This window comes from Sphingobium psychrophilum (assembly GCF_012927105.1).
Classification (GTDB): Bacteria; Pseudomonadota; Alphaproteobacteria; order Sphingomonadales; family Sphingomonadaceae; genus Sphingobium; species Sphingobium psychrophilum.
In genome coordinates this window covers 56925-113486 of the sequence record NZ_JABBFV010000007.1, presented here as the reverse complement: position 1 = coordinate 113486, position 56562 = coordinate 56925, and the positions used below count along the sequence as shown (strand labels likewise).

General features: G+C 64.3%; 53 protein-coding genes, 1 tRNA gene and 1 other RNA gene (2 of these 55 running past the window's edge). 30 read left to right on the top strand and 25 right to left on the bottom strand.

Annotation, left to right across the window (positions count from 1 at the left end; translation table 11 throughout):
* The 5 genes from ilvC to miaA all read right to left on the bottom strand — a co-directional run.
* Positions 1 to 990, bottom strand: partial view of a ketol-acid reductoisomerase gene (gene ilvC / locus HHL08_RS11720; RefSeq protein WP_088183528.1) — the 5' portion only. The gene continues 30 nt to the left of window position 1, outside the view; 990 of the gene's 1020 nt are visible here — the first part of the coding sequence; it begins with the start codon at positions 988 to 990; its stop codon lies off the left edge, out of view.
* A gap of 195 nt (positions 991 to 1185) precedes the next feature.
* Positions 1186 to 1701: an acetolactate synthase small subunit gene (gene ilvN, locus HHL08_RS11715; protein WP_056682062.1), complete on the bottom strand. Its 516-nt coding sequence runs from the start codon at positions 1699 to 1701 to the stop codon at positions 1186 to 1188.
* Positions 1701 to 2060 (bottom strand): hypothetical protein, encoded by a 360-nt coding sequence (locus HHL08_RS11710; protein WP_169573357.1) that lies wholly within the window; start codon positions 2058 to 2060, stop codon positions 1701 to 1703. The genes ilvN and HHL08_RS11710 overlap by 1 nt, the downstream gene beginning before the upstream one ends.
* A gap of 10 nt (positions 2061 to 2070) precedes the next feature.
* Positions 2071 to 3822: an acetolactate synthase 3 large subunit gene (locus HHL08_RS11705; protein ID WP_169573356.1), complete on the bottom strand. Its 1752-nt coding sequence runs from the start codon at positions 3820 to 3822 to the stop codon at positions 2071 to 2073.
* Positions 3823 to 3926: 104 nt separating this feature from the next.
* On the bottom strand, positions 3927 to 4871 hold the full coding sequence (miaA, locus tag HHL08_RS11700) for a tRNA (adenosine(37)-N6)-dimethylallyltransferase MiaA (RefSeq protein WP_169573355.1): 945 nt from the start codon (positions 4869 to 4871) through the stop codon (positions 3927 to 3929).
* A 109-nt stretch (positions 4872 to 4980) separates the two neighbouring features.
* Here miaA and serB point away from each other — a divergent pair, with 109 nt between their 5' ends.
* The 3 genes from serB (at position 4981) to HHL08_RS11685 (ending at position 7864) form a co-directional block, all read left to right on the top strand.
* Positions 4981 to 5808: a phosphoserine phosphatase SerB gene (gene serB / locus HHL08_RS11695; RefSeq protein ID WP_408021772.1), complete on the top strand. Its 828-nt coding sequence runs from the start codon at positions 4981 to 4983 to the stop codon at positions 5806 to 5808.
* A 248-nt stretch (positions 5809 to 6056) separates the two neighbouring features.
* Positions 6057 to 6311, top strand: coding sequence for a hypothetical protein (locus HHL08_RS11690; protein WP_169573353.1), 255 nt, complete (start codon positions 6057 to 6059; stop codon positions 6309 to 6311).
* Between the two features lie 95 nt (positions 6312 to 6406).
* Complete coding sequence (locus tag HHL08_RS11685; RefSeq protein WP_169573352.1) at positions 6407 to 7864, top strand: L,D-transpeptidase family protein; 1458 nt, start codon at positions 6407 to 6409, stop codon at positions 7862 to 7864.
* Between the two features lie 88 nt (positions 7865 to 7952).
* Here HHL08_RS11685 and HHL08_RS11680 read toward each other — a convergent pair whose 3' ends face one another.
* The gene (locus HHL08_RS11680; RefSeq protein ID WP_169573351.1) at positions 7953 to 8702 is read right to left on the bottom strand and encodes a glutaredoxin family protein; all 750 of its coding nucleotides are present in this window, start codon (positions 8700 to 8702) and stop codon (positions 7953 to 7955) included.
* A gap of 68 nt (positions 8703 to 8770) precedes the next feature.
* Between HHL08_RS11680 and HHL08_RS11675 the strand changes: the two genes are divergently transcribed.
* Complete coding sequence (locus HHL08_RS11675) at positions 8771 to 9154, top strand: MerR family transcriptional regulator (RefSeq protein ID WP_169573350.1); 384 nt, start codon at positions 8771 to 8773, stop codon at positions 9152 to 9154.
* A gap of 105 nt (positions 9155 to 9259) precedes the next feature.
* Here the strand turns inward: HHL08_RS11675 and HHL08_RS11670 are convergent, their stop codons facing one another.
* Genes HHL08_RS11670 through HHL08_RS11660 form a run of 3 tightly spaced genes read right to left on the bottom strand, consistent with a single transcriptional unit; the run spans position 9260 to position 11296 of the window.
* Entirely contained in the window at positions 9260 to 9664 is a 405-nt protein-coding gene (locus tag HHL08_RS11670) for a Rap1a/Tai family immunity protein (protein WP_169573349.1), read from the bottom strand.
* 7 nt (positions 9665 to 9671) lie between these two features.
* Positions 9672 to 10145: a Holliday junction resolvase RuvX gene (gene ruvX, locus HHL08_RS11665; RefSeq protein ID WP_169573348.1), complete on the bottom strand. Its 474-nt coding sequence runs from the start codon at positions 10143 to 10145 to the stop codon at positions 9672 to 9674.
* A 32-nt stretch (positions 10146 to 10177) separates the two neighbouring features.
* Positions 10178 to 11296, bottom strand: a complete 1119-nt coding sequence (locus tag HHL08_RS11660) for a DUF3089 domain-containing protein (RefSeq protein WP_169573347.1) — start codon at positions 11294 to 11296, stop codon at positions 10178 to 10180.
* A 133-nt stretch (positions 11297 to 11429) separates the two neighbouring features.
* Between HHL08_RS11660 and gatC the strand changes: the two genes are divergently transcribed.
* From gatC to HHL08_RS11630, 6 genes are all read left to right on the top strand, one after another.
* On the top strand, positions 11430 to 11717 hold the full coding sequence (gene gatC, locus HHL08_RS11655) for an Asp-tRNA(Asn)/Glu-tRNA(Gln) amidotransferase subunit GatC (protein WP_066603089.1): 288 nt from the start codon (positions 11430 to 11432) through the stop codon (positions 11715 to 11717).
* Positions 11717 to 13201, top strand: coding sequence for an Asp-tRNA(Asn)/Glu-tRNA(Gln) amidotransferase subunit GatA (gene gatA / locus HHL08_RS11650; RefSeq protein WP_169573346.1), 1485 nt, complete (start codon positions 11717 to 11719; stop codon positions 13199 to 13201). Before gatC ends, gatA begins: the two co-directional genes overlap by 1 nt.
* Positions 13202 to 13245: 44 nt before the next feature.
* Positions 13246 to 13539, top strand: coding sequence for an AbrB/MazE/SpoVT family DNA-binding domain-containing protein (locus tag HHL08_RS11645; RefSeq protein ID WP_169573345.1), 294 nt, complete (start codon positions 13246 to 13248; stop codon positions 13537 to 13539).
* A complete protein-coding gene (locus tag HHL08_RS11640) occupies positions 13536 to 13952 on the top strand; it encodes a type II toxin-antitoxin system VapC family toxin (protein ID WP_169573344.1) in 417 nt (138 codons plus the stop codon). The genes HHL08_RS11645 and HHL08_RS11640 overlap by 4 nt, the downstream gene beginning before the upstream one ends.
* Entirely contained in the window at positions 13952 to 15457 is a 1506-nt protein-coding gene (gatB, locus tag HHL08_RS11635) for an Asp-tRNA(Asn)/Glu-tRNA(Gln) amidotransferase subunit GatB (protein WP_169573343.1), read from the top strand. The genes HHL08_RS11640 and gatB overlap by 1 nt, the downstream gene beginning before the upstream one ends.
* 77 nt (positions 15458 to 15534) lie before the next feature.
* On the top strand, positions 15535 to 16110 hold the full coding sequence (locus tag HHL08_RS11630; RefSeq protein WP_169573342.1) for a hypothetical protein: 576 nt from the start codon (positions 15535 to 15537) through the stop codon (positions 16108 to 16110).
* Positions 16111 to 16253: 143 nt separating this feature from the next.
* Here HHL08_RS11630 and HHL08_RS11625 read toward each other — a convergent pair whose 3' ends face one another.
* From HHL08_RS11625 to HHL08_RS11610, 4 genes are all read right to left on the bottom strand, one after another.
* Positions 16254 to 19463: an autotransporter outer membrane beta-barrel domain-containing protein gene (locus HHL08_RS11625; protein ID WP_169573341.1), complete on the bottom strand. Its 3210-nt coding sequence runs from the start codon at positions 19461 to 19463 to the stop codon at positions 16254 to 16256.
* A 272-nt stretch (positions 19464 to 19735) separates the two neighbouring features.
* Entirely contained in the window at positions 19736 to 22183 is a 2448-nt protein-coding gene (locus HHL08_RS11620) for a TonB-dependent receptor domain-containing protein (protein ID WP_169573340.1), read from the bottom strand.
* The gene (locus tag HHL08_RS11615; RefSeq protein ID WP_169573339.1) at positions 22167 to 23111 is read right to left on the bottom strand and encodes a FecR family protein; all 945 of its coding nucleotides are present in this window, start codon (positions 23109 to 23111) and stop codon (positions 22167 to 22169) included. The genes HHL08_RS11620 and HHL08_RS11615 overlap by 17 nt, the downstream gene beginning before the upstream one ends.
* A gap of 55 nt (positions 23112 to 23166) precedes the next feature.
* Positions 23167 to 23679, bottom strand: coding sequence for an RNA polymerase sigma factor (locus tag HHL08_RS11610; RefSeq protein ID WP_169573474.1), 513 nt, complete (start codon positions 23677 to 23679; stop codon positions 23167 to 23169).
* A 132-nt stretch (positions 23680 to 23811) separates the two neighbouring features.
* Between HHL08_RS11610 and HHL08_RS11605 the strand changes: the two genes are divergently transcribed.
* The 6 genes from HHL08_RS11605 to glgX all read left to right on the top strand — a co-directional run bounded on the left by HHL08_RS11605 (position 23812) and on the right by glgX (position 34448).
* Positions 23812 to 25002, top strand: a complete 1191-nt coding sequence (locus HHL08_RS11605) for a serine hydrolase domain-containing protein (protein ID WP_169573338.1) — start codon at positions 23812 to 23814, stop codon at positions 25000 to 25002.
* A 129-nt stretch (positions 25003 to 25131) separates the two neighbouring features.
* On the top strand, positions 25132 to 27618 hold the full coding sequence (locus HHL08_RS11600; protein WP_169573473.1) for a glycogen/starch/alpha-glucan phosphorylase: 2487 nt from the start codon (positions 25132 to 25134) through the stop codon (positions 27616 to 27618).
* An 18-nt stretch (positions 27619 to 27636) separates the two neighbouring features.
* The gene (glgB, locus tag HHL08_RS11595; protein ID WP_169573337.1) at positions 27637 to 29814 is read left to right on the top strand and encodes a 1,4-alpha-glucan branching protein GlgB; all 2178 of its coding nucleotides are present in this window, start codon (positions 27637 to 27639) and stop codon (positions 29812 to 29814) included.
* Between the two features lie 49 nt (positions 29815 to 29863).
* Positions 29864 to 31123 (top strand): glucose-1-phosphate adenylyltransferase, encoded by a 1260-nt coding sequence (glgC, locus tag HHL08_RS11590; protein WP_169573336.1) that lies wholly within the window; start codon positions 29864 to 29866, stop codon positions 31121 to 31123.
* 8 nt (positions 31124 to 31131) lie between these two features.
* Positions 31132 to 32580 carry a glycogen synthase GlgA gene (gene glgA / locus HHL08_RS11585; protein ID WP_169573472.1) on the top strand — a complete coding sequence of 483 codons (1449 nt, stop codon included), beginning with the start codon at positions 31132 to 31134 and terminating at the stop codon, positions 32578 to 32580.
* Positions 32577 to 34448: a glycogen debranching protein GlgX gene (gene glgX, locus HHL08_RS11580; protein ID WP_328804649.1), complete on the top strand. Its 1872-nt coding sequence runs from the start codon at positions 32577 to 32579 to the stop codon at positions 34446 to 34448. Before glgA ends, glgX begins: the two co-directional genes overlap by 4 nt.
* Here glgX and HHL08_RS11575 read toward each other — a convergent pair.
* The 5 genes from HHL08_RS11575 to HHL08_RS11555 form a co-directional block, all read right to left on the bottom strand.
* Positions 34449 to 34524: transfer RNA gene (locus tag HHL08_RS11575), tRNA-Lys, on the bottom strand. It abuts the gene before it with no gap.
* 42 nt (positions 34525 to 34566) lie between these two features.
* Positions 34567 to 35004: a 2-amino-4-hydroxy-6-hydroxymethyldihydropteridine diphosphokinase gene (folK, locus tag HHL08_RS11570; RefSeq protein ID WP_328804648.1), complete on the bottom strand. Its 438-nt coding sequence runs from the start codon at positions 35002 to 35004 to the stop codon at positions 34567 to 34569.
* Between the two features lie 50 nt (positions 35005 to 35054).
* The gene (locus HHL08_RS11565; RefSeq protein WP_169573335.1) at positions 35055 to 35285 is read right to left on the bottom strand and encodes a hypothetical protein; all 231 of its coding nucleotides are present in this window, start codon (positions 35283 to 35285) and stop codon (positions 35055 to 35057) included.
* Positions 35286 to 36134: an N-carbamoylputrescine amidase gene (gene aguB, locus HHL08_RS11560; RefSeq protein WP_169573334.1), complete on the bottom strand. Its 849-nt coding sequence runs from the start codon at positions 36132 to 36134 to the stop codon at positions 35286 to 35288. It abuts the gene before it with no gap.
* Between the two features lie 17 nt (positions 36135 to 36151).
* Positions 36152 to 37138, bottom strand: coding sequence for an agmatine deiminase family protein (locus HHL08_RS11555; RefSeq protein WP_169573333.1), 987 nt, complete (start codon positions 37136 to 37138; stop codon positions 36152 to 36154).
* Between the two features lie 98 nt (positions 37139 to 37236).
* Between HHL08_RS11555 and HHL08_RS11550 the strand changes: the two genes are divergently transcribed.
* Positions 37237 to 37689 (top strand): DUF6265 family protein, encoded by a 453-nt coding sequence (locus HHL08_RS11550; protein WP_169573332.1) that lies wholly within the window; start codon positions 37237 to 37239, stop codon positions 37687 to 37689.
* Positions 37690 to 37742: 53 nt separating this feature from the next.
* Here the strand turns inward: HHL08_RS11550 and HHL08_RS11545 are convergent, their stop codons facing one another.
* Positions 37743 to 39431, bottom strand: coding sequence for a M28 family metallopeptidase (locus HHL08_RS11545; RefSeq protein WP_169573331.1), 1689 nt, complete (start codon positions 39429 to 39431; stop codon positions 37743 to 37745).
* A gap of 217 nt (positions 39432 to 39648) precedes the next feature.
* Here HHL08_RS11545 and HHL08_RS25625 point away from each other — a divergent pair, with 217 nt between their 5' ends.
* Complete coding sequence (locus HHL08_RS25625) at positions 39649 to 40683, top strand: hypothetical protein (RefSeq protein WP_235955036.1); 1035 nt, start codon at positions 39649 to 39651, stop codon at positions 40681 to 40683.
* Positions 40632 to 41600 (top strand): alpha/beta hydrolase family protein, encoded by a 969-nt coding sequence (locus HHL08_RS25620; protein WP_328804652.1) that lies wholly within the window; start codon positions 40632 to 40634, stop codon positions 41598 to 41600. The genes HHL08_RS25625 and HHL08_RS25620 overlap by 52 nt, the downstream gene beginning before the upstream one ends.
* Positions 41601 to 41662: 62 nt before the next feature.
* Here the strand turns inward: HHL08_RS25620 and rpsD are convergent, their stop codons facing one another.
* Entirely contained in the window at positions 41663 to 42277 is a 615-nt protein-coding gene (gene rpsD / locus HHL08_RS11535; RefSeq protein ID WP_169573330.1) for a 30S ribosomal protein S4, read from the bottom strand.
* Between the two features lie 245 nt (positions 42278 to 42522).
* Between rpsD and HHL08_RS11530 the strand changes: the two genes are divergently transcribed.
* Positions 42523 to 42840 carry a chorismate mutase gene (locus HHL08_RS11530; RefSeq protein ID WP_169573329.1) on the top strand — a complete coding sequence of 106 codons (318 nt, stop codon included), beginning with the start codon at positions 42523 to 42525 and terminating at the stop codon, positions 42838 to 42840.
* A gap of 194 nt (positions 42841 to 43034) precedes the next feature.
* On the opposite strand, the gene HHL08_RS11525 is transcribed toward HHL08_RS11530, so the two are convergent.
* The 4 genes from HHL08_RS11525 to rpiB form a co-directional block, all read right to left on the bottom strand.
* Positions 43035 to 44096, bottom strand: coding sequence for a TrmJ/YjtD family RNA methyltransferase (locus HHL08_RS11525; RefSeq protein ID WP_169573327.1), 1062 nt, complete (start codon positions 44094 to 44096; stop codon positions 43035 to 43037).
* Between the two features lie 130 nt (positions 44097 to 44226).
* Complete coding sequence (gene nrdR, locus HHL08_RS11520) at positions 44227 to 44688, bottom strand: transcriptional regulator NrdR (protein ID WP_056681966.1); 462 nt, start codon at positions 44686 to 44688, stop codon at positions 44227 to 44229.
* A 93-nt stretch (positions 44689 to 44781) separates the two neighbouring features.
* On the bottom strand, positions 44782 to 46083 hold the full coding sequence (gene glyA, locus HHL08_RS11515) for a serine hydroxymethyltransferase (RefSeq protein WP_169573325.1): 1302 nt from the start codon (positions 46081 to 46083) through the stop codon (positions 44782 to 44784).
* A gap of 12 nt (positions 46084 to 46095) precedes the next feature.
* The gene (rpiB, locus tag HHL08_RS11510; protein ID WP_169573323.1) at positions 46096 to 46533 is read right to left on the bottom strand and encodes a ribose 5-phosphate isomerase B; all 438 of its coding nucleotides are present in this window, start codon (positions 46531 to 46533) and stop codon (positions 46096 to 46098) included.
* Between the two features lie 103 nt (positions 46534 to 46636).
* On the opposite strand from rpiB, the gene HHL08_RS11505 reads away from it, so the two are divergent.
* Together HHL08_RS11505 and HHL08_RS11500 are read left to right on the top strand one after the other, a co-directional pair.
* The gene (locus tag HHL08_RS11505; RefSeq protein ID WP_169573321.1) at positions 46637 to 46825 is read left to right on the top strand and encodes a hypothetical protein; all 189 of its coding nucleotides are present in this window, start codon (positions 46637 to 46639) and stop codon (positions 46823 to 46825) included.
* A 1-nt stretch (position 46826) separates the two neighbouring features.
* Positions 46827 to 47255 carry a hypothetical protein gene (locus HHL08_RS11500; protein ID WP_169573319.1) on the top strand — a complete coding sequence of 143 codons (429 nt, stop codon included), beginning with the start codon at positions 46827 to 46829 and terminating at the stop codon, positions 47253 to 47255.
* Between the two features lie 252 nt (positions 47256 to 47507).
* On the opposite strand, the gene HHL08_RS11495 is transcribed toward HHL08_RS11500, so the two are convergent.
* Positions 47508 to 48164: an alpha/beta hydrolase gene (locus tag HHL08_RS11495; RefSeq protein WP_043151451.1), complete on the bottom strand. Its 657-nt coding sequence runs from the start codon at positions 48162 to 48164 to the stop codon at positions 47508 to 47510.
* A 161-nt stretch (positions 48165 to 48325) separates the two neighbouring features.
* Between HHL08_RS11495 and HHL08_RS11490 the strand changes: the two genes are divergently transcribed.
* From HHL08_RS11490 to lon, 8 genes are all read left to right on the top strand, one after another.
* Positions 48326 to 49444, top strand: coding sequence for a cysteine desulfurase family protein (locus tag HHL08_RS11490; protein ID WP_169573317.1), 1119 nt, complete (start codon positions 48326 to 48328; stop codon positions 49442 to 49444).
* Positions 49399 to 50529 (top strand): cysteine desulfurase family protein, encoded by a 1131-nt coding sequence (locus HHL08_RS11485; protein ID WP_169573314.1) that lies wholly within the window; start codon positions 49399 to 49401, stop codon positions 50527 to 50529. The genes HHL08_RS11490 and HHL08_RS11485 overlap by 46 nt, the downstream gene beginning before the upstream one ends.
* Positions 50530 to 50549: 20 nt before the next feature.
* Positions 50550 to 50885, top strand: coding sequence for a 2Fe-2S iron-sulfur cluster-binding protein (locus HHL08_RS11480; RefSeq protein WP_169573312.1), 336 nt, complete (start codon positions 50550 to 50552; stop codon positions 50883 to 50885).
* Positions 50886 to 50887: 2 nt separating this feature from the next.
* Complete coding sequence (blaSGM, locus tag HHL08_RS11475; protein ID WP_169573310.1) at positions 50888 to 51853, top strand: SGM family class A beta-lactamase; 966 nt, start codon at positions 50888 to 50890, stop codon at positions 51851 to 51853.
* A 124-nt stretch (positions 51854 to 51977) separates the two neighbouring features.
* Positions 51978 to 52075: signal recognition particle sRNA small type (ffs, locus tag HHL08_RS11470), an RNA gene on the top strand.
* Positions 52076 to 52140: 65 nt separating this feature from the next.
* Complete coding sequence (locus HHL08_RS11465) at positions 52141 to 53763, top strand: DNA polymerase III subunit gamma/tau (protein ID WP_169573308.1); 1623 nt, start codon at positions 52141 to 52143, stop codon at positions 53761 to 53763.
* Entirely contained in the window at positions 53760 to 54083 is a 324-nt protein-coding gene (locus tag HHL08_RS11460; protein ID WP_169573307.1) for a YbaB/EbfC family nucleoid-associated protein, read from the top strand. Before HHL08_RS11465 ends, HHL08_RS11460 begins: the two co-directional genes overlap by 4 nt.
* A gap of 145 nt (positions 54084 to 54228) precedes the next feature.
* Positions 54229 to 56562 carry the 5' portion of an endopeptidase La gene (gene lon, locus HHL08_RS11455; protein WP_169573305.1) on the top strand. It continues 63 nt past the right edge of the window, so the window shows 2334 of its 2397 coding nt (coding positions 1-2334); the start codon lies at positions 54229 to 54231; its stop codon lies beyond the right edge, outside the window.

Genomic DNA, 56562 nt, shown 5'->3' with positions numbered 1-56562 from the left:
GGCGCCGATCCAGGGCATCATGGCGCGCAGCTTGGCGCCGGTTTCCTCGATCGGATGACGCTTGGCGGCGATGCGGCTGGCCTTCAGCTCCGGCTGGCCGGCGCGGTTGTCAAGGACGAAGTCCTTGACGAAACGGCCCGACTGGATGTCGGCCAGCACGCGCTTCATTTCCTTCTTGGTTTCTTCGGTGATGATGCGCGGGCCGGTCTTGATGTCACCATATTCGGCAGTGTTGCTGATCGAATAGCGCATGTTGGCGATGCCGCCTTCATACATCAGGTCGACGATCAGCTTGAGTTCGTGCAGGCACTCGAAATAGGCCATTTCCGGCGCATAACCCGCTTCGACCAGCGTTTCGAAACCGGCCTGGACCAGCGCGGTCGCGCCGCCGCACAGAACGGCCTGCTCGCCGAACAGGTCGGTTTCGCATTCTTCGCGGAAGTTGGTTTCGATGATGCCGCTGCGGCCGCCGCCGACGCCGCTGGCGTAGGATAGGGCGATGTCATGCGCATTGCCGGTCGCGTCCTGATGGATCGCGATCAGGCAGGGCACGCCGCCACCCTTCACATATTCGCCGCGGACGGTGTGGCCCGGACCCTTGGGCGCGATCATGATGACGTCCACGTCCTTGCGGGTTTCGATCAGGCCGAAATGGACGTTCAGGCCATGGGCGAAGGCCAGCGCCGCGCCGGGGCGCAGATTGGCGTGGATGTCGTCGGCATAGATGGCGGCCTGATGCTCGTCGGGGGCCAGGATCATGAGCACATCGGCCCAGGCGGCGGCTTCCTTGTTCGGCAATACCTTGAAGCCTGCGCCTTCGGCCTTCTTGGCGGACGGCGAACCGGCGCGCAGCGCGATGGCGACTTCGGCGACGCCGCTGTCGCGCAGATTCTGCGCATGGGCGTGACCCTGCGAACCGTAACCCAGGATGGCGACCTTCTTGCCCTTGATCAGGCCGATGTCCGCGTCGTGATCGTAATAAACCTTCATGAGTGTTTTTCCTCGAACCGTCCAATACCTCCCTCCCCCCGGAGAGGGGGGAGGATACGAAATCTTGGGCCGGCGGAGCCGGACCTAGATGAAGTTGGAGAGGGGTCGAGTGGCACGGCGCCCCCTCACCTAGCTGCGACTAGGCAGCAAGCTGCCAAGTCTCGCTCCCTCTCCCCCGAGGGGAGAGGGAAAAATTCAGTTCGCCTCTTTACCCCGAATCAGGCCGACGACGCCGGTGCGGCCAACCTCGACCAAGCCGATCTGGCGCATCAGGCCGACGAAATTGTCGATCTTGTCGGTCGTTCCGGTGATTTCGAAAATGAAGCTTTCGATCGTCGTGTCGACCACCTTGGCGCGGAACACGTCGGCCAGGCGCAGCGCCTCGATCCGGTCCTCACCCACGCCCGCGACCTTCACCAACGCCAGTTCGCGCTCGACGAAGGGACCGGCTTCGGTCAGGTCCGTCACCTTGTGCACCGGAACCAGCCGGTCGAGCTGGGCGATGATCTGGTCGATCACCTTGGGCGGGCCGTTGGTGACGATGGTGATGCGGCTGACGCCGTGATCCTGCGTGATGTCCGCCACGGTCAGGCTGTCGATATTATAGCCGCGCGCGGTGAACAGGCCCGCGATGCGCGCCAATATGCCCGCTTCGTTCGAAACGGTCAGCGACAGGACGTGCCGCTGGCTGAGTTCTTCCTGGATATGCATCAGATGCTTGTCCCGTTATCGGTATCTACGCGCCCATGGGTGTCATCATGGCGCTGCGAAATCATGGCGGTGAAGGCATAGTGCCAGCCGCCGTCCTGCCGGTGGGCGAGGCGGACGGGAAAGCCCGTCACCGCGTCGAACATGCGGACCAGATGTTCGCCCACATAGCGGGGACCAGCCAGCAGCGTGCCGATATGCCGGTCGTGATAGTCGAACCCTTCGTCCAGATGCACTTCCCATTCCTCATTGTCCGGGTCGGCATGATCGGTGGTCCAGCCGGCAATGTCCGCCGTGCCCGCGATCCGTTCGAAATCCCATGGCTCCGTCACATGGATGCGCAGCTTCAGATGTTGCGTCACAGGACGGCCATCATACCAGCGCCTTCGCCTCGTCCGTCATGCTGCCCTTCACCTGGCTGGGATCGAGCAGCATGTCGGTATGGGATGCGCCCGACGGGATCATCGGGAAGCAGTTGGACATTTTCGCGACGCGGCAATCCACGATCACCGGGCCGTCGGTTTCCAGCATCTGCCGGATGCCGGCTTCCAGTTCCTGTGGCCCTTCGATACGGATGCCGGTCCAGCCATAGGCTTCACCCAGTTTCACGAAATCGGGCAGGCTGTCCGAATAGCTGTTGGAATAACGGCTTTCATAGGTCAGTTCCTGCCACTGGCGGACCATGCCCATATATTCATTGTTCAGGATGAAGATCTTCACCGGCAGGCGATATTGCGACGCGGTGCCCAGTTCCTGAATGTTCATCTGAATGGAGGCGTCGCCCGCGATGCAGATGGTGATGCTGTCGGGATTGCCCATCTGCGCGCCGATGGCGGCGGGGAAGCCATAGCCCATGGTGCCCAGGCCACCCGACGTCAGCCATTTATTGGGCGCGTCGAAGCCGAAATGCTGGGCCGCCCACATCTGGTGCTGGCCGACTTCGGTGGTGATGATGACGTCCTTGCCGGTCGCCTTCGTCGCGGCATACAGGTCCGCGATCGCGCGCTGGGGCATGATCTCGATGCTGTTTTCGGCATAATCCAGGCTCTTGCGCGCGCGCCAGCCGGCGATCCGCGCCCACCATTGCGTCAGGTCCGCCTTTTGATGATTGCGCTGTTTCCACAGGGCGATCATGTCGTCCAGCGCGCTGGCGATATCGGCGACGATGGGAACGTCGACATCGACGATCTTGTTGATCGAGCTGCGATCGATATCGATATGGACCTTGCGGCTGTTGGGCGCGAACGCGTCCAGTCGGCCGGTGACGCGATCGTCGAAACGCGCGCCGATGCACAGGATGAGGTCGGCCTGGTTCATCGCCCAATTGGCTTCGAACGTGCCGTGCATCCCCAGCATCCCCAGCCAGGCGTCGCCCGATGCGGGATAAGCGCCAAGGCCCATCAGCGTGGACGTGACGGGCGCGCCGGTCAGCGCGGCGAGTTCGCGCAGCAAGGCGCTCGCCTGCGGGCCGCTATTGATGACGCCGCCGCCGGTGTAGAACACCGGCCGTTCGGCCGCGGCGAGCATCTCGACCGCCGCGTCGATGCCTGCCGCATCCGCCTTCGTCTGCGGACGGTAGCTGGCATGGACCTTCAGTTCGGGCTTCGCATAGGGCGCCGTCGCGATCTGGACGTTCTTGGGGATATCCACGACGACCGGGCCGGGGCGGCCGGTGGTGGCGATATGAAACGCCTCATGAATGACCTCGGCCAGCTTGCCGGGCGTCTTCACCAGATAATTATGCTTGGAACAATGGCGCGTGATGCCGATCGTGTCGGCTTCCTGAAACGCATCCGTCCCGATCAGTTGGGTGGGCACCTGGCCGGTGATGACGACCATGGGGATCGAATCCATCAGCGCGTCGGTGATGCCGGTGACGGCATTGGTCGCACCGGGGCCGGACGTGACCAGGACGACGCCGGGCTTGCCGGTCGATCGGGCATAGCCCTCCGCCATGTGGGTCGCGCCCTGTTCGTGGCGGACCAGCACATGCTTGATCGTGGGGTGATTGTAGAGCGCGTCATAAATCGGCAGCACCGCGCCGCCGGGATAGCCGAAAACGACCTCGACACCGAGATCGATCAGGCATTCGACCAATATGTCCGCGCCGCTCTTTTCGGCCACGATAAAATCCTTCTGTTCTGGGTGCAGGGCGACGTCCTTTGCGACAGCACGCCTGCGATGGCAAGGTGGCCGCCTCTAATGGACATAAAATGACGGGTCAACCCCTATTGTTGTAATTTAATTGCTAATTCATCGATGATCTTGGCATCTATCTCTCGTTCTTCGCGCGGCCAGGCGGGCGGGGGCTGGTTGGTGAACCAGGTATATTGGCGTTTGGCATATTGGCGGGTGGAGAGGGTTGCTCTTGCGATACAAGTGTCCAGATCGCTGTCTCCGCGCAGATAGGCGGCGATCTCCGGCACGCCGATGGCGCGCATCACCGGCAGGTCGGGATGCAGGTTGCGGGCGAGCAGCGCCTCCACTTCGGCGATCGCGCCAGCCTCTACCATCTGCGCGAAGCGGCGGTCGCAGCGGTCGATCAGCCAGTCGCGCGGCGGACGCAAGATCATCGGCGCGAGTGTGATGCGGTCCGCGATGCCGCCTGCCTTATGCTGCTGCCATTGCTTGAGCGGGCGGCCGGTCGATCGCACCACCTCCAGCGCGCGGGCGACGCGGGTGGTGTCGGCAGGCGCCAGGCGGGCGGCGGCTTCGGGGTCTTCTCGCGACAGGGCTTCATGTGCTTCCGCCACCGGAAGCGCGCGGACAGTGGCGCGGATGGCGGGGTCGATCTCCGGCACCGGCGCGATGCCGTCCAGCAGCGTGCGGATATAAAGGCCGGTGCCGCCGACCAGCACTGGCAGCTTGCCCGCATCATGGGCCGCGGCGATTTGCGCCTTCGCCTCGGCCGCCCAGCGTGGCGCGGTGCAGGCCTCCGCCCCGTCGATATGGCCGAACAGGCGATGGGGGACATCGCCCATCTCCTGCGCGCTCGGTCTTGCGGACAGGATGGCCAGATCGGTATAGACCTGGCTGGCGTCGGCATTGATGACGATGCCGTCGGTGGCCTGCGCCAAGCGACAAGCGAGCGCGCTCTTGCCGCTGGCGGTGGGTCCGGCAATAAGCGCGACGCGCGGGCGGGATTCGCCCGCTAATGGTTCAGGAGTGTGCATGTTCGTCGCGACGCTAGTAGCAAAAGCTGGGCTGGACCATTCCCTGCTCAGCGAAATTGCACATCAAGTCGACCATGACTGCACAGCAGGCTCGGTTTCTAAGATATCAATGATCGACGACGGTGTCGCGGCCGATATCTTCTTCAGTCCAGCTGAAGGTGTCACTAACGGGGATTGCCTCGAAATTTCCAGGGCGATCAGGGAGATTGCCGTTGCGATCGCGACGGGCGGATATGGACGCGACCTTGCTCTGGACGTGATCGTCCAGCCGGTCGCCACCCGCGCGAAGACGCTGCTGATCGCCGACATGGATTCGACCATGATCACCGTCGAATGCATCGACGAACTGGCCGACTATGCGGGCATCAAGCCGCAGATCGCCGAGATTACCGAGCGGGCGATGCGCGGCGAACTGGATTTCGAGGGTGCGCTGCATGGCCGGGTCGCGCTGCTCAAGGGCCTGCCCGACAGCGCCATCGACCAGTGCCGCGAAGAGCGCGTGGTCATCATGGGCGGCGCGAAGGCGCTGGTCCGCACGATGAAGGCGCGGGGCGCAAAGACGTTGCTGGTGTCGGGCGGCTTCACCCGCTTCACCGGGCCGGTGGCGGCCCAGATTGGCTTCGATGCGAATGTCGCCAATGTGCTGGAGATTGCCGACGGCGCTTTGCTGGGCACTGTCACCACGCCGATTGTGGACGCCGCGCGCAAGCGGACCGAATTGGAAGCCGCGATCGAAGGCGGCATCGACCGCGCGCTGACGCTGGCGGTGGGGGATGGCGCCAACGACATCCCGATGATCCAGGGCGCGGGGCTGGGCGTCGCCTACCACGCCAAGCCGGTCACGCGCGCCGCCGCCGCGGCCGAGATCATCCATGGCGACCTGTCGGTGCTGCTCTATGCGCAGGGCATCCCTTCGGCGGAATGGGTGGCTGCCTGAATTAAACGTGCAGCGTGTTCCCGCGCAGGCGGAAACCCAGTCCGGCCGTTTGAACTGGGCTCCCGCCTGCGCGGGAGCACGGCATGGTGCAGGAAACACCTCGGCGCTACTGTGCCACGCTTCATCGTCATTTCGATTGGGTAATGGATTTTATCCTGCGTTCGGACGTTAGCGTCGAGCCGCAAGGGTCGCGGCGAGGAGTCTAACGGCGCGAGGCGGCCTGCCGCACGAGCGTACAGGGAGTTTCTATGCACTATAAATATCTGGCTTTGGCCGCTGGCGGGCTTCTGGCGCTGAGCGCCTGCGCCAAGAATGAAGCGCCGGTGACGTCGGCACCGCCGGTCGGCCCCGGCGCTATCGCCGGGACCGTCGCCGCGGACCGCGATGGCGACGGTTATGTCGATGGCTATTACACCGCCGATGGCATCTATCACGCCGTCCAGGGTCCGCCCTGCCCGCCGCCGCCACCGCCGCCGCCGACGCGCCGGGGAGAACGCGGCTGATCCATACGGATTTTCGGGCGCGGCGAGTTCGTCGCGCCCCTTCGCTTCGCCTGATCGCCTGTGTGCTGGCCTTTGCGACAGCGCCTCATGGCGTGATGGCGCAGGGTGTCGCGGCTGAAAAGGGCGCGCAATCCAGCGTCGCGGCGGAAATTCGCGCGGGCGTCAGCGGCAAGCTGAAGGATTTCTACAGCCCGCGCGGCTTCTGGCCGCTGTGGGTCGAGCAGGATCGCATCGGGCCGCAGGCCGACGCGCTGCTGGCGCTGATCGCAGATAGCGAGGCCGATGGCCTGAACCCGCGCGACTATGACGCGCGCGACTTGCAACGCCTGATCGAAGCGGCGGACGGCGAAGGTAGCCCCAAGGCGCTGGCCCGCGCAGACCTGGCTCTGTCGCGCGCCTTTGCCGCGCTGGTCGCCGACATGCGCCGCCCGGCCAGGGGCGTAAAGATGCGCTATATCGATCAGGAGGCGGAACCCAAGCCACCGGGTCCGGCCGATATCGTGCGCGCCGCGGCGCTCGCCCCGTCGCTCACCGACTATATTCAAACCGCCGGGTGGATGAGCCCGCTCTACATGCGGCTGCGCAGCGCGCGGGCGCGCTATCTCGACATATGGGGCGACCTGCCGGCGGTGCAGATCCCCGAAGGCGTCAAGCTGCGCCCCGGCGGCAAGGTGCCGGAAATCACGCTGCTGCGCCATCGGCTTGGCCTGTCGGATGGCGTCGCCTATGACAAGGCGCTGGCGGCGAAGGTGAAGGCGTTCCAGACCGACCATGGCCTCAAGCCCGATGGCGTTGCGGGCGTGGCAACCGTCGCGGCGCTGAACGATGGGCCGGGGCGCTACGATCGCCTGCTGGCGCTCAATCTGGAGCGGGCGCGCGTGCTGCCCGGTCCCTGGACCCGTCATGTCGTGGTGGACGCAGCATCGGCGCGGCTCTGGTATTATAGCAAGGGTGCGCTGGACGGCACGATGAAGGTCGTCGCCGGGACCAAGGAAACGCAGACGCCGTTGATGGCGGGGATGATCCGCTACGCGACGCTCAATCCCTATTGGAATATTCCGTCGGACCTGGTGGAGCGCAAGGTCGCGCCCAAGATATTGAAGGGCGCGTCGCTGAAAAGCCTGCGCTATGAGGCGTTGTCGGATTGGAGCGCCAATCCCGCGCCGCTGGCGCAGAGCGCGATCGACTGGAACGCGGTGGCGGCCGGGCAGAGCGAAGTGCGCGTGCGGCAACTGCCGGGCGGCACCAACGCCATGGGACGGATCAAGTTCATGTTCCCCAATGACCTCGGCATCTACCTGCACGACACGCCGCAGCGCGACCTGTTCGCCAAGGAGGACCGGCATTACAGCAATGGCTGCGTCCGGTTGGAGGATGCGCAGCGGTTGGGGCGCTGGTTCTTCGGCAAGACGCCGACGACCGACAGCGATGCGCCCGAACAGCATGAACCGCTGCCCCAGCCGGTCCCAGTCTTCCTGACCTATCTGACGGCGGTGCCGACCGCGCAGGGGGTGCAGTTCCTGCCGGATGTCTACGGGCGGGACGGGGAGTAGGGCTTAACTCGTCCCGTTCGTTTCGAGCGTGTCGAGAAACGCCGTCGCCGCGCTATCCGCTTCTCGACTTCGCTCGAAGCGAACGGCGTTAGTGGATGCCAAAGACCATCCAAAGCGCCATCGCGACCATCATCACATTTTCGGTCAGCGACACAAAGCCCAGCGGCACAGTGCTGCCGCCGCCGACGCAAGCGCATTTGAGGTCGCGTTTTTCGACATAGACCGCCTTGAACACCGACACCGCACCGATGCCGCCGATGCACAGCGCGACCGGGATTGACAGCCAGTCCAGCGCTCGCGTCAGCATCAGTACGCCCGCGCCCAGTTCCAGGAACGGATAGGCCAGGCCATAGGGCGGCAGGCGGCGGGCGAGCAGGTCGTAATTGAGGAACATGGTCGCGAACCGATCCACATCCTGTAGCTTCAGCATGGCGAGCAGCATCATCGCGATGGCGACGAATCGCTCCAGCGTCATAAAGGACAGCAGCGGCAGGAAGGTCAGCCAGTTGACCGCCAGCGCCAGCAGCGCCGCGATAGCGAATACCGCGAGCACCGGCACATAGCTGGTCGCGTTGGGGTCTTTGACTTTGAGGCCTAGGAAGCGGCGCAAATCGTCATGGCCGCCGATCCGCTGTCCGTCGATGATGATTTGCGGCGTGGTCTTGACGTCATGCTGCGCCTTGAAGGCGTCGGTTTCTGCGCGGGTCGTCAGCCAATGATCGTCCACGGCATAGCCATGGCGCCGCAGCAGCCAGCGCGCCTTGACGCCATAGGGGCAGGTGTGGCCGGGTATCACCATGCGGTAGAGGCTGGCGCTTTTGCGGGCGGGGCTGGTCATGTTGGCATCCTTGGAACGGGTAGGGATGCAGCCCATATAGGGGCCGTACCATGGTACGGAGTCAAGAGATGAGCATGACGATTTCCGCGCTGGCCCGATCGGCCGGGGTGAATGTGGAAACGGTGCGCTATTATCAGCGGCGCGGCCTGCTCCATACACCGGAGCGGGGCGAGGGCGTGCGCCGCTATGGCGAGGCGGATGCAAGGCGGCTGGGCTTCATCCGCTCGGCGCAGGGGGCGGGCTTCACGCTGGAGCAGATCGGCGAATTGCTGCAACTGGACGCCGGGCAGGACCGTGGGCGGGCACGGGAGCTGGCAGCGGAGCGGATCGCGGCGCTGGACCTGAAGATTGCGGAGATGCAGGCGGCGCGGGGTGCGCTGGAGCGGCTGGCCCGCGCGTGCCATGCGAGCGACGAAGGGCCATGCCCGATCATCGCGGCGTTCGAGGGGTGAGGATGTGGGGAGCGATCATCAGCGGGCATGTTCCCCCTCTCGCCAGCGGGAGGGGCATGGCAGGAAGCCACCCAACATCCCTAAGCGCACTTACGCCAACCGCCCTCAGCGCCTCTTGCGGCTCTTTTTCTTCGCCGGTGCCTTGGCCGCACTCGCACAAGGCCAGGCCTTGCGGATCGCGGCGAAGACCTGGGAGGAGGCGGATTGTTGGCGGTCGATCGGGTTCTTGCCCAGATAATCGACCGTGGTTGTGCGCAACTGGTTGATCGTCACGTCGCCGGGGATGCAGCTTTTGAGCTTGTTCGCCTCCCGCGTCGTGTTGAACGCATCGACCGCGCCGCTGATATAGCCGACGCACTCATAGGATTTTTCGAAATAATCCTTGCCGTTCTTGTCGGCGGTACAGACGGCGTAAAGTGCCTCGCCGCTGTAGAACCCGGCCTGCGCCGGGATCGGCAGGCTCGCGCCTGTGGCGAAGAGGGCGGCGTAGAGAAGAGGACGGGGCTGCATGGTTATGTCACTCCATTCCCGCGACCAGCCCGTCGATCGCGCCCTGCAAGATGTAGCTGGCGGCCAGCTTGTCGATCAGGACGTCGCGGCGGGCGCGGCTGGCGTCGGCTTCCAGCAGGGTGCGGGTGACGGCCTGGGTCGACCAGCGTTCGTCCCACAGCAGCACGGGGCGGCCAAGGTCGGCCAGATTCTGGGCGAAGGCCTTGCTCGACTGGCTGCGCGGGCTGCCGGTGCCGTCCAGGTTGAGCGGCAGGCCGATGACGATGCCCTTGACCTGCTGCTGGTCCATGAAGGTGGCCAGCGTCACCTTGTCCTTGCTGAACTTGCCCCGCGTGATCGTGTGCGCCGGGCTGGCGATCGACCAGCTGGCGTCGCACAGGGCCAGCCCGATCGTCTTTGTCCCCACGTCCATGCCGATCAGCCGTCCGCCCTGGGGCAGCGTCGTGCGGAATGCGAAGCGATCCGTTGTTACCAATGCCATGCCAGCGCCCCTGACAGGTCCGGGCGCGCCTGTCACTTGTTGAGGAAGGCGGCCAGGCGTTTTTGTGCGTCCTCGCGCACATTGCCCCAGAACAGGCTGTAGTCGTAGACGTGGTAATTGTTGCCGGGCAGGGTGAACGGACCCATGTCGACCGGCTCGCCGATCATCAGCACGCCGCTGGTGTCGCAGCGTGCGGGCACGATGCCGGTGAGCAGCTTGGGCGGCTGGCCCTGTTCGCGGGCATCAAGCGTGCCCTTGTTGGCGCTGGCCGGGGCCGCGCCGTTGAACGCGCCGGTGATCGGATTGGTGCAGAGCATGTGCGTGCCCTTGCGCGGCTTGCCGGTATAGCCGGTCTTTCGCTCGAAACTTTCGACTACGGCGGACGGATCGGCCGGTTCGGCATAGCTTTGCCAGCTGACGATGCAGTGCGCCTGGGCCTGCCGCGCGCAGGCCGGCAGGCCCAGCGCGGGCAGGTCCGCCTCCACCGACACCGGCCAGCCGACTGCATAGACGGCGGCGATTCGATCGGCGACCGGCTTGCCCGCCACCTGTTCGCGCAGCAGTTGCAGCAGGTGGCGCGACCCCTGGCTATGCCCGGCCAGGATCAGCGGGCCGGTGGGATTGGCCTTCAGGAACGCGGCGAAGGCCTGGGCCAGGTCGCGATAGCCGGCGGCCAGTGCCTGATCGCCGGCTGGCTTGTCGGTCAGGAAGGCGCCGTAATTGGCCTGGCGATAGCGCGGCGCCCACACCGCGCCGGCGGCGTTGAAGGCGCTGGCCTGGCCCATCACGAAACGGCGAGCGGTGGCGTCCGCTTCCTTGTCGCCGATGCGCGCATTCCAGTGGGCGTCGCCGAAGGTGGTGATATAGCTGGTCGGGTGGATGAAGAAGATGGCGGCCTTCTGGCTCGTCCTGGGCGTCGTCACCCCAACGGGGGTCCAGAGCGCCGCATTATCCTTTACGATGTCGGGCCGGGCCAGCCACATATCGGCCTTGTCATAGGCGTTGGCGGGCAGCGGCTGGAGCTGGGTAAAGGCTTCGCGCGGGACCATCACCAGGCGGATAAGCTGCATTCCCCAGATCGCATAGATGGCGAATGCGGCGATCACCAGCACGACGAGGGTCGCGATGATATAGAGGAATTTGCGGGCCACCCATGCTCTCCGAAATTATTGTTCCTTGTCTGACGCATGGTGCGGGCGCGCGCAAGGGGCGCTAAAGCCGCCATGCAGGCGGAGCCTGCGAAACCAGCTTGAAGCGGACCGGCGCGGGTGGTAGCGGCGGCCCATGTCGATAGACCTTCAAACCGTAAAAAAGATCGCCAGCCTTTCGCGCATTTCGGTGACGGACGCCGAAGCAGAGGCCATGGTGCCCGAACTCAACAACATCCTTGGCTGGGTGGAGCAATTGGGCGAGGTGGATGTCACCGGCGTTGAGCCGATGACCGCCGTCATCCCCAATCACCAACGGCTGCGCCAGGACGTCGTCACCGACGGCAATGTGCGCGACAAGGTGCTGGCCAACGCGCCGCAGGCCGAACATGGCTTTTTCGCGGTGCCCAAGGTGATCGAATAATGACCAACCTTACTGATCTTACCGTCGCCGAAATCCGCGACGGTTTCCGCACGGGCGATTTTTCCGCCCGCGAAGTGGCGAGCGCGTTCAATGCCAATGTTGCCGCCGCCAGGGCGCTGAACGCCTTCATCGTGGAAACGCCGGACAAGGCGTTGGAAGCCGCCGATGCCGCCGACAAGGCGAAGGCCGCGGGCGAAACGCTGGGGGCGCTGGCCGGTGTGCCGATCGGCATGAAGGACCTGTTCTGCACCGAAGGCACGCAGACCACCGCCGCCAGCCATATGCTGGAAGGCTTTGTGCCAACCTATGAATCGACGGTGTCGGGCAAGCTGTGGGCCGCGGGTGCGGGGATGCTGGGCAAGCTGAACCTCGATCAGTTCGCCATGGGATCGTCGAACGAGACGAGCTATTATGGCAATGTGATCTCGCCCTGGCGGCGCAACGATGGCGGCAATGCCGCGCTGGCGCCCGGTGGGTCTTCGGGCGGGTCTTCGTCAGCGATTGCCGCGCGGCTGTGCCCGGCGGCGACCGGCACCGACACCGGCGGGTCGATCCGCCAGCCGGCCGCCTTCACCGGCATTTCCGGGATCAAGCCGACCTATGGCCGCTGCTCGCGCTGGGGCATCGTGGCGTTTGCCTCCTCGCTCGACCAGGCCGGGCCGATGGCGCGGACGGTGCGCGACAATGCGATCCTGCTGGAGACGATGGCAGGCTTCGACCCCAAGGATTCGACCAGCCTCGACCTGGCCGTGCCCCAGTGGGAGGCGGGATTGTCGAGCGACCTGCGCGGCAAGACGGTCGGTATTCCCAAGGAATATCGCCCCGGCGGCCTGAACGCGGAAATCTCCGCCATGTGGGATCGCGGCATCGCCTGGCTGAAGGACGCGGGCGCGGAGGTGGTCGAAGTGTCCCTGCCGCATACCAAATATGCGCTGCCGACCTATTATATCATCGCCCCTGCCGAAGCCTCGTCCAACCTCGCCCGCTATGACGGCGTTCGCTATGGCCAGCGCGACCTGCCCGATGGGGCGGGTTTGCAAGACATGTATGCCGCCACCCGCGCCGCGGGCTTCGGGCCGGAGGTCAAGCGCCGTATCATGATCGGCACCTATGTCCTGTCGGCCGGTTTCTATGACGCTTATTATACCCAGGCGCAGAAGGTGCGGGCGCTGATCGCGCGCGATTTCGACCAGGCTTTCGAAAAATGCGACCTGCTGCTGACGCCAACCGCGCCGAGCGCTGCGTTCGCGCTGGGGCAGAAGCAGGATGACCCCCTGGCCATGTATCTGAACGACGTCTTCACCGTGCCGGCTTCGCTGGCGGGGCTGCCCGCGATGGCGGTGCCGGGTGGGCTGGACGGGCAGGGCCTGCCAATAGGCCTCCAGATCATCGGCAAGGCGCTGGACGAACAGACCGTGCTGAACGCAGGGCTGGCGATCGAGGAACGGGCGGGCTTTACCGCGAGGGCGGACAAGTGGTGGTAATGATTTGACCGAAGTGTTACCTTGGTAACACTGGAGATTTGGCGATGAACGCGCAGAGCAAGATCGAAACCGGCACCATGACGAGCAAGGGTCAGATATTGATTCCCAAAGCCATGCGCGACGCCGCCGGTCTGGTGCCGGGGCAGCCTTATAAGGTTGTGCTGAATGAAGCGGGGCAAGTGGTGGTTGCGCCGCTGGGGTTCAGTCCTGAGGAAGCAGCCGAGAGAAGCCGACGGGTACGTGAAGCGATCAATGCGATCGCCGGGAAATATCCCAATCCTGACGGTATGAGTACGGATGAGTATATGCGGGAGATACGGGGCAATTACGAACCGTGATCCTTGTCGATTCAAACGTGCTTATCGATGTTCTGGATCGTGATCCTCATTGGTTCGAATGGTCCGCTGCCAATATCGACCGTGCTGCATTGGGCGCTCATCTATTCGTAAATCCGATAGTGATCGGCGAAATGGCACCAAGATTCGAGGCATTGGATGATCTGCGCGTTCTTCTGGCTGCCATGCTTATCGACGTGGAACCCTTGATGCCGGAGGGGGCATTTCTGGCAGGGCGCGCCTTTGAAGTGCATCGCGCTCGAAAGCAGCCGGGGGTGGCCAAAGCCATCCTTGCCGACTTCCTGATCGGCGGTCATGCCCAATCCGCCGGCGCATCCATCCTGACGCGCGATCCGCGTTTTTATCGTAGCTATTTTCCCGGCGTGCCTTTGATCACGCCATCAAAGGACGACTGATGACTGAATCAACCTATCGCATCCAGGGCGCAACCGGCGAGTGGGAGGTCGTGATCGGCCTGGAGGTCCATGCGCAGGTGACGTCGAACGCCAAGCTTTTTTCCGGCGCGGCGACCGCGTTCGGGGCGGAACCGAACACGCAGGTCAGCCTGGTCGATGCGGCCATGCCCGGCATGTTGCCCGTGCCCAATCAGGAGTGCATCCGCCAGGCGGTGCGCACCGGCATGGCGATCGACGCGCAGATCAACAAATGGTCCCGCTTCGACCGGAAAAATTATTTCTACGCGGATTTGCCGCAGGGCTATCAGATCAGCCAGCTCTATCACCCGATCGTGGGTGAAGGGCAGGTCGAGATCGTGCTGGACGAGAAGAACCCGGAAACCAGCACCAAGGTGATCGGCGTCGAGCGCATCCATGTCGAGCAGGATGCCGGGAAGCTGATGCACGACCAGCATCCCACCAGCTCCTATGTCGACCTCAACCGGTCGGGCGTGGCGCTGATGGAAATCGTGTCGAAGCCCGACATGCGCTCGCCCGCCGAAGCGGGGGCTTATCTGGCGAAGCTGCGGACGATCCTGCGCTATGTGGGATCGTGCGACGGCAATATGGACCAGGGGTCGATGCGCGCCGACGTGAACGTGTCCGTGCGCAAGCCTGGCGATGAGTTTGGCACGCGCACCGAAACGAAGAACGTCAACTCGGTCCGCTTCGTGATGGCCGTGGTCGAGCATGAGGCGAACCGGCAGGTCGATGTGCTGGAGGCGGGCGGCAAGATCGTGCAGGAAACGCGGCTCTACGATCCCGACCGGAACGAGACGCGATCGATGCGGTCTAAGGAAGATGCGCACGACTATCGCTACTTCCCCGATCCTGACCTGTTGCCGCTGGAACTGGACGATGCATTTCTGGAGGCGTGCCGTGCGTCGCTGCCCGAACTGCCTGACCCCAAGCGCAAGCGCTACGAGCAGGCGCTGGGCCTCTCCGCCTATAACGCTGCGACACTGACGGCTGACGCCGACACGGCCCGCTGGTTCGAATTGCTGGTGAGCGAGGCCGCACGCATCCAGGGCAAGAGCGAGAGCGACGTCGCCAAGGCGTCGGCCAACTGGCTGTTGTCGGAACTCTATGGCGCACTCAACCGGATCGGCAAGACGCTGGACACCAGTCCGGTCGGCCCGACCGATGGCGCGGAACTGCTGGCGTTGGTCGCCGACGGCACGATCAGCGGGACGATCGCCAAGCAGGTGTTCGAGATCATGCTGGAAACCGGCGACAAGCCTGGCAAGATCGTCAAGGAAAAGGGGCTGAAGCAGACTAGCGACACCGGCGCAATCGAAGCGGCGGTGGCCAAGGTGATGGCCGACAATGGCGACAAGGTCGATCAGTATCGCGGCGGCAAGGAAGCCCTGTTCGGCTTCTTCGTGGGCCAGACGATGAAGGCAATGCAGGGCAAGGCGAACCCTCAGGTCGTCAACGAACAGGTGAAAAAAGCGCTGGCGGGATAGCATTTCTGCCCTGCCGCTTTTGATTTCGGCTTGAGTAAACAGGGCAAGTGTTTTTCATGGCTGCCGAAAGAGGGGCTATGAAATTCCTTATTTGGCTGGCGCTTGTCGCCCTTATAAATTCCGGCGCGTCCGAGGCGCGATCTACCCAAGAAAAGGGGGATCGCGCTTCCACGTCGGCTGATGCTGCGCCGCGTTTGGCGACGAGCGATATCCGCGCGATAAGCACATCCATCGACTTCGCGCTCGAAGCCGTCGTCGGCCCGGTTCGCGCCGGTTTGATGTGTCTGCCAAACAGCAGCTTGCGTGGCAGGGATTTCGTGCGATCCCAGAGAGATTTGGCATTGTTGATGCAGCAGGTTGCCGATGAGCGGGATGTCGGCGGGCCTGCCATCGATGGCCTGAAAGTCGGTTTCAAGGCAATGCGCGTCAAACTATGCGCCAAATCATGGGGTGTGTTTGGCACTGGCGACAGGCAAGATCTTTCCGGTGAAGCGGATTTTGTTTTCGATTGGTCCGCTGCGGGCTTGTTGACTGAGCCGCGCGAAGTGCGGGTTCAGATCAAGGTCAGCAAAGGCGAAGCAATGCCGCCAAGCGACATCATGCGAGAGGCGCTGCGCCAGCTTCTGGCGCAGATAAGGCAAAATTTGTCCTGAATATAAAGAAAGGGGCGCCGCCGGGGGGACCGGCGACGCCCCTCTTTTATGCCCGGCGCCCTTGGGGAGGGATTGTTGCCGGAGCGGAAGGGACGGACCGGGAGGGTCTGTGGGGTGTGGCCCGTCCTTTCATTCTCAAGACGTCACAGGACGAAGTTTACCGTCGCCCTAAATGAAATGGCGACGTGATTTTGTTGTTCCTCCGCGCCAAATTCGCCGCCCACGCGGAACGTGTCGGTGCCGCCATAGAGTCGCGCACGGCCGGTCCAGCCATTGGTGCGGTCTTCCGATACCAGGGTGAACTGGTCGCCGCCCGTGAAGGACGCGGTAGTGTCGCCCAGCGATCCGCCCACGATCTGGCGACGCCCGCCTTCCAGTTCCAGCCGAACCCAGCCATCCTCCTTGTTGAGGCTGCCGAAGTCGTAGCCGGCGGTCACGGTGCCGTTGGCGGTCAGTTCGTCGCTGGTGCGGCCCAGCACGGTCAAGTTGAACGCATCGCCGCCGCCGCTTTCGCTATAGCCATTCTCCTTGAGGCGGTAATAGTCGATGCCGACCGCGGGACGCAGGCCGAAACGGCCCATCTGCCACTGATAGGATGCGCCCGCCGTGCCCGACAGCAGCGTGCCGTTCCAGTTGCCATTGGCCGTACGGACGACATCGCCGCTTTCGAAATGGCGGCTGCCGTCGAACTTGATGCGCGCGGCAGACAGGCGGGCGAAACTGAGGAACGGACCCCATTGACCGCGCCAGTGCGCCGCCAGTTCGAACTGGTCGGAATCGACCGTATTGTTCGAACCGCCGCCACTGTCGCTGCCATGGATATAGGCGAAGGAACCGCCGAACGCGCCGATGTCGCTCAGATATTCCAGGCCGCCGCCCGCGCCCCAGCCGTTGATGTCATAGGAAGCGGTGCTGCCCACGCTCTTGGCGCTGCCAAAGGCGACCTGTTGCAACCAGAAGCCCAGACGCCCGTCCTTGGTGCGGTAGATACCATTGGGGTCGGACAGGATGCGCGCGGTGGCGCGCGATCCCGCGGTGACCGCTTCGAACGTGCCACCGGCATGGTCGGGCAGCATCTGGCGCAGGTTGCCGGTCAGCGTCGCCCCGTCGGTGATCGCCAGATAGGCGCCGGCCACATCGGCGTCATTATCCAGCGCGTTGAAGATCGCCGAATAGGCGCTGGCGGTCGATCCGCTCAACCCCAGTTCCGACACGGTCTTGGCCGCGATCGACAGGGTCACCGTGCCAGCCGTGCTATTCCCCGCGACGCTGCCCTTGAAGATATAGGGCAGCAGCGTGGTGGCACCCAGCGTCGGTGATCCGCTAAGCGATCCGGCGCGCACGATGACATAGTCGCCCGCCGATCCGCCGACTTCGGTCAGGTTGACCTTGACCAGCGATCCGCTGGCGAAGCTGGCCGCGCCCGCGACGGTGTAGACGGTGTTGGCGCCGGTGGCAGCATCGATGGTGACGCCGATGGTGGACGTGCCGTTTGCGGCGAGCGAGGCGAGCGCCACGGTGCCGGTGTTGGTGGCGTTGAGCGTGCCGCCGTTCAGCACCACGGCCACATTGCCACTATTGCTGAGCGCGCCGGACAGGGACGATGTGCCGCCCAGGGTCATCGTGCCCGAGCCGCTGCCGAAATCGACGGCACCGGTGATGCTGGACGTACCCGCCAGCGTCAGGCTGTTCGTGCCCGCGCCGAAGGCGATGTTGCCTGTCAGGCTGGATGCGCCGGATAGCGACAGGCTGTCGTCACCCGCGCCCATGGCCAGGTTGCCGGTGATGGTCCCGGCCGACACGGTCAGCGCGTCATTGCCCGACCCCAGGCGGATGTCGCCGAGGATGCTGGGGGCGGTTGCGGTGGCGGATGCGGCCGCTTGGGTCAAGGTGACGCCGCTGCCGTTGGCTGAAAGGTCGATCGCGATATTCGATCCGGTCTTGCCACCCGACGCACTGATCTTGCCGGTGTTGGACAGGCTGGACACGGTGCCCGACGAATCCAGGATCGCTATGGCGACCCCCTTTTCCGTGCTGGCGGCTGATGCGTCCACGGTGCCGCTGACCTTGATCGAGGCCACCGAAGCGCCCGCGTCGATCACCAGGCCGCGCGCCGACGTCCCGTCCTTCGACGATCCGCTGGCCGCTACCGTTCCGCTGATGTCGATCGTATCGGCGCTGGCCCCTGAACCCAGGCGCATGGCGGTGGCGCTGCTGTCGTAGGAGACGGCCGCGACCGTGCCGCTGACCTGCACGCCCTTTGCGATCGATACGTCGCCGCCCAGGCCGCCGATGACCAGCCCGTTGGCGGCGATGCCGTCATAGATGCCGTAGCCCGCGATGCCGCCCTTTACGATCAGGCCGTATCCGGTGCTGCCCGCCGCAACCGCGCCGATGGCGGTATCGACGTCCGCCGCGCCGATCTGGACCGCCGCTGCCGATCCGTAGGTGATGACCGAAGCGGTGCCTTCCGTGCTGTCCGTCAGGCCATCGTCATCGACGTCCGTGTCGGTGCTGTCCAGCGTCGGGGGGATGTCCAAGATGATGCCGCCGGTCACATTGCCCGCGATCACGACGGCCGATCCGCCCTGTAGCAGATCGTCCGCATCCAGCTTCGTGACGTCGGTGGGGCGGGTCGTGCTGCGATATCCGGTGCTGACGATCGTGCCCTGGATTTTGACCGCGCCGGTGACGTCGCCCAACAGCGCCGCGCCGATGCTGTTGGCGCCCTGGACCGAAGTGGAGCCGCGCAGCGTGACATTGCCGGTCACATCATTGGCGACCACGCCATAGCTGTTGTCGCCGAGGACGCTGGTGGCGCCGCTGGTCGACAGGTTGCCGGTCAGCGCGCCGTCCAGGCGGATAGCGGCCGACTGGTTGCCCTCTATCGTGATCGTGCCGCTATGGTCGATATTGCCCGTATGGGCGGCACCGGACTGGACCCAGATGGCGGTCTTGCCCGACCCCTTGGCGAAGGCGCCGTCAATGTCGCCATCGCTGTCGGTATCGGTCGCGGTATAATCTTCCGTCAGCGTGATGGTGCCGCTGTTGGTAATATTGCCGGTCGTGCCGGGCGCGACCAGGATGCCGGTGACGTTGTTGGCGTCATTGATGGTGATGGTGCCGGCGTTCGACACCTTGTTGTTGCTGTCGACCGTGACGGCCGCGCCGGCGGTCAGCTTGATCGATCCCGCCGCACTGATGGTGATGTCGTCAGCGCCGCCGTTGGCCACGGTGGAGGTCTTGACGGCGGCGGTGGTGGCAGTAGCGATGGTGGTTTCGGCCGCGGCATTGGCCACGGTAAGGGCCACGAGCACGGGCGCGATCGCCGTGCAGGCCAATAGATGTCGCATGATGTCTCCTCTGCGTATCGCGCTGTATCAAAGGCGCGCGTGCGCATGGGACGACGCCCGACCGTGGCTTCCGTCAGGCAATGCGATGAATGGTTGTTCAGATTCATTCGAGCGTGATTTTTCGCCAACACCGTTCGCCCTGCGTAGGGACTGAGCGAAGACGAAGGCCCGTATCGAAGGCTCAGCGCATTGCGCCATCCTTCGATACGCCATTTCGACAAGCTCAATGGCTACTCAGGACGAACGGCGTGAATAAGCCCAGATCCAGAACGTCAGAAAGCGAAATCGATCCCGACGCGCACCGTCCGGGGACGCAGCGGCGTGTAATAGTCTGTGCGCAGGTCGAACGGCGTGCCCAGCGAAAAGCGATTGCCGTTGCTGTCGAGCAGGTTCGTCAGCGACAGCGAATATTGCACCGGCCCGCGTGTCAGGCTGGCGGACAGGCTGGTGTCGACATAGTCGCCTTGCGTCTGGCCGAGGATCGGGCCGACGCCCAGCCGCGACTTGCCGACATAGCGGGCCGAGCCGGACAGGTGGAAGCGCATATCGTCGCCCACCCGTGCGTTATAATCAACGGCGATCCGGCCGCCCAGATTGGCGACATTGGGCAGGGTCAGCGACCGGCCGTCATAGGATAGGGCGCGGATGAAGTCGTTGGGCTGGGTCAGGCGGCTGTCATTATAGATGACGCTGCCGTCCAGGGTGATCACCTGGGTCGGCCGCACGACGATGCGCCCTTCGACCGTATAGATGCGCCCGTCGCCGATATTGGCCGTGGTGGGCAGGCCGATGCGGTCGGTGACGTCGGCCTGGATGTTGCGCCAGTCGGTATAGGCGACATTCGCACTGGCGGCGAAAATGTCGCGGCCCGGCACGCCCTTGCGCGCGCCGATCTCCACGGTGGACACGCGGTCGTTCTGGAACCGGCGCACCCGCTGGTCGTCGACCGCCAGGCCGCCGGGGCGGAAGCCCTGCTGGAAGCGGGCGTAGAGCGTCACGTCGGGGATGGCGTCGGTCAGCAGCGAGGCGGAGGGCAGGAAGATCGTCTCGCTGCGGTCGGCCTGCGCCTCCGCCCGCGCCAGTTCGCTGTCGGAAAGCGCGGCGACCGGATCGAGCGCCTCACCCGACAGGCGGCTGTTGGTCAGTCGGCCGCCAAAGGTCGCGATCAGTCCCTTGACTGGCTCGAAGGAGGCTTCGCCGAACAGCGTCGCTTCCTTGACCATGTTGCGCACGCCGGTCGCGGGCGCGGCCATGCCGCGGCCGAACATTGCGACACCTGGAATGATGACGGGCTGCATCTCGGCGGTGCCGAAGGAGGTCAGTGACCGATTGAGGTCGGACGTGCTTTGCAGATAGGATGCGCCCAATATCCAGCCCAGCCCATTGTCCAGGTCGCGCACCAGCCGGTTTTCGGTCGTGAAGATGGCGACCTTGTTGCGCTGACGGAACAGGGCGGGCGGGCCGCCCGGCTGGGTCGCGTCATAGCTTTCGGCCAGGACATGGCGGACATAGCCGGTGGACGACACGAAGCGCAGGCTGTCCCACTGTTTCTCGATCCGCAGGTTGCCCAGCAGATAGTCCGATTGATAGGGCTGGGCGACGGCGGAGGCGCGTTGCAGACGCCCGACCGACCGGGCCGCATATTGGGCGTCGTCGCCGTCGATATGCTGGTACACGCCATTCAGGTCGATGGTCCAGTCGGCGTCGGGCGCAAAACGCAGCGCGGCGCGGCCGCCATAGGTGCCGGTCCGGTTGACGTCTTTGCTGCCGCGATTGACGTCGTCGATATAGCCGCCGTCGCGCACGCCATAGCCGACGACGCGCAGCGCCAGTTTCTCCGACACGATCGGGATATTGAGCGTCGCCGACAGGTCGCCGCCCGGATCGCCATGCTGGGTGGCGGACAGGCCGGCCGACATCTGCCCGCCATATTCGGCGAGGTTCGGCGCATTGGGCATCACGCGGATGATGCCGCCCAGCGACCCTGCGCCGTAGAGCGTGCCCTGCGGCCCTTCCAGCACCTCGACCCGGCCGACGTCGTAAAGTTTGAGGTCGGGGTCGGGCGCGGCATAATTCAGGCGCATGTCGCCCAGATATTGGCCGGTGGTCGCCTGGGTCGGGCCGGCAACGCCCGAATCCGCGATGGCGCGGATGAACAGCTTGTTGCGGCCCGCGCCGGCATGGGTGGAACTCAGGCTCGCGACGCGCGCCAACAGCGTGGCGGTGCCGCCCGCCGCCTCCGCCGTGCTGAACAGGCGGCTGTCCAGCGCCTCCACCATGCCGGCATAGCGGGGGAGCGGCGTGTCGCGCTTCGACGCGGTGACGATAATTTCTGCGGCGGGCTGTTCAGCGACCGGCGCGGCCTGGATCGGCGCAGGCGCGGCGGCTGGCGCGGGGCGCGCGGCGCGGGCGCGTATGATGCGCCAGCCATTGCCGCCGATCCGCTGCGCCTTCGCGCCGCTGCCCTTGAGCAGTTGCTTGAGCGCCGCCTCCGCGCTCATCCGGCCCTGGACGGCGGGGGTGCGGATGCCGGCCAGCGACTGGTCCGACATGCCGATGCTGGCGCCGGTTTGACGGCCAAGCGCTATCGCCGCCTCGCCCAACCTGCCGGGGGCGATGCTGATAGCCTGTCTTTCCGCCCCTGATGCGGGCGTTGCCGTCGCTAGGACGATCGCGATTGCGGGGGCGGTGACAATAAGAAGGTCAGCTCTGCGGCCCATTTCCTTCCTTAGTCGGCCCTTCCTGCAAGAGCCAGCCTTCGCCCTGCCGCACGGCGGTCAGCCCCATCAGCGGCGCGGCCTGCGCAAAGAACAGCGCCGGGTCGCGGTCCAGCCGGATCGTACCGGTAAAGCGCATCGCCCGCGCGCCCGGCGTCGCGGTCAGGGTGACGCCCAGCGATCGGCCGATATCCTGGCTGATGTCGCCCACGGCGGCATTGGCATAGACCAGCCGACCCTGGCGCCAGCTGGCTACCGCGGCGGGGGCGATGTCCATGACGCGCAGGCCCTGCGCATCCTCTGCCAATGCGCGGCCGGCGGGCAGGGCGATCGCTTCGGCCTGCGGGTTGTAGATCACCTTGCCTTCGGACACGCCGATGCGGGTCGCGGCGTCGGTATGGACGATGTTGAAGACGGTCCCGGCATCCTCGAACACCGTGTCGCCCACGGTCACGCGGAACGGGTTGGCGACGTCATGGCGAACGGTGAAGGCGGCTTCGCCCGTATCGAGCGCGGCGAAACGAGCGTCCTTCCGGTCGAAGCGCATGGTCGTGCCACCGTTCAGTTCGACGGTGGTGCCATCGTCCAGCGCGATCACGCGGGTTTCGCCGGGGCGTGTGGTGACACTGTAGATGTCGCTGCGGTTGAGGACAGCGATCGAGACAGTTGCGACCAGTGCGGCGGCAATCGCGCCGCCGCCGATCCAACGCAGCGGACGCCGCGTGCGCACGCCCGGATCGTTTGCAGCCACGGGCATGGCGACGGGTTCGGGCGGGATAAGGCTGTCCAACTCGCTGTCCGCCAGCATCACCGCGTCATAGGCGGACGCATGTGCAGGGTCAGCCTCCAGCCATGCGGTGAAGGCGTCCCAATCGGCAAAATCGGGATCGCGCGTGCGGACGACCCAGCCCAGCGCCTCCTCGTTTATCATGGCTCCAGCCCCGTTTCTTTTGTGCCCCGTAATAAGGCAGACGTCGCCAGCCTGCTCATTCCGTATCCAGTTTCTGCTTGAGCGTCAGCATCGCTCGATAGGCCTTTTGCAAGTCCTTCTCCACCGTGGTCAGGCTGACCCCCAGTTCGTCGGCAATGACGCGCTGCCCGACCCCTTCGATACGGAAGCGGCGGAACACCATTTCGACCCGCGGCCCCAGGTCGCGCAGCACCGCGCGGGCCTGATCCAGTTGTTCGTTGAGGACCATGCGGTCGTCGACGGCGATATCCTCGGTCGGGTCGGCCATCACGCCGCCCGCGCCCTCCGCCCAATCCTGTTCGCGCCGCTCGCGCCGGGTGGCGGAACGATAGCGGTCCAGCATCAGATTATTGGCCATGCGATAGAGATAGGGCAGCGGATCGGACACGGGGCCAAGATCCTTGGCCTCCAGCTTCATCCACATATCCTGCAACAGATCTTCGGCATCCTCGCCCGCGCCGCGTGCGCGCAGAAAGCGCAGCAGGGCGGGGCGGTTGGCCATGAAGATTGCGGAGAGGCCGGTGGCCATGCCTGTGGTGGTCCAGTGTAAGCGGGTCTGGCGCGTTGCCATAGAGGGGCGGGTGGGGTCTTGGCAACGGCCAAGCTGTTTACCTGCCTGCGTCGCTGGGTTAGCGAAGGCCGGCACGACAAGAGGATCGGCATGACGGATGGTGTAGACAGGATTGCGTGTCGGGCGGCGGGGATGGACCCGGACCGGCTGGAGGCGCTGGTCGGCTTTCTCGACCGCAGCTATCTGGCAACCGGCAAGCTGCCGCACATGCAATTGCTGCTGTCGCGCGATGAGCAGCCGTTGGTTGCCGTGACGCGCGGCGCGGCGCGGGCGACCGGCGAACCGCTGCGCGACGACGCGCTGTTCCGCATCGCATCGATGACCAAGCCGATCACCTCGGTCGCTTTCATGATGCTGGTGGAGGCGGGGGCGGTCGCGCTCGATACGCCCGTCGCCGACGTCATTCCCGAATTTGCCGACCTGCGCGTGGGGCAGGCCAATCGCGCCAAGCCAAAGCGTGCGATGCTGATGATCGACCTGCTGCGCCATACGTCGGGCCTCACCTATGGCCTGCAACGCCAGACGCCGATCGACGCGCGCTACCGCAAGCTCGGCCTCGACGAGTTCCAGCAGAAGCGCACGTCAGACCAGTTCGTCGCCGACCTTTCCACCCTGCCGCTGGAATTTTCGCCGGGCGACCGGTGGAATTATTCGGTGTCGACCGACGTGTTGGGCGTGGTGGTCGAACGGCTGTCGGGTATGGATTTGGAGCGGTTTTTCCGCACCCGCATCTTCGATCCGCTGGTGATGGTCGATACGACATTCGTCCTGCCCGATGACAAGGCGGACCGCATGACCGACGCCTGGCGGCTGGACGAGACGGGCGATCTTGCCATCGCGGACATCGGCGCGCGCAGCGGGTGGCGGCGGCCGGGGCGCTTCCTCTCGGGCGGCGGCGGGCTGGTGTCGGGCGTGGCGGACTATCATCGCTTCGCCCGCATGTTGCTGCGCGGCGGGGAACTGGACGGCGTGCGGCTGCTGTCGGCGCAGACGGTGGCGCAGATGCGCCGCAACCAGCTGCCGGGCGGCGGCGACCTGTCCACCCTGTCCAGCGCGATGTTCAGCGAAGCGGATTATCAGGATGTCGGCTTTGGTCTGGGCTTCGCCATGGGCATGGACGCCCATGAATATTATTGGGGCGGCGTCTTTTCGACCTATTTCTGGATCGATCCGGTCCACCGGCTCATCGGCATTTTCATGACCCAGCATCTGCCATCCAGCACCTATCCGGTGCGCGCCGAGCTGCGTGCCGGCGTGGGTGAGGCCGTGCTGCATCGATAGCGGCGTAAGGTTCCATTCGAAACGGCTGAAAACAGCCGATATTTCTTGCTGCGCTGCAAAAATGTGCATGGCGCGCCGCGGGGGGCTGTGCCATCATCGGGTTCGACTCAGCGAAGGGGGATCGTGCCTGTGAATCTCAAGGGCCAGACCAAGCTTCCCATACCCGCACCGCGGCAGGTGGACCCGGAAGTCCTCGCCCATGAAATTGTCGAGCGCCTGACCTATCGGATCGGCAAGAATGCGGCCGCGGCCAAGCCGCATGACTGGCTGCACGCCGTCATCCTGGCGATCCGCGACCGGGTGATCGATGCCTGGATCACCTCCACCCAGAAAACCTATGAGGAAGAAGGGCGGCGGGTCTATTATCTGTCCCTGGAATTCCTGATCGGCCGGCTGATGCGCGATGCGGCTTCCAACATGGAAATGCTAGACGACATGCAGGCGGCGCTCGCCTCGCTGGGGGTCGATATCGACATCATCGCCGCGCTGGAGCCGGATGCGGCGCTGGGCAATGGCGGCCTGGGGCGGCTGGCCGCCTGCTTCATGGAAAGCATGGCGACGGTGGACGTGCCCGCCTATGGCTATGGCATCCGCTATGTAAACGGCATGTTCCGGCAGGAAATCAGCGACGGCTGGCAGGTCGAATTGCCCGAAAACTGGCTGGCGCACGGCAATCCATGGGAGTTTGAGCGGCGCGAAGCGAGTTACGAGATCGGCTTTGGCGGGCGGGTTGATCCGGCGGAGGGCGAGGATGCCGGGCCGCACCAGATGCGCTGGCGACCGGCCGAACGGGTGATCGCGACCCCCTATGACACGCCGATCGCGGGCTGGCGCGGCAAGCGGATCAATACGCTGCGCCTCTGGGAAGCGCAGCCGATCGACCCTATCCTGCTCGACAAGTTCAATGCAGGCGACCATATGGGCGCACTGGCCGAAAGCAACCGGGCGGAATCGCTGACCCGCGTCCTTTATCCCGCCGACAGTTCAACGGCCGGCCAGGAATTGCGGCTGCGGCAGGAATATTTCTTCTCCTCAGCTTCGTTGCAGGACATCGTCCGGCGGCATATCCAATATTTTGGCAGCATCCTGACCCTGCCGGACAAGGCGGCGATCCAGCTCAACGACACCCATCCCGCGGTGGCGGTGGCGGAGCTGATGCGCATCCTGCTGGACGATCATGGCGTGGATTTCGGCGAGGCGTGGGACATCACGCGGCTCACCTTCAGCTACACCAACCATACGTTGCTGCCCGAAGCGCTGGAAAGCTGGCCGGTGCCGCTGTTCGAACGGCTGCTGCCCCGGCACATGCAGATCGTCTATGCGATCAACAGCAAGCTGCTGGGCGAAGCCCGCCGTCTCAAAGCGGAAGATGGGTCGGCCCAGTTCACCGACGACGCGATCGGCACGATATCGCTGATCGACGAGGGCGGGGATCGGCGCGTGCGCATGGGCAACCTCGCCTTTGCCGGGTCTCACAGCGTCAATGGCGTGTCGGCGCTGCACACCGACCTGATGAAGGTCACGGTCTTTGCCGACCTGCACAAACTCTATCCCACGCGGATCAACAACAAGACCAACGGCGTCACCTTCCGCCGCTGGCTGATGCAGTGCAATCCGGGCCTGACGGGCCTCATCCGCGAGGCGATCGGCGATCGGTTTCTGGACGATCCCGAAGCGCTGCGCGACCTGGACGGTTTTGCCGACGATAGCGGGTTTCAGGAGAAATTCCTGGCGGTGAAGCGCGCCAACAAGGGCGCCCTGTCGGACCTGCTGCGCAAGCGTTTCAATGCCCGGATCGACCCAGCTGCGCTGTTCGACATCCAGATCAAGCGCATCCACGAATATAAAAGGCAGCTGCTCAACATCGTGGAGGCCGTGTCGCTCTACGACCAGATCCGCTCGCACCCGGAAAAGGACTGGGTGCCCCGCGTCAAGCTGTTCGGCGGCAAGGCGGCGTCGAGCTATCACAACGCCAAGCTGATCATCAAACTGGCCGGCGACGTTGCCCGCGCGGTCAATCATGATCCCGCGGTACAGGGGCTGCTGAAGCTGCAATTCGTGCCCAATTACAATGTCTCCATGGCGGAGGTGATGATCCCCGCCGCTGACCTGTCCGAACAGATTTCGACCGCGGGCATGGAAGCGTCCGGCACCGGCAATATGAAGTTCGCGGTCAATGGCGCGCTGACCATCGGCACGCTGGACGGTGCCAATGTCGAAATGCGCGACCATGTGGGCGAGGATAATATCATCATCTTCGGCCTGACCGCGCAGGAAGTGAACGACCAGCGCGCCAGCGGCTACGTCCCGCGCGATGTGATCGGCCAGAGCCGCGAACTGGGCCAGGCGCTCGATGCAATCGCCAGCGGCGTCTTCTCGCCCGACGACCCGGACCGCTATAAGGGGCTGGTGCAGGGATTATATGATCATGACTGGTTCATGGTCGCGGCCGATTTCGACAGCTATTCCGCGGCCCAGCGGCAGGTCGATGCGCTCTGGATGGACCAGTCGCTCTGGGCGAAGAAGGCGATCCACAATGTCGCGCGCATGGGATGGTTCTCGTCCGACCGTACGATCCGCGAATATGCGGCCGAAATCTGGAAAATCACGCCATGAGCGTAAGCGAGGGATAGGGTGGCGTTGACGCCGGAACAGATCGACCGGCTGGTTACGGGCCTTGACGACGATCCCTTCGCCACGCTTGGCGTGCATCCGGCTGGCGCCATAGAGGGGAAGGGGGATTTCACCGCCTGCATGGTGATGCCCGAAGCGCTGAGCGTGACGGCGCAGACGCTGGACGGCAAGACGGTCGGTAATCTGACGCAGGTTCATGGCGACGGGCTGTTTTTCGGTAAGGTTGCTATCCGCAAACGCCAGCCGTTGCGCTATGTCGCCACCTTTGGCGATGGCGGCCACTATGCGATGATCGATCCCTATGGCTTCGGTCCGGTGCTGGGTCCGATGGACGATCATTATCTGGCGCAAGGATCGCACGGCCGCCTGTTCGACAAGCTCGGCGCGCATGTCATGACGCACGAAGGCGTCGAGGGGACGCATTTCGCGGTCTGGGCGCCCAATGCGCGGCGCGTGTCGGTGGTGGGCGACTTCAACCGCTGGGATGGTCGGCGCGGGCTGATGCGCCGTCGCGCCGATGCGGGCCTTTGGGAGATTTTCCTGCCCGAAGTCGGTCCGGGCAGCGCGTACAAGTTCGAAATTATCGGCGCGGACAGCGTGCGCCTGCCGCTCAAGGCCGATCCCTATGCCTTCAAAAGCGAATTGCGGCCCTCCACCGCATCGATCGTCGCTGCGCCGCTGGACCATAAATGGGGAGACGACCGACATCGCCAGCACTGGCGCACTACCGACGCCCGGCGCCAGCCGGTGTCGATCTACGAAGTCCATGCCGGGTCGTGGCAGCGCGACGACGAGGGTAATTTCCTTAGCTGGGACGAACTGGCCAACCGCCTGATCCCCTATGTCGTCGGCATGGGCTTCACCCATATCGAATTTCTGCCGATCAGCGAATATCCCTATGACCCCAGTTGGGGATATCAGACGCTGGGCCTTTACGCGCCGACCGCGCGCTTCGGCGATCCGGCGGGGTTCGCGCGCTTCGTGGACGGGGCGCATCGGGCGGGTATAGGCGTCATTCTGGACTGGGTGCCGGCGCATTTCCCGACCGACGAACATGGTCTGGCGCATTTCGACGGCACGGCGCTCTACGAACATGCCGACCCGCGCAAGGGGTTCCACCCCGACTGGAACACCGCCATCTATAATTTCGGGCGGCGCGAAGTGTCGCAATTTCTGGTCAACAATGCGCTGTTCTGGGCCGAACGCTATCATGTCGATGGCCTGCGGGTCGATGCGGTTGCGTCGATGCTGTACCTCGATTATTCGCGCAAACCCGGCGAATGGGTACCCAACGACCATGGCGGCCGGGAAAATGTGGAGGCCGTCGCCTTCCTCCAGCAGATGAACAAGGCGCTGTATGGCGCGCAGCCCGGCATCATGACCATCGCCGAGGAATCGACCAGCTGGCCCGGCGTGTCGAAGCCCGTCCACACCGGCGGGCTGGGCTTTGGCTTCAAATGGAATATGGGCTTCATGCACGATACGCTGCGTTATTTGCAGCGTGATCCGGTGCATCGCGCCCATCATCATGACGACATCACCTTTGGCTTGCTCTATGCCTTTACCGAGAATTTCGTGCTGGCGTTGAGTCATGACGAGGTGGTGCATGGCAAGGCGTCGCTGCTGCACAAGATGCCGGGCGATGATGCACAGAAATTCGCAACGCTGCGGGCCTATTATGGCTTCATGTGGGGCTATCCGGGCAAGAAGCTGCTGTTCATGGGGCAGGAGTTTGCCCAGCGCAGCGAATGGAGCGAGGAGCGCCCGCTCGACTGGGATCTGCTCGACCATGGGCCGCATCTGGGCGTGCAGCGGCTGGTGAGCGACCTCAACCATCTCTACCGCGCCCGCCCGGCGCTGCATGAGCGCGATTGCGAGCCGGAGGGGTTCGAATGGGTACTGGTCGATGGCGCGGCGGATTCGATCTTCGCCTGGCAACGGCGTGCGCCCGGCGTTCGCCCGATCGTCATCATCAGCCATTTCACCCCGATGCTGCGCCATGGCTATCGGATGCGGCTGCCGTCGGGCGGGCGGTGGCGCGAGATATTGAATAGCGATGCGGCCGATTATGGCGGCAGCGGCGCGGGCAATATGGGGCAGGTGCAGGCGGACGAGGAAGGGTGGGCGAACATCACCATCCCGCCCTTTGCAACCTTGATGCTGGAACTGGATTATTGAACACCGACGGCGCGTGCAGGCAGTCGCGGGTAACGCAAGGAGAGGCTTAATGCAGACGAGACATCAGCCGATCGCGCGTGACGCCATGGCCTATGTGCTGGCGGGCGGACGCGGCAGTCGGCTGGCCGAGCTGACCGACAAGCGGGCCAAGCCCGCCGTGCATTTCGGCGGCAAGGCGCGGATCATCGATTTCGCTTTGTCCAATGCGCTGAACAGCGGCATCCGCCGGATCGGCGTGGCGACCCAATATAAGGCCCACTCGCTGATCCGACACCTGCAACGCGGCTGGAATTTCCTGCGCCCCGAACGCAATGAAAGTTTCGACATCCTGCCCGCGAGCCAGCGCGTGTCGGAAAGCCAATGGTATGAAGGCACCGCCGACGCGGTGTTCCAGAATATCGACATCATCGAAAGCTATGCGCCCGAATATATGGTGCTGCTGGCCGGCGACCATGTCTATAAAATGGACTATGAGTTGATGCTGCAACAGCATGTCGATAGTGGCGCGGACGTCACCGTCGGCTGTCTGGAGGTGCCGCGGATGGAGGCGGTCGGCTTTGGCGTGATGCATGTCGATGAGCAGGACGTCATCACCGACTTCATCGAAAAGCCCAAAGACCCGCCCGGCATCCCCGGCCAGCCCGACATGGCGCTGGCGTCTATGGGAATCTACGTTTTCCAGACCAAATTCCTGATCGAACAATTGCGTCGCGACGCCGACGATCCCAAGAGCAAGCGCGATTTCGGCGGCGATATCATCCCTTATATCGTCAAGCATGGCAAAGCGGTGGCGCATCGATTTTCCAGTAGTTGCGTCCGCGCCGAGAGCGAGCTGGAGCCTTATTGGCGCGATGTCGGCACAATCGACGCCTATTGGCAGGCCAGCATCGACCTCACCGATGTCGTTCCCTCGCTTGACCTCTATGACCGCAGCTGGCCGCTCTGGACCTATTCAGAAGTCACACCGCCCGCCAAGTTCGTGCATGACGAGGACGGGCGGCGCGGTTCGGCCACATCCTCGCTCGTGGCGGGCGGGTGCATCGTGTCCGGCTCCTCGCTCCATCGCAGCCTGCTCTTTTCGGGCGTGCGCACCCACAGCTTCTCGTCGGTGACGGACAGCGTCATCATGCCCGATTGCGAGATCGGGCGCGGGGCGCGGCTGCATAAATGCGTGCTGGATTCTGGGATCATCATTCCGCCGGGCCTCATCATCGGCGAACATCCCGAAGACGATGCGCAGCGCTTCCGTCGCACGGACAGCGGCATATGCCTGGTGACGCAGCCGATGATCGACCGGCTGGTGGCCTGATCCCCGCCATGACGATCAAGCTGCTATCGGTCGCGTCCGAAATCTATCCGCTGATCAAGACCGGCGGGCTGGCCGATGTCGCGGGCGCGCTGCCCGGCGCGCTGGCGAGGCAGGGGGTGCAGGTGCGCACGCTTATCCCCGGCTATCCCGCCGTCATCGCGCGCCTGGGCAAGGCGAAGGCGGTGCGCCGATACGACGATCTGTTCGGGGCGAGCGCCAGCGTGCTGGCCGCGCAGGTCGACGGCCTGGACCTGCTGGTGCTGGATGCGCCAGACTTTTTCGCGCGCGAAGGCGGCCCCTATGGCGATCATGGCGGCAATGACTGGAACGACAATTGGCGGCGCTTCGCCGCCCTGTCGCGCGCCGGGGCGGATATAGCGGCGGACGGGGTGAAGGGGTGGCGGCCCGACATCGTCCATGTCCATGACTGGCAGGCGGCGATGACCGCCGCCTATATGCGCTTTGGCCCGGCGGCGCATGTGCCCAAGGTCGTGACGATCCACAATCTCGCCTTCCAGGGCCGGTATAGCGCGGGCATCTTCCCCGACCTCGGCCTGCCGCCCGAAGCCTGGGGCGTCGATGGCGTCGAATATTATGGCGGCACCGGCTATCTGAAGGCGGGGCTGGTATCGGCCGACGCGATCACCACGGTCAGCCCCAGCTATGCGCAGGAAATCCGGTCGGCGGTCCATGGCATGGGGCTGGATGGCCTGATCAACGGCCGGGTGGACCGGCTGCACGGCATATTGAACGGCGTCGATACCGACATCTGGAACCCGGCGACCGACGGCCTGATCGCCAAGCCGTATAGCGCGCGCGCATTGGGCGGGCGAGCAGCGAACCGCCGTGCGCTCGAACGGCGCTTCGGGCTGGATCATGACGGTGCGCCGATCTGCATCATCGTCAGCCGCCTGACCTGGCAGAAGGGCATGGACATGATGATCGACGCGGCCGAACATCTGGTCGCGCTGGGGGGCAAGCTGGCCGTGCTGGGATCGGGCGATCATCCGCTCGAAGGCGCGCTCCTGGGGGCCGCGGACCGGCATCGTGGTCGGATCGGCGTGCAGATCGGCTATGACGAGCCGCTGTCGCACCTGATGCAGGCGGGCGGGGACGCCATATTGATCCCCTCGCGCTTCGAACCGTGCGGCCTGACCCAGCTTTATGCGCTGCGCTATGGCTGCGTGCCGGTGGTGGCGCGGGTCGGTGGGCTGGCCGACACGGTGATCGACGCTAATGAGGCCGCGGTGGGCGCGGGCGCAGCGACCGGTATCGTGTTTACGCCGTCCGATCCGCTGGCGCTGCATGGCGCGATCAACCGGCTGGTGGACCTGTATGGGGACAAGGTGGCGTGGCAGGCGATGCAACGCGCGGGGATGCGCGCCGACTTTTCCTGGCCCCATAGCGCGGCGAAATATGCGGACCTGTATCGGTCGTTGATCGCGGAGGCGGCGTGACGCCGGGCATATCGGTGGGGCCAAGCGGCACACGCTTTTGCGTCTGGTCGCCCGAGGCGACCCAATTGTGGCTTTGCCTGTTCGACAGCGACGATCGCGAGGTCCGCCTGCCGATGCTGCGCGATGCGGACGGCTGCTGGCATGTCGAGGCGGCGGGCGTCGGCGCGGGCGCGCGCTACGGCCTGCGCGCCGATGGCCCCTATGATCCGGACGCGGGCCTGTGGTTCGACCCCGACAAGCTGCTGCTCGATCCCTATGCGCCTGCGATCGACCGGGCGTTCCACTATGATCCGGCGCTGGGCGCGCCGCGTGGGCGCGGGTGCGACACCGCGCGGCTGATGCCCAAGGGTGTCGTCGCGGCCGCAATCGAACCGCTGCCGCCGGAGCCGCCACGCTTCGCGCCGGGCGGCCTCATCTACGAAGTGCAGGTGCGCGGTTTCACCATGCTGCACCCTGACGTCCCGCCAGCGCAGCGCGGTACCATCGCGGCGCTGGCTCATCCGGCGGTCATCGCGCATCTGCAAAGCCTGCATGTGTCCGCAATCGAGCTGATGCCGATCAACGCCTGGATCGACGAGCGGCATTTGGGGCCGCTGGGCCTCACCAACGCCTGGGGCTATAATCCGGTCAGCTATTTCGCGCTCGACCCGCGGCTGGCGCCTGGCGGCATGGCGGAATTGCGCGCGATGGTGGCGGCGCTGCATCAGGCAGGCATCGGCGTGATCCTCGACATGGTTTACAATCATGACGGCGAAAGCGACGCGCAGGGGCCGACCCTGTCGCTGCGCGGGCTGGATGCGCGCGGCTATTTCCGCCACGGAGCCGACGGGCGGCTGATCAACGATACCGGCACCGGCAACAGTATCGCCTGCAACGCGCCGGTCACGCGCCGCCTGATCCTCGATTCGCTGCGCTATTTCGTGGCACAGGCGGGGGTGGATGGCTTCCGCTTCGACCTTGGCCCGGCGCTGGGGCGGATGGCGGACGGCTTCGATCCCCATGCGCCATTGTTGCAGGAGATGCGCGCCGATCCGCTGCTGGCAGACCGCATCCTGATCGCCGAGCCGTGGGACATCGGTCCGGGCGGCTATCAACTGGGCAATTTCGGCGAGGGGTGGCTGGAATGGAACGACCGCTATCGTGACGACATGCGCCGCTTCTGGCGCGGCGATGCGGGAACGCTGGGCGCGTTGGCTACGCGGCTGGCCGGTTCATCGGATATTTTCGGCAACGGCATGACCCGCAGCGTCAATTTCCTGGCCGCCCATGATGGTTTCACCCTGGCCGACCTGACCGCTTACGAGCAGCGCCACAATGATGCCAATGGCGAACAGAATCGCGATGGTCATGGCGAAAATTTCAGCTGGAACAATGGCGTCGAGGGGACGAGCGATGATCCGGCGATTGAGGCCGCGCGGGTCGGCGATATCAAGGCGTTGTTTGCCACTCTCTTCGCATCGCGCGGCGCGATCATGCTGACCGCTGGCGACGAGTTCGGCCGAACCCAGCAGGGCAACAACAATGCCTATGCGCAGGATAATGCGATCGGCTGGATCGATTGGGACGGGCGGGATCGCGATCTGGAGGCGCATAGTTTCGCACTGGCTAGGCTGCGGGCGGACACGCCCGATCTGAGCGGCGTGACGCTATTGTCCGATGCCGACGTGGAATGGCTGGACGAGGATGGACGGGCGCTGACCGTGGGCCAGTGGGAAGACCCGTCCCGCCGCCGCCTGACGATGCGCTACCGCGCGAGCGGGGTCGCGATCTGCGTCAATGGCGACGCGCAACCCTGCCGCTTTCATGTGGCGGACGGCGCTATCGAAGTGGGCGGCCGCTCCGTCGCGCTGATGCGACCGGAACGATGATGGTGAGTCCAGCTGGGTTCGAACCAGCGACCTACTGATTAAAAGTCAGTTGCTCTACCGACTGAGCTATGGACCCCCGAAGCGGTGGAGGTTGCCCTAAAGGCGGCGGGGCGGATGGTCAACTCTTTGGGGCGGCTTTTTGTAACCGCGCATGCAGATGGCGGACGGTGATCGCGAGATGCGGGTCGCGCCAATCGGGGGCGACCGCCAGCAGCGGCTTCAGCACGAAGCTGCGGCTGCGATAGGCGGCATGGGGAATGGTCAGCGTCCGGCTGCGCCACGGGCCGCCCGACCACAGGATGATGTCGATATCGACGCTGCGCGCCCCCCAGCGGCGATAGCGGCGGCGGCCCAGCCGGTTTTCGATGTTCTGAAGGAAGCCCAGCATTGCGGGCGGGGACAGCGCGCTTTCGACCAGGATCGCACTATTGGCGAAGCGGCGGGCCGACGGGCCGAGCGGCGTAGTGGAGAGCGTGGGCGCAATGCGCAGCACCCGCGCATGTTCGCCGATCAGCGCTATCGCCTCCGTCAGCAGCTGCGCGGGCGTGCGCCGCACGGACAGCGGCCTGTTCGATCCCAGCGCCAGCGCATAGAGATGGGGCGCGTCTATCGAACCCCATCCCTGGCCTGCGCCTTCATCTGCGCATAGCTGGCCTCGCGCGCGTCGATCGGCAGCGACAGCAGATAGCGCAGGGCGTCCTTATAGGTCAGGAAGGGGCGATCGTCCGCCGTGACGGGGACGGTGCGCCCATTATACATCCGCTTCAGCAACCGCTTTTGCGGCCGGCTGAGGTCGTCGGGCTGACCGGTGGCATCTTCGCTATCAGTCGCGTCCATTCAGATATCCTGCGCGATCCGACCGTAAAGGTCGGGTCGGCGATCGCGGAAGAAGCCCATGCCCGCGCGATGGGTGCGCGCTTTGGCCAGGTCCAGCGTGGCGACCAGCGCGCCCTGGTCCTTCGCGTCCGCTTCGGCGGCGAAATCGCCCCATTCGTCGGTGATGAAGCTGTGGCCGTAGAAAAGCTGGCCGTCCTCGTCGCCGATGCGGTTGGCGGCGATCACTGGCATGCAGTTGCTGACCGCATGGCCGATCATCGCCCGCCGCCACATGCGGCTGGTGTCCAGTTCCGTATCATAAGGTTCGGAGCCGATCGCGGTGGGATAGAACAGCATTTCCGCCCCCATCAACGCCATGCAGCGCGCCGTTTCAGGATACCATTGGTCCCAGCAGATGCCCACGCCAATGGTGCCATATTTGGTCGGCCACACCTTGAATCCGCTATTGCCGGGGCGGAAATAATATTTTTCCTCATAGCCCGGCCCGTCGGGAATGTGGCTCTTGCGATAGACGCCCATGATCTCACCTTCGTCGTCGATCATCGCGAGCGAGTTGTAGTGATGCTGGCCGTCTCGCTCGAAAAAGCTGGTCGGGATATAGACGCCCAGTTCCTTGGCGAGTTTGCGCATTGCCTGCACCGCTGGATGCGTATCGGTAGGCTGGGCGTTGGCGAACAGGGCCTCATCCTCGACGCAACAGAAATACGGCCCTTCGAACAGTTCGGGCGGCAGGATGATTTTAGCGCCGCGCATCGCGGCCTTGCGCACATGGTCCGCGACCTTGGCGATATTCTCGCCCATATCGTCGGAAAAGCTAAGCTGAAGCGCGGCTACGGTTACTTTGGTCATGTCTGTCCCTGAACCTATCAGACGGATGGCATCTGCTGGCTGCAACAATGGAAGCTGCCGCCGCCCGACAATATGGCGTCGCTCCGCAGCCCGACAATATCCCGGCCCGGAAAGAAGGGGCGGAAGGCGTCGAGCGCGGCCTGATCGTTGGGCTGGCCATAGACGGGCACGATGACGGCGGCGTTGCCGACATAGAAATTCATGTAGCTGGCCGGGATCGCCTCCCCATCCACCAGCACCAGGCCGGGGGAGGGGATGTCCACCACCTCGACGCCATGCGCCTGCGCGCGGGCGCGGGCGTCGGCATAGAGGGCGGCGTTGGGATCGTCCTGCGTCGTTGCGATCGGTAGCGCCAGTTTGCCCGGCGCGACGAAGCGGGCGAGATTGTCGACATGGCCGTCGGTATGGTCATTGAGCAGCCCATCGCCCAGCCACAGCATGTTGGACAGGCCCAGCGCGCCGGCGAGCAGCGTCTCGATCTTGCCGCGGTCCAGGTCCGGGTTGCGGTTGGGATTGAGCAGGCATTGCTCGGTCGTCACGAACAGGCCGGTGCCGTCGGTGTCGATCGCGCCGCCTTCGAAAACCCAATGCTGGGTCGAAACCGGCATATCGGTGGTCGCGGCCAGCCGCGCGCCGATATCCTCGTCGCCCGGCATCTGATATTTGCCGCCCCAGCCGTTGAAGCCGAAATCGACCAGCGCCCGGCCTCCTGCGCCGTTCAGAACCGCGATCGGCGCGGTGTCGCGCAGCCAGACGTCGCCCAGATGCTGAACAACGATCGAGACACCTGATGCGACCAGCGCGCGAGCGGCGAGCGCATCGGCTTCATTGGCCACGACCAGCCGCACCTCCTCGCCCCTACCGTCGGCATGGAGGGCGCTGGCGAAGGCAGCGATCTGCTGGCGCGCTTCCTCGAACGCGCCGGGCCATTCGGCGGGGTTGGTCGGAAAGCCGATCCAGGTCCAGTCGTGCGGTGCCCATTCGGCGGACATACGGAAAGTCATGGCTTTTATCCTTGCTCGGCAGGGTGCCGATCCGTGATAGCGGGGTTTGCGCGCGCTCCATAGCGTGCCGGATGGCGTGTGGACAGAGGGCGAAGGCCATGAAGAGACAAGTTTCGATCATCGCTGCGGCGCTGCTGCTGGCGCTGCCGGCTATTAGCAACGCGGGCGAATTGCCCGACTGGCTGACCGGCGAATGGCTGCAAAAGCGGGACGATCGCTGGACCGAAGAGGTGTGGACGCTGCCGCGCGGCGGCACGATGATCGGCGTGGGTCGCACCGGACGCGGAGAAACGCTGCGGTCCTGGGAAGTGATGCGCATCGTGCGTGCGGCCGACGGATCGCTGACCCTCCATGCCGCGCCCGAAGGCGGCCCCGCAACCATCTTCCCCGTCGTCGCGGAAGGGGTGCGGGACATCAGCTTCGCCAACCCTGACCATGATTATCCCCAACGCATCCGTTACTGGCGGGAGGGGCGGCTGCTGATGGCCGAAACCGCCAGGATGGACGGCAGCCAGGCGCAGAATTGGACCTATACGCCGGCCGGGGAGTGACGCATCGAGCCCCGGAAGGGCGTGCTCCTGCCTACGCAGGAGCACGATAGCGTTTATTGCCCCGCCCGATCCTTGTCGCGGATGGCGCGGAATTCATCGCCATCCACCCAGTTGGGCCAGTCGGTCGTGGTCGCCAGATCGCGGCCGACATTGTAATAGAGTGTCAGGTCGGCCTGCACGCCGGTCCAGTCCCAACTGGCGTCATATTCGTCCTTGGGGCCATGATAGCGGTTGGTGGTATAATCCTCCGCCGCGGCCAGTCCCGCCGCGGTGCCGCCCTTGACCAAATCCTCGCCGCCTTCGAAATACAGCATCGGCACGCCATGTTTGGCGAAGCTGAAATGATCCGAACGATAGTAGAAGCCCTTTTCAGGGGTCGGTTCCAGCGTCGATACCCGGCCCTGCGTGGACAAGGCCCGGTCTAGATAGCCATCGAGCTGCGACTTGCCCTTGCCGATCACCACGACATTCTTCGCCAGGCCCGCGACGCTGAGCGCATCCATGTTCACGCCGCCCACCGTCTTGGCGAAGGGGAAGACGGGGTTGTTGCCATAATAGGCTGATCCCAGCAGACCCGATTCCTCGGCCGTCACCGCCAGAAACACCTGGCTGCGGTCGGTCGGCCCGGCCTGCACATTGGCCTGCGCCAGCGCCACCAGCGCTGCCGTGCCGGTCGCGTTATCGACCGCGCCGTTGCAGATGTCGTCGCCGTCCGGCGCGGCCTGGCAATGGCCGAGGTGATCCCAATGGGCGCTGTAGAGGACATATTCATCCGGCCGCGTCTTGCCGGGCAGCAGCGCCACGACATTTTTCGACATATGTTTGCGCAGGTCGTTGTCGAACGAGACATTGGCCTTCACCCCTGTTAGCGGCACGGCCTTGAAGCCCGGCTTCTTCGCCGCGGCCATTTGTGCGTCCAGGTTCAGGCCCGCGCTGGCGAACAGCGCGGCCGCCTTGTCCTTCTGGAGCCAGCCGATCGCTTGAGCTTGGTCGGCATTGCCGTTGGCGCTGTCCGCGACATGCTGCGCCCCGGTCCAGCTTGATTGCACGACGTTCCAGCCATAGGCGGCCGGTACGGTATCGTGCACGATGATCGCGGCGGCCGCGCCCTGCCGCGCGGCCTCCTCATATTTGTATGTCCAGCGGCCATAATAGGTCATTGCCCGGCCGTTGAACGGGCCGGTCAGCCCCGGCGTTTCATAATCGGGGTCGTTGACCAGGATGACGACCGTCTTGCCCTTCACGTCCAGCCCGGCATAGTCGTTCCAGCCCTTTTCGGGCGCGTTGATGCCATAGCCCACGAACACCACCGGGCTGTCCTTGATCGCGATCCTGGGCTGGGTGGTGCGATAAGTGCCGATCACCATTTCCGGGCCATAGGCGGCGGTGACGTCGCTCTTGCCGCCGGTAAACCTGAGCGGCGAGACATTCCTCGCATTGATCTCGACCAGCGGCACGTCCTGAAACCAGCTGCCCTTGTTGCCGGGTTGCAGGCCGAGCTTGCTAAATTCGGCGGCGAGGAGCGCCAGCGTCTTCTCCTCGCCGGGCGATCCGGGCGCGCGGCCCTCATAGGCGTCGGAGGACAGCTGCTGCACCAGCCGCTTCATCGTATCGATCGACGGTTCTGCGGCAGCGGTGGCGGGCGGCGTGGCGGATGCCGCGGCGGGCGGGGTGTCGGCGCCGTCGGTCGTGCAGGCCGACAGGGCAAGGACGGCGGCGATCGCCGCGATGGAGCTACGCATGGAAGTCACCCTTTGTTTTACTAATGCGCAAGTGATGCCACCGCGCGGGGGGAAGGGCAAGCAAGCCAGCTTCCATGTCCGCTCCGCTGCCCCGCCTTGCCAACAAGAGGAGTCTGCCTAGAACGGAATTGGGAAATCTGGGCCATCGCTAACGATCGGCAGTCACAGGGAAAAGGGCGGCATGAGATATCGGCTGTATACTATATTGGCAGTCTTGATGACGGCAGGAATGGCCGGCACGGCACCAGCCGAAACGCCCGATGACATGGCGAAGCGTTTTGGCGCGCGAGAGGCGGTGGAGCAGGCGAGCCTTTCGCCGGACGGCAATTATGTCGCGCTGGTCCAACCACTGGCGGGACAAGGCGGCGCTGTCTATGTCATCGACCTTCGCGGCTCCGGCCAGTTCAAACCAACCCGCATCCTTGTGGCGGACGGCAAGCCGGAACGCATCGCATCCTGTTCCTGGGCCAGCGCCAAGCGCCTGCTTTGCACCGTCTTTGGCATGGTCGAATTGGCGATCGGCGACATCGGTCCGGTGTCCAGGGTTCTGGCTATCGATCTGGATGGCCAAAATATGAAGATGCTCGGTACTGGGCGGGGCAATGGGCGCGCGCTCGGCTACGACCTGTTTGGTGGATCGATCATCGACTGGTCGACCGGCGTCGACGGGCATGTTCTGATGACACGGCGCTATGTGCCGGAAGAAACGGTTGGCTCTCGCGCTGCCCAGACCAAAGATGGGCTTGGGGTTGATGACGTCGATAGCGCAACGCTTCGATCAGTGCCGATGGAGCGGCCGCGCCCGGACGCGGACGGCTATCTGAGCGATGGACGCGGCGCTGTGCGGGTGATGACTGTCCGCACCAGCGATGCCGCCGGTTATGTGCGTGGTCGACAGCGACACTTGTTTCGTTCCAAGGCGGGTGGACCATGGCAGGCGTTGAGCGAAAGCGATGAGACGGGCAATGGTTTCGAGCCGCACCATGTCGATTTCGATGGCGATCTTGCCTATGGATTGAAGCGGATCAACGGACGGGTCGCGGCGTTCAGCAAATCGCTAGACGGAAAAGCGACGGAGAATTGTTGTTTGCCCACCCGCAAGTCGATGTGGATGGCTTCGTCACTATTGGCCGCAATCACCGAACGATCGGCGTCACCTATGTCGTCGACAAGCGTGAAGTATTTTATTTCGATCCGGCCATGGCGAAACTGGCCAACTCGCTGGCGAAAGCATTGCCCGACCTGCCGCTGATACGGATCGTCGACGCCAGTCAGGAAGAAGGCAAATTGCTGCTATGGGCAGGCAGCGACACCAATGCCGGGCGCTATTTCGTGCTTGATCGCGCCAGCAGCCACATGGAGATCGTCACCGCGGATCGTCCGCAATTGGAGGGGGTCCGTACTGCGCAAGTCAAGCATGTGCGCTACCCGGCCGGGGATGGGACGATGATCCCTGCCTATCTGACCTTGCCGCCTGATGGGGCCGCGAAAAATCTGCCAGCGATTGTCATGCCCCATGGTGGCCCGGAAGCGCGGGATGAATGGGGATTTGACTGGATCGCCCAATTTTTCGCAAGCCAAGGCTATGCCGTGCTTCAGCCCAATTTCCGCGGATCGGCAGGCTATGGGCAAAATTGGTTCCAGGACAATGGCTTCAAAAGCTGGCGCACCGCCATTGGGGATGTCGACGATGCCGGCCGCTGGTTGCTGAGCGAAGGGGTGGCGGCGCCCGGCCGCCTGGCCATCATGGGCTGGTCCTATGGCGGATATGCCGCGCTTCAGTCGGCTGTGACCGAACCCGGCCTGTTCAAGGCGGTCATCGCCGTCGCGCCAGTGACGGACCTGGACCGACTTCGCGAAGAACGCCGGAACTGGAGCAATTTTGCGCTGGTCAGCGCCTATATCGGTGATGGCCCCCATATCGAGGCAGGCTCGCCCGCCCGTCATGCCGCAGCGTTCAGCGTCCCGGTGTTGATGTTCCACGGTACCATGGATCGCAATGTATCGTTCCGGCAATCGCGCCTGATGGACGATCGACTGAAAAAGGCGAACAAGGCGTCGGAACTCGTCATCTATGACGGATTGGACCATTATTTGCAGGATAGTGCGGCACGTGCCGATCTGCTCGGTCGTAGTGCCGCTTTCTTGGCCAAGGCGCTGCACCCATGACACGAAAAAGGGCGGCTCCTTCGCAGGGCCGCCCTTCTTTGTAACTCTGCTCGGAAAACCGATTAGCGCGAATAGAATTCGACGACCAGGTTCGGTTCCATCTTCACCGGGTAAGGCACTTCGTCCAGCGTAGGCACGCGGACATAGGTGACTTTGGTCGCGCCGTCGGGAGCGACATAGTCGGGAATGTCACGCTCGGCCAAAGCCTGCGCTTCCATCACCAGCGCCATTTCCTGCGCCTTCTTGCCCAGGGTGATTTCGTCGCCCGGCTTTACCAGGCGCGACGCGATGTTGCACTTCACGCCATTCACATAGATGTGGCCGTGCGACACGATCTGGCGCGACGAGAAGATGGTCGGGGCGAACTTGGCGCGGTACACGACGGCGTCCAGGCGACGTTCGAGCAGGCCGATCAGGTTCTGGCCGGTGTCGCCCTTCATACGGCTGGCTTCGAAATAGTTCTTCTTGAACTGCTTTTCCGTGATGTCGCCGTAATAGCCCTTCAGCTTCTGCTTGGCGCGCAGCTGGATGCCGTAATCGGACACCTTGCCCTTGCGGCGCTGGCCGTGTTGACCGGGACCATATTCGCGCTTGTTGACAGGCGACTTGGGACGGCCCCAGATATTCTCGCCCATGCGACGGTCGAGCTTGTACTTGGCGCTGGTGCGCTTCGTCATAGATAATTCCTAGTAATTGCTAACCACGTTTGTTCACCCCCCTGATCCGAAAACCGGTTCCCACTTTTCGGGGAGGGTGAATGTTATTCCCGGTATCGCCTACGTCCATATTGCGCCTTGGCGCTCAGGGGCAGGGCCACCGCTTCACCGGGGTGCGGAGCCAATTGCGAAGGCGCGCCTATGACCAGAAGAGGCCGACGAGTCAAGTCTCGACACGACGGCAGCGGCAGCTTAGTCCCGCGGGCATGACTCCCGAACATTATTCCACCATGGCGCAGGTGCGCGCCGGCGTCGACAATCTCGACCGGCAGATCGTCGCCCTGCTGGCCCAGCGCTTCGCCCATATGCGCGCTGCCGCCCGGATCAAGCCGGATCGTAGCGCGGTGCGCGACGAAGCGCGCAAGGCGGAAGTCATCGCCAATGCCTGCGCCGAGGCGGAGGCATTGGGCGTGCCGTGCGATCTGATCGCGGGCATGTGGGAAGAACTGGTCGAAGCGTCGATCGCTTACGAACTGGCGGAGTTCGACCGGACGCGGGGTCCGCATCAGGATACCCAATCCTAACCACACCGTTCGTCCTGAGTAGCCATTGAGCCTGTCGAAATGGCGTATCGAAGGACCCAGCGCAGCGCCAGATGCTTCGATATGGGTCTTCGGCTTCACCTTTGGTGAAGTTTATCCTGAGCGCCTGCTGCAAGCAGGCAGTCGAAGGGCTCAGACGCTACTCAGCACGAACGGAGGGAGGTAAATCCGTCGCCTCAGCGTTCCCGCGGCCTGTTCAAATGCGACAACACCCCGCGCAGCGTCCGCACCTCCAGATGGTTCCAGCCCGGCTTGGTCAGCAGGTTGCGCAGCGTCAGCCGGGTGGCGCCGGCGCGATCGGGCGGGAAGAAATAGCCGACCTTCACCAGCAGTGCGTCTAGTTGCTCGATCATGCCCTCCAACTCCACCTGCGGCGCGGGTTCGCCCAGGTCGGTGATGGTCGGTTGTTTGAGGTCCGCCTGTTTGGACCATTCATAGGCGCACAGGATGACCGCCTGCGCCAGGTTCAATGATCCAAATTCCGGGTTGATCGGCACGGTCAGAATCTTGCGCGCGAGCGCGACGTCCTCCGTTTCCAGCCCTGAGCGTTCTGGCCCGAACACATAGGCGCAGCGGCCCTGCGCGGCATGGACTTCGCGCGCGGCCTCCTCCGGCGTCACCACCGGCTTGGTCACCCCGCGCTTGCGCACCGTGGTCGCGTACACATGGGCGCAGTCTGCGACCGCATCGGCCAGCGTTTCATAGACCTGCGCCTGATCGAGAATGAAGTCCGCGCCCGCGGCGGTCGGCCCGGCATCGGGATTGGGCCAGCCGTCGCGTGGGGACACCAGCCGCATCTCGGTCAGCCCGAAATTCAGCATGGCCCGCGCAGCCTTCCCGATATTCTCGCCCAATTGCGGACGGACCAGGACGATGACGGGGGAGGGGGTGGGGGTGTTATCAGTCATTTTACTACCGTTCGTCCTGAGTAGGGGCTGAGCCTGTCGAAGCCCCATATCGAAGGATTTGCGCGCCGCTTGCCGGATGGCATCCCAGTCTCCCGCAATCAGGCCTTCCTTCTTTTTGCGTGACCAGCCCTTGATCTGCTGCTCTGCGGAAAGGGCCTCATCTCGCGAACTAAATTCTTGGCTCCAGACCAACGTCATGGGGCGACGGCTCTGGGTATATCCCGCAATCTCGCCAGCCTGGTGCTGCGCGATACGCTGCTCCAGATTATCGCTATGGCCTAGATAATAGCTGCCGTCTGCACAGTGCAGCATATATGTATGAAACGTCATTGCGTGATCCTTCGATACGCCATTTCGACTTCGCTCAATGGCTACTCAGGACGAACGGAGAGGGGAAGAGGCCTGGACTGGACGGATGCGGAAAGGCTCAGGGCGAACGGGTGGAGAGCCGGGCGCATCCTCACTCCCGCCCGACTTCCTTCACCGTCCCTGCAAATTCCTCGAAATCCTTCGCGTCGGTGAAGTCCTTATAGACGCTGGCGAAACGGATATAGGCGACGCTGTCGAGACGTTTCAGCCCTTCCATCACCATTTCGCCGATCGCGCGGGCGGGGACTTCGCTGTCGCCGCTGGTTTCCAACTGGCGCTGGATGCCGGAGATCAGCTTTTCCAGCCGGCTGGGGTCAATCGGCCGCTTGCGGCAGGCGATGCCAATGGAGCGGGCGAGCTTGTCCCGCTCGAACGCTTCCTTGCGCCCCTCGCTCTTCACCACCCATATGTCGCGCAACTGGATGCGCTCGAAGGTCGTGAAGCGCGCGCCGCAGGCTTCGCACTGGCGGCGGCGGCGGATGGCGTTGCCATCCTCCGTCGGCCGGCTGTCCTTCACCTGGCTGTCTTCATGGGCGCAGAAGGGGCAGCGCATGATCTAATCAATCTCCGTTCGTTTCGAGCGTGTCGAGAAACGTCTGTGCGAGCGTGTCTCGACTGCGCCCGACACGAACGGCCTGGTTTGCCCTCAGTAGATCGGGAAACGGCTCGTCAGGCCCAGTACCTTTTCACGCACATGCTGTTCGACCTGACCATCGCCTTCGTCGCCATTGCGCTTGAGGCCTTCCACGACCTCGGCAATCAGGCGGCCGATCTCACGAAACTCTTCCTCACGGAAACCGCGGGTCGTGCCGGCCGGCGTGCCCAGACGGACGCCGGACGTGACGAACGGGCTGGCCGTGTCGAACGGCACATTATTCTTGTTGCAGGTGATATAGGCGCGATCCAGCGCCTTTTCCGCGGCCTTGCCGGTGGTGTTCTTAGGCCGCAGGTCGACCAGCATCAGGTGATTGTCGGTGCCGCCCGACACGATCGACAGGCCGGCGTCGGCCAGCGTCTCGCTCAGCGCGCGGGCGTTGGCGACGATCTGGTGCGCATAGGCCTTGAATTCCGGCGTCAGCGCTTCCTTGAACGCCACCGCCTTGGCCGCGATGATGTGCATCAGCGGGCCGCCCTGCATACCGGGGAAGATGGCGCTGTTGATCTTCTTGGCGATCGCCTCGTCATTGGTCAGGACGATGCCCGACCGCGGGCCACGCAGCGACTTGTGGGTCGTGGTGGTGGTGACATGGGCGTAGGGGACGGGCGAGGGGTGCGCGCCGCCGGCGACCAGGCCGGAGAAGTGCGACATGTCGGCCAGCAGATAGGCGCCAACCTCGTCGGCGATCTCGCGGAACCGCTTGAAATCCCATACGCGCGAATAGGCGGTGCCGCCGCAGATGATGAGCTTGGGCTTGCTCTCCCGCGCGATGCGGGCGACTTCGTCCATGTCGATCAGATGATCGTCCGCGCGCACGCCATAGGCGACCGGCTTGAACCACTTGCCCGACATGTTGACCGGGGAACCATGGGTCAAGTGACCGCCCGACGACAGGTCGAGGCCCATGAAGGTGTCGCCCGGTTGCAGCAGCGCCAGGAACACGGCCTGATTCATCTGGCTGCCGCTATTGGGCTGGACGTTGGCGAAGTTCGCACCGAACAGTTCTTTCGCGCGCTCGATTGCCAGCGTTTCGACGACGTCTGCATATTCGCAGCCGCCATAATAGCGCTTGCCCGGATAGCCTTCGGCATATTTGTTGGTGAAGATCGAACCGGCCGCTTCCAGCACGGCTTTGGACACGATGTTCTCGGATGCGATCAGCTCGATCTTGTCCTGCTGGCGCTTCAACTCATGCTCGATCGCGCCGAAGATTTCCGGGTCCGCGCTGGCGAGATTTTCGCTGAAGAAGCCGTCCTGGCGGATGGCGGGGGCGAGGGTGTCGGTGCTCATCGAAACTTCCTTTCAGAGCGCGGGATGGGACAATTTTTCGACGCGGCCGGCATGGCGGCCCCCGCCGAAATCGGTGGTGAGGAAAGCGGTGACGCAGGCCTTGGCCATGTCCACGCCGGTCAGGCGGGCACCCATGGCCAGAACATTGGCGTCATTATGTTCGCGCGACAGGGCGGCCGACAGCGGTTCCCCCACCAGCGCGCAGCGGCAGGCCGGATGGCGGTTGACCGCGATCGATATGCCGATGCCAGAGCCGCACAGCGCAATGCCACGTTCCGCGTCGCCCGATGCGACCGCTGACGCCAGTTTGTAACCATAATCGGGATAATCGACGCGATCGGCGGTCGCAGGGCCAAGGTCGGCGACCGCATGGCCCTCGTCGCGCAGCCATTGGGCAAGCTCCGCCTTCAGGTCGATAGCGGCATGATCGGAAGCGATGGCGATTTTCATAAGGCGCGGCCCCTGCGGTCATGGGGTGATTCGTTTCTGCGCGCCTCATAGGGGGAGAGGACGGCAATTGCCACTGTCCAGCTTGCCACCTATGACAGGCGGCATGGCAGGTACGATTTTATCCATATTGATGCTCGCGGGCATATTGCTGACCGGTGGCGGCGTCTATGCGATCGTGAAGAAGGGCGACCGCAAGCGCGGCGGCCTGATGATCTTCGCTGGGCTGGTGATGTTCGGCAATGTCGCGATCAGTGCGATTCCGGGGCCTGACCTGCCGCTGGAGCAGCGTTGACATGCGCCGCCACGGGTTACTAGCGCTCCTGCTGACAGGCGTCTGTGGCCTGACCGCACCCTTGGCCGGTGCCGCGACGCCGCTACCGCCGCCAGCGGCCGCTTCGCCCGCTCCGGCGCAGATACGCGGCCTGTCCTGCACCGCCGACGACCGATCCGTGCGGGAAATCGTGATCGATTTCACCGCCGGGCGCTGGCGCGAAGGCGGCCGGGGCTGGAACAAGATCGCGGCGCAGGACGATGCGACGATCACCCTGGTCCAGCAGGGCGGCGGCATGTTCAGCGGCCTTCTGAGCGACACGCGGCGGTTGGAACGGCTGGACCGATCGACCCTGATATTGTCGACCGAACTGCACTCCGGCCTGATCGACGAAGTGCGATCCTATCGCTGCAAGATCGTCGCGCCCTTCGATGCGAAGCGGCAGATATAGGGGGCAGGTGAGGGACGGCATGGATTGGCTGGTGACCTAACTAGATCCCCGACATCCGTTCGGGCTGAGCCTGTCGAAGCCCTGCTCGTTTTTCAATCTTCGCGTTCGAAAGAAGAGAAGCCTTCGACAGGCTCAGGGCGAACGGATATTTGGAATTGGAGAATGGCAGGAAACTAATCTTCCTTTCCATAAAACCCACAAAAAAAGCCGCCTCGCAGGCGGCCTTTTCCGTTCGTCTTGTGCCCAAAACCCTTAGCGGATCGGGGAGTCCGGGGACAGGCGCATGTCGAGATAATTGTCCACCGACTTCATCAGCTGCTCGAGTTCATGCTCGAAGAAATGGTTCGCGCCGCGAATTTCGTCGTGATGGATGGTGATGCCCTTTTGCGTGCGCAGCTTGTCGACCAGCTTCTGCACCGCGCTCGCGGTCACCACTTCGTCCGACGTGCCCTGCACGATGATGCCCGATGAGGGGCAGGGCGCCAGGAACGAGAAGTCGTACATGTTGGCGGGCGGCGCGACCGAGATGAACCCACGGATTTCCGGGCGTCGCATGAGCAACTGCATCCCGATCCAGGCACCGAAGGAGAAGCCTGCGATCCAGGTGGTCTGCGCTTCGGGGTGGAAGCTCTGCACCCAGTCGAGCGCGGCGGCGGCATCGCTCAGTTCGCCGATGCCATTATCGAACGTCCCCTGGCTACGGCCCACGCCCCGGAAGTTGAAGCGCAACACGGCAAAGCCGCGCTTTACGAAGGTTTTGTAGAGCGCCTGGGTGATGCGATCATTCATCGTGCCGCCGCCTTGCGGGTGCGGATGCAGGATCATGGCAACGGGCGCGCGCGGGCGGGGCGGGGGGCTGAAGCGGCCTTCGAGGCGACCTTCGGGTCCGGTGAAAATGACGTCGGGCATGGCACCTGTTATCGTTCTGGGCCGTCCTGCCCGGATGGACGGACGGCGAATGGATGCGGATCGCACAGACAATTGCATAGGCAAATGCTATTGCTGGCGCTGCGCGGCAGACCGCCTATATAGATGCCGCCGCCATTTCCGCAATCAATGAGTAACGCCGTTTGGCCGCCGACCGCCTTTATCTCGATCATGCCGCCACCACGCCGATGCTGCCTGCGGCGCAGGCCGCTATGGTGGGGGCGATGGCAAGCTGGGCGAATCCGTCCAGCCCCCATGCCGACGGCCGTGCCGCCCGCGCCATGCTGGAGAATGCGCGCGCGCGCATCGCGTCTGCGCTGGGCTGGACCGGGCATGTGATCTTCACCTCCGGCGCGAGCGAGGCGATCGCCATCGGCCTGCTGCGCGCAAAGGTCGGGCGGATCGTCACATCGCCGGTGGAGCATGACGCGGTGCTGCGCGTGACGAAGGGCGCGGCGCGGCTGGCGGTGGATCATAGCGGAATAGTGCAAACCCCCGTTCGGGCTGAGCCTGTCGAAACCCCGTCCTTCTTGGCCGCAAATAAGGACGGCCCTTCGACAGGCTCAGCCCAAACGGATGATAGGTTTGTCCTCGCCATCCAGCATGTCAACAATGAAACCGGCGTGATCCAGCCGCTTGACCGGATCGAGCGCGACGGCGCGGTGCTGTTCGCCGATTGCGCCCAGAGCGCGGGCAAGTTGCCGCTGCCGGACGCGGACATGATCGCGATCAGCGCGCACAAATTCGGCGGCCCGCCCGGCATCGGCGCGCTGCTGCTCCGCGATCTGGCGCTGATCGAGCCGAGCGGCGGGCAGGAGCAGGGTTATCGCGCCGGGACCGAAAATCTGCCCGCCATCCTTTCCATGGCGGCGGCGCTGGAGGCGCGGGAGGACTGGCTGCCCCGCGCGACCGCCCTGCGCGCCCGGCTGGACGCGGGGATAGAAGCGGCGGGCGGCGTTGTCGTCGCGCGCGATGCGCCGCGCTTGCCCGCCATCGCCAGTTACCGGATGCCGGGCGTATCGGCGCGCGCGCAACTGATCCAGTTCGACATGGCGGGCATTTCCGTCTCCGCGGGCAGCGCCTGTTCGTCCGGCTCGCTCAAGACCAGCCATGTGCTGGGCGCGATGGGCTGGGATGAGGCGGCCGCTTCGGAAGTCGTCCGCGTCAGCTTCGGCCCGCAGACCTGCGACAACGACCTGGACAGGTTCCTCGCCGCATGGACCGCCATGGCGGCAAAGGCTTCCGGGCGGGCAAGCCGATGATCTATCTCGATTATCAGGCAACGACGCCGCTCGCGCCCGAAGCCTTTGATGCGATGGTGCCGCTGCTGCGCGATCAGTTCGCCAACCCGCACAGCGCCCATCGCCTGGGTCGAGCCGCGGCCGCGCAGGTGGAGGCGGCTCGCGATGCGATCGCCCGGCTGCTGCCCCCCGACGGCCAATTGCTCTTCACGTCCGGCGCGACCGAAGCGCTCAACATCGCAATCCAGGGCGCGCCGCCGGGCGGCATCGTCACCATCGCGACCGAACATGCCGCGGTGCTGGATACGGCACAGGCGATGGGCTGGGCCGGGCGGGATGTGACGGTCCTGGCGGTGGACGCGGATGGCTTGGTCGATCTGGAGGCGGCCACCCGCGTCATCGTTCCAGGTGTCGCACTCGTCGTCGCCATGCTAGTGAATAACGAGATCGGCGTTATCCAGCCGGTCGCCGCGCTCGCCGACCTGGCGCATCAGGCCGGCGCGCTGTTCCTGTGCGACGCGGTGCAGGGCTATGGCCGCGTGCCTCTGCCGCCGACCTGCGACATGATCGCGATCAGCGCACACAAGATCCATGGTCCCAAGGGTGTGGGCGCTCTGTGGCTGCGTGATGGCGTGCGGCCCGCGCCACTGATCCATGGCGGCGGGCAGGAAGGCGGGCTGCGCTCCGGCACGCTGTCGCCAGCGTTGTGCGCCGGATTCGGCGTCGCGGCGCGGCTGATGCATGAACGGGCGGACGGCGACCGCGCCCATGTCGAAAGCCTCGCCGCGCTGGCCGCCAAGCTGTTTGCGGACTGGACGCTCAACGGGTCGCAAACGGCGCGCTATCCCGGCAATCTGAACCTGCGCCGCGACGGCATCGATGGCGCGCGGCTGTTGTCGGATTGCCGCAATGTTGCTTTTTCGCTCGGTAGCGCTTGCGCAAGCGGGTCCGGGCGGCCTAGCCATGTCCTGCGCGCACTGGGGCTGTCAGATGCACAGGCGCGCGGATCGGTGCGGATCGGCTTTGGCCGTTACACGCGCCGGGAGGAATTGGAGAGGGCTGCAGAGGCATTGAATGAAGCGGCAGCCGCACAAGCGGCGCCGTAAAAGGGAGCGCACGGATTAGCATGACCAGGGTCACCTTCATCAGCGCCGATGGCGAGAGACGACAGGAGGTTGACGCACCCACAGGATCGGTGCTGCTCGATATCGCCCAGGCCGCCGGTCAGCCGCTGGAGGGCACTTGCGAGGGACAGATGGCCTGCTCTACCTGCCATGTCGTCGTCGATGCCGATGATTTCGCGCGCCTGCCGCGCGCCAGCGAGGATGAAGAGGATATGCTCGACCTTGCCGCCGCCGCCACCCGCACCAGCCGCCTGTCCTGCCAGATCATATTGGACGGCAAGATGGACCGGCTGACCGTCCGTATTCCCGGTGAATTCAACAATATGCAGGGCATGTGACCGTGAAGATTTTGACTGCTCTGGCGACGCTTGCGCTGTTGGCCGCGCCCTCGATTGCCGCTGAGAAAAAGAAGGCACCGGCCAAGCCGCCGGAACCGACCGGCCGTCTCGATTCGCTGCTGCCGGCCGCGCCCCGCTATCTAGTGCCGCAATCGGCGCTGACGTCGGTGCGCAATCCGGCGGAGATCGAGAAGGAAGTTGGAGGGCGGCTTGGCGTCGCGCTGGTCGATAAATCGGGCGCGCTTTTGCTGGGCTTCAATCGTGACGAGCGCTTCGCCATGTGTTCCACCTTCAAGGGACCGCTGGCCGCCGCCGTCCTGATCGGTGCGGAAGGCGGCAAGTTCGGGCTGGAGGGCGAAATCCCCTTCAGCGGCGACGATATCCTCGATTACGCGCCGGTCGTGAAGAAGAACAAGAAGCGCGGCCGCATGAGCATGGGCGAACTGGCCCAGGCCGCGGTCGAGGTGAGCGACAATAGCGCCGCCAACCTGCTGCTGCCGATGCTGGGCGGGCCGGAGGGGCTGACATCCTTCATGCGCGCCCATGGCGATGCCGTGACGCGGCTCGACCGCAACGAACCGACGCTGAATGAAAATGCGCAGGGCGATCCGCGCGACACCACCACGCCGGCCGCCATGGCCGGACTGATGGGGCGGCTCTTCTTCCGCGACATGAAGCCGGAGAGTGTCGACCGCCTGCGTAGCTGGTTCAACGCCAGCAGCACCGGCGACAAGCGGATCAAGGCGGGCCTGCCAGAAGGCTGGACGTCGGGCAGCAAGACCGGGACATGCGGCACCGCCTATAATGACGTCGCGCTGGTGAAGGCGCCCAATGGCGACGAATATATCCTGGCCGTCTATCTCGACCGGCCGACCGTGGACGCCAAGAAGGCGGAAACCGCTATCGCCGAAACCGCACGTGCCGCGCTCGATTTCGTGGGGAAGGCGCAGAAGAGCGGGCTGGAATAATATGCTGTGTGTTCCCGCGAAGGCGGGAACACAGTCCTGACGCCTGAACTGGGCTCCCGCCTTCGCGGGAGCACGTATAGCTTAAGCCCCCTTGCCATCCCGGTCCCCTTTCGCCATATGCCGCGCCGGGAGTCGGGCGGACGTGATCGTCGCGAACCGGGTCAGGTCCTGACGGAAGCAGCCACAGTGATTTCGTCACGGGTCGTTCCGGCTCCTACTTTTCAGCTATCATCCAGCCCAAATCTTCCAGCTTCGACAATAGCCACCCGAACGGCTAGACCACATCCATGTCCGATTCCCCGCAGCCCTATCGCGTCCTGGCGCGCAAATATCGACCGCGCAGTTTTCGTGAGCTGATCGGGCAGGATGCGATGGTCCAGACGCTGGGCAACGCGATCAAGCGCGGCCGGCTGGCCCATGCCTTTCTGATGACCGGGGTGCGCGGCGTGGGGAAGACCTCCACCGCGCGGCTGATCGCCAAGGCATTGAATTGCATCGGCCCGGACGGGCAGGGCGGCCCGACCATCGATCCGTGCGGTGTGTGCGAACCCTGCACCGCGATTGCCGAGGGACGGCATATCGACGTGGTGGAGATGGACGCCGCCAGCCATACCGGCGTGGACGATGTGCGCGAGATCATCGAGGCGGTGCGCTATGCCGCGGTGTCGGCGCGCTACAAGATCTACATCATCGACGAAGTCCATATGCTCTCCAAAAACGCCTTCAACGCTTTGTTGAAGACGCTGGAGGAGCCGCCCGCCCATGTGAAATTCCTGTTCGCCACGACCGAAGTGAACAAGGTGCCGGTGACGGTGCTGTCGCGCTGCCAGCGCTTCGACCTGCGCCGCATTCCCGCCGAACTGCTGGCGGGCCATTTCGCCCATGTGGTGGAGGCCGAAAGCGTCGCGGCCGAACCCGATGCGCTGGCGTTGATCGCGCAGGCGGCCGAAGGATCGGCGCGCGACGGCCTTTCGATCCTCGACCAGGCGATCGCGCACGCGGAAATGGGGGAAGGCGCGCCCATGGTCACCGCCGCCCAGGTGCGCGACATGTTGGGCCTGTCGGATCGCGGATCGGTGCGGCGCTTGCTGGGCCTGCTCTTGGAAGGCGATACGGGCGCGCTGCTGAGCGCGGTGCGTGACCAATATGCGCTGGGCGTAGAGCCACTTGCGCTGATGCGCGGACTGTTGGAGCTGGTCCATGCCGTGACCCTGGCAAAGGCCGGGCGCGACATCGCCAGCCCCGGCCAGTCGGCGGAAGAGCGGGAGGCGCTGGCCGACTGGGCGTCGCAACTGGGCTTCGCGCCGCTCCATCGCCTGTGGCAATTGCTGCTGAAGGGGCATGACGAGGTGGCGAACGCCATCCTGCCGATCGAAAGCTGCGAAATGGCGCTGCTGCGCGTCATGCACGCCGCGACCATGCCCGATCCGGGCGAACTGGCGCGGATGCTGCGAGAGGGCGCGCCCGCGGTGGCAGCGCCCGCATCCGGTGGCGGGTCAGCCGCATCATCGTCGGCACCCGCTGCGCGGCTGCCCGCCACGATGCAGGAAATCGTGGCCCTGATCGACCGGCAGAAGCCGTTGCTGGCCAATCATCTGAACGATTGCGCTGCGCTCATCTCGCTCAGCCCGCCCGACATCGCCATTCGCCTGACCCACGCCTGGACGCATGGCGACTTCAAGCGCGATCTGGAGCAGGCGCTGAACACGGCAGCGCCCGGCCCACGATGGATCGTGACGCTGGCGCAGAGCGGCGGCGAGCAGACCCTGCTGGAGCAGGAGCAGGCGGGCAAAGCCGCGGCGCGCGCCGATATATTGGAAACCCCGGTGGTCAAGGCGGTGATGGCCGCCTTCCCCGACGCGGAGTTGGTCGACACCGACCGGCCCGAACAATGGAGTGTAGGACAATGAAGGACTTGAACGAAATCCTCGGCATGGCGAGCCGTGTTCAGGAGGAATTGCAGCGCGCGCAGGATAGTCTCGACAAGCTGGAGGTCGAAGGCGCGGCCGGTGGCGGCCTGGTCAAGGTGCGGGCGTCGGCCAAGGGCCGCATCCTGGGCGTGTCGATCGACGACACGCTGATGTCCCCGTCGGAAAAGCCGATATTGGAAGACTTGATCACCGCCGCGTTCAACGACGCGCGCAAGAAGGCGGACGAGATCAGCAACGCCGAAATGAGCAAGATGACGGCCGGCCTACCGCTGCCCCCCGGCTTCAAACTGCCCTTCTGAGCATCCGTTAAGGCAAGGATGGATCGATCACCTTCCATTCATCCTTTCGCCATTATGACAGCTCGCAATTGATTGCTGCGACGGGCATCCCCATAAAGGCGGTGAACCGTAGGAGAGGGCCGCTTCTTTCGGCCCCGGAGATTGAATGACTGTGCAATATCCCCTTCTGCCGCTGCGCGACATCGTCGTCTTCCCGCAGATGATCGTCCCGCTCTTCGTCGGCCGCGACAAGAGCGTCGCTGCGCTCGAAGCGGCGATGGAAGGATCGAAGGAAATCTTCCTCGTGTCGCAGCTTGATCCGGCAGAGGATGATCCGGGCCGGGATTCGCTCTACGACACCGGCGTCGTCGCTATCGTGCTGCAATTGCTTAAGCTGCCCGACGGCACGGTGCGCGTGCTGGTGGAGGGCAAGCATCGCGCTCAATTGGAATCGATGGAGGCGCGCGAAACCTACCTCGTCGCCAATGTCGATGATGTCGAAGAGATTGTTGCGGAAGGCCCCGAAGCCTCTGCGCTGATGCGTTCGGTTGCCGAACAGTTCGAAAACTACGCCAAGCTCAACAAGAAGCTGCCGGCCGAAACGCCGGTGCAGTTGCGCGAGATCGAGGATGCCGGTCGTCTGGCCGACGCCGTGTCCGCCAACATCAACGTCAAGGTGTCCGACAAGCAGTCGCTGCTGGTGGAGGCCGATCCGGTCAAACGCCTGGAGATGGTCTTCGCCTTCATGGAAGGCGAACTGGGCGTGCTCCAGGTCGAAAAGAAGATCCGTGGCCGCGTGAAGCGCCAGATGGAAAAGACCCAGCGCGAATATTATCTCAACGAGCAGTTGAAGGCGATCCAGCGCGAACTGGGCAATGGCGAGGGTGAGGAAGGCGATGAACTCGCTGAACTGACCGAGAAGATCGCCAAGACCAAACTGTCCAAGGAAGCGCGGTCCAAGGCTACGGCCGAGCTGAAGAAGCTCAAGGGCATGCAGCCCATGTCGGCCGAAGCGACGGTCGTGCGCAACTATCTCGACGTGCTGCTCGGCCTGCCCTGGGGCAAGAAGGGCAAGGTCAAGAATGACCTCAAGCGTGCGCAGGATGTGCTGGACGAGGATCATTTCGCGCTCGACAAGGTCAAGGACCGGATCATCGAATATCTCGCCGTACAGGCGCGCACCAACAAGCTGAAAGGCCCGATCCTGTGCCTCGTCGGCCCGCCGGGCGTGGGCAAGACCTCGCTCGGTCGATCGATCGCCAAGGCGACGGGTCGCGAATTTGTGCGCCAGTCGCTCGGCGGCGTGCGTGACGAAGCTGAAATTCGCGGTCACAGGCGGACCTATATCGGTTCGCTGCCGGGCAAGATCGTCACCAACCTCAAAAAGGCGGGGACGATGAACCCGCTTTTCCTGCTGGATGAGATCGACAAGTTGGGTCAGGATTTCCGCGGCGATCCGGCGTCCGCTCTGCTCGAAGTGCTGGACCCCGAACAGAACAGCAAGTTTCAGGATCATTATCTGGAGATCGACGTCGATCTTTCGGACATCATGTTCGTGACGACCGCCAACTCGCTGAATTTGCCGCAGCCTTTGCTCGACCGCATGGAGATCATCCGGCTCGAAGGCTATACCGAGGACGAGAAGGTCGAGATCGCCCAGCGCCATCTGGTTGCCAAGCAGATCGACGCCCATGGCCTGAAGGGCGACGAGTTCGTGGTGACCGAGGAGGCCGTGCGCGACCTCATCCGCTATTACACCCGCGAAGCCGGCGTCCGCACGCTGGAGCGGGAAATTGCGCGCCTCGCCCGCAAGGCGCTGCGCAAGATCCTCGAAGGCGCCTATGACAAGGTCGTTATAACGCCCGACAATCTGGCCGATTATGCCGGCGTGCGGAAATTCCGTCATGGCATGGGTGAGGATGAAGACCAGATCGGCGCGGTGACGGGCCTGGCCTGGACCGAGGTCGGCGGCGAATTGCTGACGATCGAGGCGGTGACGGTGCCGGGCAAGGGCATGATCAAGACCACCGGGAAACTGGGCGAGGTCATGAACGAATCGATCCAGGCGGCCTTTTCCTATGTCCGGGCGCGCTCGCCCGGCTACGGGATCAAGCCCAGCGTCTTCAACCGCAAGGATATCCATATCCACCTACCCGAAGGCGCGGTGCCCAAGGACGGTCCGTCTGCGGGCATCGGCATGGTGACCTGCATCGTGTCCACGCTGACCGGGATTCCCGTCCATAAGGATGTGGCGATGACCGGCGAGGTCACGCTGCGCGGGCGCGTGCTGCCGATTGGCGGCCTTAAGGAAAAGCTGCTGGCGGCGCTGCGCGGCGGCATCAAGACGGTCCTGATCCCGCAGGAAAACGAGAAAGACCTAGCGGAAATTCCCGCCAACATCCGCGACGGTCTGGAAATCGTGCCGGTCAGCCATGTGGACGAGGTGCTGGCGCGTGCGTTGGCGTCCGTTCCCGAAGCGATCGCCTGGACCGAAGAGGAC

Excerpts from the sequence above, each read along its gene's own strand:
- HHL08_RS11480 (WP_169573312.1), top strand. The coding sequence starts at position 50,550 with ATGACCAGGGTCACCTTCATCAGCGCCGATGGCGAGAGACGACAGGAG.
- glgA (WP_169573472.1), top strand. The coding sequence starts at position 31,132 with ATGACGATCAAGCTGCTATCGGTCGCGTCCGAAATCTATCCGCTGATC.
- HHL08_RS11610 (WP_169573474.1), bottom strand. The coding sequence starts at position 23,679 with ATGGCCACCGGCCTCTCCGCAATCTTCATGGCCAACCGCCCCGCCCTG.
- rpsD (WP_169573330.1), bottom strand. The coding sequence starts at position 42,277 with ATGACGAAGCGCACCAGCGCCAAGTACAAGCTCGACCGTCGCATGGGC.
- HHL08_RS11625 (WP_169573341.1), bottom strand. The coding sequence starts at position 19,463 with ATGCGACATCTATTGGCCTGCACGGCGATCGCGCCCGTGCTCGTGGCC.
- HHL08_RS11565 (WP_169573335.1), bottom strand. The coding sequence starts at position 35,285 with ATGGACGCGACTGATAGCGAAGATGCCACCGGTCAGCCCGACGACCTC.
- gatC (WP_066603089.1), top strand. The coding sequence starts at position 11,430 with ATGTCGATAGACCTTCAAACCGTAAAAAAGATCGCCAGCCTTTCGCGC.
- miaA (WP_169573355.1), bottom strand. The coding sequence starts at position 4,871 with ATGCACACTCCTGAACCATTAGCGGGCGAATCCCGCCCGCGCGTCGCG.
- rpiB (WP_169573323.1), bottom strand. The coding sequence starts at position 46,533 with ATGAAAATCGCCATCGCTTCCGATCATGCCGCTATCGACCTGAAGGCG.
- HHL08_RS11495 (WP_043151451.1), bottom strand. The coding sequence starts at position 48,164 with ATGCCCGACGTCATTTTCACCGGACCCGAAGGTCGCCTCGAAGGCCGC.
- nrdR (WP_056681966.1), bottom strand. The coding sequence starts at position 44,688 with ATGCGCTGCCCCTTCTGCGCCCATGAAGACAGCCAGGTGAAGGACAGC.
- HHL08_RS11620 (WP_169573340.1), bottom strand. The coding sequence starts at position 22,183 with ATGGGCCGCAGAGCTGACCTTCTTATTGTCACCGCCCCCGCAATCGCG.
- HHL08_RS25620 (WP_328804652.1), top strand. The coding sequence starts at position 40,632 with ATGGCGAAACTGGCCAACTCGCTGGCGAAAGCATTGCCCGACCTGCCG.
- HHL08_RS11685 (WP_169573352.1), top strand. The coding sequence starts at position 6,407 with ATGGCGCAGGGTGTCGCGGCTGAAAAGGGCGCGCAATCCAGCGTCGCG.
- HHL08_RS11605 (WP_169573338.1), top strand. The coding sequence starts at position 23,812 with ATGACGGATGGTGTAGACAGGATTGCGTGTCGGGCGGCGGGGATGGAC.
- HHL08_RS11550 (WP_169573332.1), top strand. The coding sequence starts at position 37,237 with ATGAAGAGACAAGTTTCGATCATCGCTGCGGCGCTGCTGCTGGCGCTG.
- HHL08_RS11670 (WP_169573349.1), bottom strand. The coding sequence starts at position 9,664 with ATGCAGCCCCGTCCTCTTCTCTACGCCGCCCTCTTCGCCACAGGCGCG.
- HHL08_RS11645 (WP_169573345.1), top strand. The coding sequence starts at position 13,246 with ATGAACGCGCAGAGCAAGATCGAAACCGGCACCATGACGAGCAAGGGT.
- serB (WP_408021772.1), top strand. The coding sequence starts at position 4,981 with ATGATCGACGACGGTGTCGCGGCCGATATCTTCTTCAGTCCAGCTGAA.
- gatA (WP_169573346.1), top strand. The coding sequence starts at position 11,717 with ATGACCAACCTTACTGATCTTACCGTCGCCGAAATCCGCGACGGTTTC.
- ruvX (WP_169573348.1), bottom strand. The coding sequence starts at position 10,145 with ATGGCATTGGTAACAACGGATCGCTTCGCATTCCGCACGACGCTGCCC.
- HHL08_RS11530 (WP_169573329.1), top strand. The coding sequence starts at position 42,523 with ATGACTCCCGAACATTATTCCACCATGGCGCAGGTGCGCGCCGGCGTC.
- glgC (WP_169573336.1), top strand. The coding sequence starts at position 29,864 with ATGCAGACGAGACATCAGCCGATCGCGCGTGACGCCATGGCCTATGTG.
- HHL08_RS11615 (WP_169573339.1), bottom strand. The coding sequence starts at position 23,111 with ATGATAAACGAGGAGGCGCTGGGCTGGGTCGTCCGCACGCGCGATCCC.
- HHL08_RS11545 (WP_169573331.1), bottom strand. The coding sequence starts at position 39,431 with ATGCGTAGCTCCATCGCGGCGATCGCCGCCGTCCTTGCCCTGTCGGCC.
- glyA (WP_169573325.1), bottom strand. The coding sequence starts at position 46,083 with ATGAGCACCGACACCCTCGCCCCCGCCATCCGCCAGGACGGCTTCTTC.
- HHL08_RS11505 (WP_169573321.1), top strand. The coding sequence starts at position 46,637 with ATGGCAGGTACGATTTTATCCATATTGATGCTCGCGGGCATATTGCTG.
- HHL08_RS11465 (WP_169573308.1), top strand. The coding sequence starts at position 52,141 with ATGTCCGATTCCCCGCAGCCCTATCGCGTCCTGGCGCGCAAATATCGA.
- ilvN (WP_056682062.1), bottom strand. The coding sequence starts at position 1,701 with ATGCATATCCAGGAAGAACTCAGCCAGCGGCACGTCCTGTCGCTGACC.
- HHL08_RS11485 (WP_169573314.1), top strand. The coding sequence starts at position 49,399 with ATGGACCGCCATGGCGGCAAAGGCTTCCGGGCGGGCAAGCCGATGATC.
- HHL08_RS11555 (WP_169573333.1), bottom strand. The coding sequence starts at position 37,138 with ATGACTTTCCGTATGTCCGCCGAATGGGCACCGCACGACTGGACCTGG.
- HHL08_RS11525 (WP_169573327.1), bottom strand. The coding sequence starts at position 44,096 with ATGACGTTTCATACATATATGCTGCACTGTGCAGACGGCAGCTATTAT.
- gatB (WP_169573343.1), top strand. The coding sequence starts at position 13,952 with ATGACTGAATCAACCTATCGCATCCAGGGCGCAACCGGCGAGTGGGAG.
- HHL08_RS11630 (WP_169573342.1), top strand. The coding sequence starts at position 15,535 with ATGAAATTCCTTATTTGGCTGGCGCTTGTCGCCCTTATAAATTCCGGC.
- HHL08_RS11690 (WP_169573353.1), top strand. The coding sequence starts at position 6,057 with ATGCACTATAAATATCTGGCTTTGGCCGCTGGCGGGCTTCTGGCGCTG.
- HHL08_RS11500 (WP_169573319.1), top strand. The coding sequence starts at position 46,827 with ATGCGCCGCCACGGGTTACTAGCGCTCCTGCTGACAGGCGTCTGTGGC.
- aguB (WP_169573334.1), bottom strand. The coding sequence starts at position 36,134 with ATGACCAAAGTAACCGTAGCCGCGCTTCAGCTTAGCTTTTCCGACGAT.
- HHL08_RS11460 (WP_169573307.1), top strand. The coding sequence starts at position 53,760 with ATGAAGGACTTGAACGAAATCCTCGGCATGGCGAGCCGTGTTCAGGAG.
- HHL08_RS11675 (WP_169573350.1), top strand. The coding sequence starts at position 8,771 with ATGAGCATGACGATTTCCGCGCTGGCCCGATCGGCCGGGGTGAATGTG.
- HHL08_RS25625 (WP_235955036.1), top strand. The coding sequence starts at position 39,649 with ATGACGGCAGGAATGGCCGGCACGGCACCAGCCGAAACGCCCGATGAC.
- HHL08_RS11680 (WP_169573351.1), bottom strand. The coding sequence starts at position 8,702 with ATGACCAGCCCCGCCCGCAAAAGCGCCAGCCTCTACCGCATGGTGATA.